Source organism: Shewanella sp. HL-SH4 (genome assembly GCF_051164845.1).
GTDB classification, from domain to species: domain Bacteria; phylum Pseudomonadota; class Gammaproteobacteria; order Enterobacterales; family Shewanellaceae; genus Shewanella; species Shewanella glacialimarina.
The window spans coordinates 3,649,704-3,707,374 of the sequence record NZ_CP195037.1; the positions used below are offsets into that span (position 1 = coordinate 3,649,704).

Below are 57,671 nucleotides of genomic sequence, written 5' to 3' on the forward strand. Positions count from 1 at the left end.
TGTTGAAATATTATTGCCTTATACAGGGTCTTATTTAGCTATACCCATTTACATAATATTTCAGACATAGTTTAAGTATTAACAATGTTGTTGTTTAATAAAGGAAGTTGGATGCAAACGTTATTTTCTCTATACCAAAAGATACTTCAAAAACTGTCTCATTTTGATGGTCTGGCTCCACTAGCATTAAGAATTTATCTTGCACCAGTGTTGATGCAAGCTGGATACAATAAATTGGCCCATTTTGAAGATACCGCGAGCTGGTTTGGTAATCCTGATTGGGGCCTTGGTCTGCCTATGCCTGAAGTGATGACTGCTTTGGCAGCTGGAACTGAATTTTTTGGTGGCTTTTTGTTGCTTATGGGATTAGCCACAAGACTTATTTCATTACCTTTGATAGTGACAATGGCCGTGGCAGCTTTTGCGGTTCATTGGCAAAATGGCTGGTTAGCTATTGCTGATGGCAGTTCATGGCTCGCTAATGACAATGTGCTAGCAGCGGGTGAAAAATTAGCCGCCGCTAAAGACATTTTACAGCAGCATGGTAATTATGAATGGTTAACCAGTTCAGGTAACTTTGTTATTTTGAATAACGGTATTGAGTTTGCGATTACCTATTTACTGATGCTTTTGGTATTACTGTTCATGGGCGGAGGGCGTTACGTCAGCGTCGACTATTATATTCAGCGCTTTCTGGCTAAAACGGTATAAGCAGTATTTATGGCATACGTATTTATCACATTAGGCGAGTTTAATCCCAATTAAAGTCAATTAAACCCAATTAAAGTCAATGCAAATATCCCCCCAAAGAGGTGGGATATTTGTTATTATCAGCCTAAATAAAGCCATCGCTAGGATAAAAACGTTGAAAGCATCAGAACTATTATTAACTCGTCAGTCTAGCCCAAGATTGACCACTCCAGCGCCAACGACAGAGCAGCTGGACTTCATTCTTAATGCAGCCGCTCGTGTACCTGATCATGGTGGGTTAACGCCATGGGAGTTTATTATTGCCCAAGATGATGGTCTGACTCGCCTTGCTGAGATTTTTGTCAGCGCCGCAAAAAAGTCACAAGCCGATGAAGCGCTTATCGAAAAAGCTGAAAAAATGCCATTTAGAGCGCCATTAGTTATCACTGTGGTGGCAAAAACACAAACTCATTCTAAAGTACCAATTATAGAACAGCACATAGCAGCAGGGTGTGCAACAATGGCGATGCAGCAGGCAGTGTTTTCTCTAGGTCTAGGAGCTGTGTGGCGTTCGGGAGACTTTGCTTTTGACAGAAACGTACATCAAGATTTAGGCTTGCATGACAATGATCAAATAGTAGGCTTTTTATATATAGGTACGCCAACAGTAACAGCACCAATAAAGTCATTGAAAGAAGGGCGTCAATTTGCGCGCTTTTTGTAGAGGATACATTCTAGTGCCTGTTATCAAATAGGCACTAGCTATATGGCAGTTTCATCTGTGTTGAATGTATGTGTTCAATTAGCCTATGAGGGCATACATTTCGGCGATAACATTAAATGACATTGTTAAGCCGTTGTCACTTCTCAAGTATCAAACTCAAGATAAAAAGTTACTTCAAAAACTTAACCCAAAACAAGTGAAGCTTTAGCACTTAAATTGTAAAACTTAAGCTATAAAGGTAAGGGGTATCAAATAACCCTTTTATTCAAGAGACTCTATCGGCAATGAGTTTTGAAACACATAATAACCGAATGGTCCCATCACTAAGCTTATTCCACTCCAAAACCAGCGTTTATTACTGCTTATTTGCGCATGCGAGGTAATCGCACGATAACAAAATAAAACATGTAATAGCATCAGTGTAACAAGCAGTATTGCTAGCGTAATATCCATATTGTCCATGTCATTTTTCCTTTGCGTTATGCAATGACTTTTATTAAGCATAATTGTTAATTGTGAACTTGCTGCAAAATAGTTAAAAATCCATCTTAATACTTAGCTGTATTATGTGCAGCAAGCTAATTTACCTTAAGTTTGCTCTAAATAAAAGAGCCTTAAGTTATTAAAATTTAAATTATTTTTTAGTATTACTTAGAACTAATACTTAGTAACTATTTTATTGTGGCTTTAGCGGGATCGATTTTTTTTCATCTAACCAAAGTGGGTATTTAATCATCACTTGTTTAAATAGATCACAGTTAACTAGCGCTGATAACCATTGCTGTACTTTAATATATTCACAAGACTCAAACCATTTATGATCAACCGCTGCAAATTGTCTAATAAAGGGAAAAATAGCGTAGTCAGCAAATGTCGGACTGTTAGCAAATAAAAATGTTTGTAGATTAAGTTTGTGTTCAAGCTCTTGGACAAATTCTTCAGCCTTGAGTCGATAGGCTGATTGACTCATTTGTGGGTGTCTGTCGGCATATTTATATTTATCTAACCAGGGTTTGAAGTGGTTATCATTTTTATAAACCAGTGCTTGCTGTTCTTCAGAGCGAATACTTTGAATCACTAATTGATATTCAGTTTCATCTAAATATGGACATGTATCTAGAGGATAAAGCGTAATCGCAAATTGGAAAATATCTAAACTTTCTGCAATGGTGTGCTGTTGATAAGCTAAAACAGGCACAGTTGCTTTTGCTGAAATAGCTAACATTTCAGCAGGCTTGTTTTTAAGCTCAATTTCACGCACATCGGGATTAAGTGTACTGAGGTGTAGTCCTATTCTTGCACGCATAGCGTAAGGACAACGACGAAAAGTATACAAATAATTTATCATGCTAACCTGAGTAGAAATCATTAAATAGAGCAATATTCTATCGTAAAAGATCAAGACTGAGGGGTAAATGACACAGAAAAGACGATTGATGGATTAATAACTGTTTTTTTAGTGTGATTTAGTTATAATTCCGGCCGTTTTTTGGCCTCGACACACAATTTTTTAATCACAATGCACTGGAAATGAAGTTCCAGCTAGCGGAGATCTTATGTCTACTACACCTACACCAGCAACTACATCTGAATTTGTGGTGTGCGCTCTTTATAAGTTTGTTGCTTTACCTCACTTTGAAACCATCAGGCAGCCATTGCTTAGTGTCATGGAACAACATGACGTAAGAGGAACATTGTTGTTAGCCAGTGAAGGCATTAACGGAACGGTAGCCAGCAATAAAGAAGGCATCAATGCTTTACTCACCTGGCTAGACTCACAGCCTGGCTTAGATAATATTGTCACTAAGGTCTCTTTCGATAATGAAATGCCTTTCTATCGCACCAAAGTTAAACTGAAGAAAGAAATTGTGACTATGGGAGTCGAAGGCATCGACCCACGTAAAGTTGTCGGAACCTATGTTAAGCCTAAAGATTGGAATGCACTTATTTCTGATCCTGATGTATTACTCGTGGATACTCGTAACGACTATGAAGTGCAAATTGGTACTTTTGAACATGCCGTCAATCCAGTAACAGAAACATTCCGTGAATTTCCAGCATACGTGAAGCAAAATCTTGATCCTGCTAAGCACAAGAAAGTGGCTATGTTCTGCACCGGTGGCATCCGCTGTGAAAAATCAACCGCGTATTTGAAAGAGCAGGGCTTTGAAGAGGTTTATCATCTGGAAGGTGGCATTCTTAAGTATCTTGAAGAAGTTCAGCCAGAAGACAGCTTATGGAAAGGTGAATGTTTTGTTTTTGATAATCGTGTTGCTGTGAATCATGCGTTAGAGAAAGGTCAATATGACCAGTGTAACGCTTGTCGCATGCCTATTACGGAACAAGAAAAGCTGTCTGCTGCGTATGAGCAAGGTGTTAGCTGTCCGCATTGTATTGACAAGGTGACAGACGAGCAGCGTCAACGTTTTATTGAACGTGAACGCCAGGTACAGCTTGCTACGCAGCGTGGTGAGGTCCATATCGGCAGTGACGTAAATCAAGTGATTGAAAAGCGCCGACAAGACAAAGAAGCATTAAAGAAAGCACAAGAGAAACAAAAGCAAAAGTAATGATCATTTAAAATCATAAAACAAAAAAGCCTCAGTAAATGAGGCTTTTTTTGTTTCAGTTAGTAGTGGTTATTAACGGTTATTAACGGTTATTCAGGCAAGAATACGGCCAATTACCATTTTTTCTTCCGCTGAAATAACATATCTAAATCGTCGTCTTCCTCATCCTTCTTCTTCGGTTGCGGAACCGCAGGGCCTGAGTTTTTCTGCGCACCCATAATTTCATCTAACAACTGTTTTGCTTCATCTAATTTTCGGGTTATGAAGGGGTCGTTAGGCGTTTGGGCTTTAATGAGGTGCAATGTAGAAAGGGCTTTAGTCACCATTTGCTTACTCGAACCATATTGCTTCATATAGCATGCCGCGCGTGCACGGGAAATCATCGACTCCACGTTGATTCTTTGCTGTAAGCTGTCAATTCGCATTTCTTCAGTGTTAAACACAGACGGATCAACTTTTCCTTTATTGTGTTCGGCACGTAATATAGCTTTTAGCTTTTTTAAGGTTTTTACTAGGTCTAATACTTGTCGATCATTATCAGGTAAGCGAAAGTTCTCAACCGGAGGTACTTGAGGGGACGAACCAGAAATACTGCTAATTTGGCTGTTTATGTCGCTTAAACGACGCTGATAATCACTCAGTAATTGGCCTGATGCATGCGATATAGATTGCTCGAGTGCATCTTGAATCCGTTTATAAAGGACTAAGATGATATGGCTAGAACAAGATGCCGCTCCTGAGTTAGCTAAAACAGCTTCAGTTTCATCAATAATAGCGCGATGACGAGAGACTTCTACTCTTCGCTCTGCTTCAGCGCGTTCTTTTTGTTGTTGAATAATACTGAAGCCAATAATGAGTAGCAGTAGAGCGCCAATCAGCATTAATATTAGAATTAAAGACATAGGTTTTCCATGTTGTCATAGTTATTGCGTGTACAGCATCTAAAAACAGTTAGAAGCAACACGAGTCTATTTGTTGTTTTAATAATAGATGAATAGCAAAACCAAAATTAATATATATCTTAGCGTAAGTTATGCCTACTGTCGTTGAAAACCCAGTCATTTTGATGATAAAAGTTGTTGTTAGTTGTTGAATGATCATCAAAAGCACTATTTTTGTAGCTTGTCACACGTGTGAGTTTGCCGACTAACGCCTATTTCAGGGTATTTTGCTGAGTGTCAGTAGGCTATTTTCACTTGTCTTATATGCTAATTTACATTACATTTGCTATCATCTATAACATTTAGTTATAGATGGCTTGAGGTTAGTGGCGTCCTATTGCGTCATTACTGCTAATGTTCCAATTAAATAGTAAGGAATGGTGCCATGAAGCTGCAACAATTAAGATACATTGCCGAAGTGGTCAAACACAATTTAAATGTATCAGCTACTGCTGAAAATTTATATACCTCACAACCGGGGATCAGCAAGCAAGTTCGTATGCTTGAGGATGAGCTTGGGATCCAAATCTTTGGTCGAAGTGGTAAACATTTAACCCATGTTACCCCCGCGGGTTTGCAGGTTATCGAAATAGCGAATGATATTCTAGGCAAAGTAGAAAGCATTAAAAAAGTATCAGAAGAATACACTAAGCCAAATCAAGGTGAGCTAAATATTGCCACAACTGATACCCAGGCCCGTTATGCTTTACCACAAATCATTAAAGAATTTATTAAGCGTTACCCTAAAGTTAATTTACATATGCATCAAGGTACGCCCAGCCAAATCAGTGAGCAAGCGGCTCGAGGTGAAGCTGATTTTGCTATTGCAACAGAGGCTATGCATCTTTATACCGACCTAATTATGCTACCTTGTTACCACTGGAATCGTTCAATAGTGGTCACCCGCGATCACCCTCTAGCCAGTATTACTAAACCTAGCATTGAAGATTTAGCCAAATATCCTTTAGTGACCTATGTATTTGGTTTTGATAAAGCCTCTGAAATTGAAAAGTCGTTTAATCGCGCTAATTTACAGCCTAGAGTGGTGTTTAGTGCAACCAGTGCTGACGTCTTAAAAACCTATGTTCGCCTTGGTTTAGGGGTAGGGGTTATTGCATCTATGGCAATTGATGCCAATATCGATAAAGATTTAATCGCGATAGATGCCAGTCATTTATTTGCCCATAGCACCACCAAAATTGGCTTTAGGCGTGGCAGCTTCTTACGTGGTTACATGTATGACTTCATGTTGCATTTTGCTCCCCATTTAACCCGTACCGTGGTTGAAAATGCGGTGGCTTTGCGTGATCAACAACTTATTGATGAAATGTTTGCTGATATCACCTTACCTGTTCGCTAAAGTGTCGATTAGCTAAGTTGATAATAAAAGAGTTTTTTAAAATAGCCCGTTAAAAAATAACTAGAATAAAAAAATCACGCCGCAGCGTGATTTTTTTATGCAAACATAGTGGGCTAGGATTAATCCGGTGCGTAACCATTAGGGCCAATTAGCGCACCGTCCAGGTAAGCTTGATTTTGTTTCATTTCAAGTCTGCCCAAACTAAACCATTTAACCACAAGAGGATAAATAGCGTGTTCCTGCTCATGCACTCGCTCTGCTAATATCTCAGCATCATCTTCAGCATAAATCGGTACTTTAGCTTGTAAAACAACCGGTCCTGCATCAAGTTCTGGAATAACAAAGTGCACACTAGTGCCGTGCGCTTTGTCTTTGGCATCGATAGCGCGTTGATGAGTATTAAGGCCAGTATACTTAGGTAATAATGACGGATGAATATTGATCATCTTACCTAAATAACGACCGACAAAGTCATCGGATAAAATACGCATAAAACCGGCAAGTACAATTAAGTCTGGCTGATATTTTTCAATGCAAGCAGCAAGACGAATATCATACTCTTCACGTGCTTCACCTTTGCGAGCAATGACACAACTGGTATCAATTTCACTATGGTGAGCGCGTATCAAGCCATATGCGTCAGGTTTGTTACTGATAACACCGACTACTTCAGCGTTTAGGTTGTCATCACAACCGTCTAAAATAGCTTGTAAATTACTACCGTTACCTGAAATCAACACCACAACGCGACAGCTAGCAGGCATTATACAATCTCCACTTGCTCTTCATCGGCATTACGATTGGCAATTTCACCAATTAGCCAAGCGTTTTCACCTTCAGCAGTTAACAATGCTAATGCAGCGTCAACTTTATCAGTTGGCAGCGCAATGACCATACCCACACCACAGTTGAAGGTTAAGTACATTTCACGCTTAGCGATATTTCCATTAGTCATTAACCAGTCGAACACAACAGGCCATTGCCAAGAATCACCCTTAACAACCGCTTTGCAATCTGCTGGTAATACGCGTGGGATATTTTCCCAGAATCCACCACCAGTGATATGCGCCATCGCGTGAACTTCAGTTTGCTCAAGCAATTTAAGTAATGATTTTACATAAATCTTGGTTGGTTCAAGTAAATGATCAATTAACGGCTTACCGGCTAAGTCTTGCTTAGGATCTGCTTTGCTTACTTCTAAGACTTTACGAATTAACGAATAACCATTTGAGTGAGGGCCGCTAGAACCTAAAGCGATAAGTGAATCACCGGCTTTAACTTTTGTGCCGTCAATAATGTCAGCTTTTTCAACAACGCCAACACAGAAACCGGCTAAGTCGTAATCTTCACCTTCGTACATACCTGGCATTTCAGCAGTTTCACCGCCAATTAACGCACAACCAGATTGAACACAGCCTTCAGCAATACCATTAACAACAGAGGTTGCAGTTTCAACGTCTAGTTTGCCAGTCGCATAGTAATCTAAAAAGAATAACGGCTCGGCACCCGATACAATTAAATCATTCACACACATGGCAACAAGATCGATTCCGACAGTGTCATGTTTCTTATGATCAATTGCCAGTCTCAGTTTAGTACCAACACCATCGGTGCCAGACACTAATACAGGGTGTTTATATTTAGTCGGTAATTCACATAATGCGCCAAAACCACCTAAGTTGCCCATAACTTCAGGGCGACGGGTGCGTTTAACCGCAGTTTTAATGTTACTAACTAATGCGTTACCTGCATCTATATCAACGCCGGCATCTTTGTAACTTAATGGTGTAGGAGTGCTCACGGAGGATCCTCTCGGGTACATCGTTTAAGGAATTTTATGCGGCCACATTCTACCAGCTTGTGCCGTTACTCGAAAGCCATCATTTAGCTTTATCCGCCAGATAAAACACCAAATTGTGTGATTTTTATTGGCTTAGCTCACGATTTACTGCATTTATAAAACTTTATGTTTTATAGAAGGGATAAATACACTAAAATTCGTTAAATTTGGCTGTAATTAGACAAAGCTGGGAGATCGAAGATGAAAGTTGTTGAAGTAAAACACCCTCTTATTCGCCACAAAGTAGGATTGATGCGTGAAGCAGATATCAGTACTAAGCGTTTTCGCGAATTGGCGACTGAAGTCGGCAGTTTGTTAACCTATGAAGCTACCGCAGACTTTGAGACTGAAAAAGTCACTATTAATGGTTGGAACGGCCCTGTTGAAGTCGATCAAATCAAAGGTAAAAAAGTCACTGTAGTGCCTATTTTACGCGCGGGCTTAGGTATGATGGATGGTGTACTTGAGCATATACCGAGTGCACGTATTTCTGTTGTCGGTATTTATCGTGATGAAAAAACGTTAGAACCGGTACCGTATTTTGAAAAAATAGTCAGTAATGTTGACGAGCGCATCGCGTTAGTCGTTGACCCTATGTTAGCCACAGGCGGCTCTATGATAGCCACTATTGACCTATTAAAGGCTCGCGGCTGTACGTCAATTAAAGCATTAGTGCTTGTTGCTGCACCTGAAGGCATTAAAGCACTTGGTTTAGCTCATCCTGATATTGAGCTTTACACCGCAGCAATTGATGATTGTCTAAATGAGCAAGGGTATATTCTGCCTGGTTTAGGTGATGCTGGCGATAAGATATTCGGCACTAAATAACCTCAGTTCGGGATAATAAATGCATATCAAACAGCTCTTAGCACCGCTAACTGTGTTGAACTTATTGGCAATAGGCCAGCTATTGACCCGTAAATTCGCCTTGTTACCAGCGCAAAGTTCAAGTTTGAGTATAAATACTTGAATTTTGAATATTAAAATTCCATTTATTCATCTCTTAACCCGAATTGAGGTTAAATAAGCCGAACATAAAGCAATTGGCACAGCCGACTGGCATAGCCCATAGCCTTAGTAGAAAAAGTTTAGACACAAAAGTGTAGTTAAACAAATGGGAACCCGCGGGTTCCCATTTTTGTATTTGTTAATTGCTATATTGACTAGCGAACATTAAACAGACTATTAAACACTATAAAACCATTGCAGCCAGCCAACCAAAACCTAATAAAGGCAGGTTATAGTGCATAAAGGTTGGAATAACGCTGTCACGAATATGGTCGTGTTGTCCATCGGCATTCAAACCCGCTGTAGGGCCTAAAGTTGAATCAGAAGCAGGTGAGCCAGCATCACCTAATGCGGCAGCTGTGCCCACAAGGGCAATTGTCGCTGCCACAGAAAATCCAAAACTAAGTGCCAGTGGCACATAAATGGTTGCAATAATAGGTATCGTTGAAAAAGAAGACCCAATCCCCATGGTAATAAGTAAACCGACTAAAAGCATAAGTATTGCCGCCAGTGCTTTATTGTCACCAATAAAATCCCCTAGTGACGTCACTAAAGAGCTCACTTCGCCGGTTGACTTTACAACCGCTGCAAAACCCGCAGCAGCAATCATAATAAAACCAATGTTGGCCATCATATGCACGCCCTGGTTAAATAAGTCTTGGCCAACACTTTGTTTAATAATTCCTGAAAAGCGGAAAATGACAAACCCGGTTAAGGCACCAAATATCATCGAGTCTGTTTGAAGTTGCACTATTAAGGTAGCGACTATGGCGATTAAAGAAATGACAATACTTTTAGTATTAATTGTCTGCTCTGCCTGTTCAGTAACCGTTTGCTGTGCGATAACTCGATATTCACGCGGCTTGCGGTAACTAACAAACATCGCAAATAATAGCCCACATACCATGCCTAATGCGGGTAATAACATCGCCTGTGGTACTTGAGCATGAACCGCGTCTAAGCCATTACTGTTTAAATTCGCCAGTAGAATGTCATTTAAGAAAATACCGCCAAAACCTATGGGTAAAATCATATAGGTAGTCACTAAGCCGAAGGTTAGTAAACAGGCAATAAGGCGGCGATCAATTTTTAATGCGGTTAACACATGTAATAGTGGTGGTATTAAAATAGGAATAAAAGCGATATGAATGGGCAAAATATTTTGCGACGAAATAGCCATTGCCAGAATAGTCACCAATAGCATCCATCGTACAACCTTGGTATTACTACTATTAGGCTCTTTGCCCAATTTTTTAATAATACTGTTAGAAATTAATGTAGTTAAACCAGAATGTGACAATGCTGCAGCAAACGCCCCCAGTAGGGCATAACTTAAGGCGATTTGAGCACCGCCACCTAAACCATCGTTAAAAGCGGAAATTGTTTGTTGTATATCAAGCCCACCAACAAGGCCGGCAACCAAAGCGCTTATTGTCAGTGCAATTACCACATTTACTCGAACAAAACTCAATGCAAGCATTAAGCAAACAGATATCACCACAGCATTCATATTTTTTAATTCTATTTATTATAAGTATTAAGGCGTTTATTTATGCCGTTATTTACTTTGCTTGTCCAGTAAAGCCTTTATTTTATTAGTGTATCAATAGCATGCAGTGCCTATCGCGTGCGTCAATGTTAAAGAATCAGGCCAAAATGTCATCTGTTGTAAGCCATTTTTAGTTATTTGTTTTTAAAACCTTAAAAATAGTAAGGCTGTGATGAGGGGTTTTTCAGCAGGTAAAACAAAATTCATTCGAAACCTCTTATCGGGGGCGCAAATAAAAGGTATGGTATAGCACATTGTGGAAGGGTGAACATTGCACCTTCTTTTAGAATTTTAACAAGCCATTAATGGAGATATAAAATGAGCGTATTAGTAGGCCGTCCAGCCCCAGACTTTACCGCAGCAGCAGTATTAGGTTCAGGCGAAATTGTTGACAACTTTAACCTTGCTTCGGCAACTAAAGGTAAGCCAACGGTTATCTTTTTCTATCCTTTAGATTTCACTTTCGTGTGTCCATCAGAGCTAATTGCTTTTGATCACCGCATGGAAGAGTTCACCAAGCGTGGTGTTGAAGTTATTGGTGTGTCTATTGACTCACAGTTCACTCACAACGCATGGCGTAACACTCCAGTAGACAAAGGTGGTATTGGCCAAGTTAAATACACTTTAGTTGCTGACGTTAAGCATGAAATTTGTAAAGCATACGATGTTGAACATCCAGAAGCAGGTGTTGCTTTCCGTGGTTCATTCCTTGTAGACAAAGAAGGTCAAGTACGTCACCAGGTGGTTAACGATTTACCATTAGGCCGTAACGTTGACGAAATGCTACGTATGATCGATGCACTTCAATTCCACGAAGAGCACGGTGAAGTATGTCCAGCAGGTTGGTCTAAAGGTGATAAAGGCATGACAGCTAGCACTGATGGTGTTGCTTCATACTTAAAAGATCACTCTGACAAGCTATAATCTTCGCTTGTTAAATATCAAAAAAGCTGCCTAGGCAGCTTTTTTTGTTTCTGTAACGTTAATAAAGTTAATCTAAACCGCACATCGGCTAAGTTCAGTCGTCTGTATCACTATTGTCAGTATCATCATCTGACTCATCCATAATCGCTAATGGCCAACCGCCAAGGGTTTTCCAGCGATTAACGATATAACAAAAAAGTTCAGCGGTACGTTCAGTATCATACAGTGCTGAATGAGCTTCCTTATTATCAAAATCAATGCCAGCCATTTTACACGCTTTAGCCAATACCGTGTGGCCAATAGCTAATCCGGCAAGGGACGCTGTGTCAAAACTGGCAAAGGGATGAAACGGTGAGCGCTTTAAACTATTTCGCTCGATACATTGATTAACAAAACCAAGATCAAATGCCGCATTATGCGCCACAACAATACTGCGATGACAGCCAACCGCTTTTTGAGCCTTTTTAACTTCTTTAAATATTTCTAAAAAAGCAGCCTTTTCATCAACAGCCCCCCTAAGCGGGTTAGTAGGGTCTATCCCATTGAACGCTAATGCAGCGGGTTCAAGGTTTGCACCTTCAAATGGCTCAATGTGGTAATGAAGGGTTTTATCTAAGCTTATAAAGCCGTCATCATCCATTTTTAGCATGGTAACTGCGATTTCAAGCAATGCATCTGTATTAGCATTAAATCCTGCTGTTTCAACATCAATCACCACAGGAAAATAACCGCGAAATCGATATTTAAATTTATTGCTGTTGCAGATGTCACTCATGTAATTCTATTACCCCATTAAACCTGAATATTATTGTCACCAGTAAAGGCCTGCCTGCGCCTATTGTGACAGATAGGCCGTGCATTATACCCAAACTGTCTTAATATGCTCGTTTCAGTGATAATTTAAACTTAAGAAAAGGATTTAGCCGCCGATATATTAACAGGTAATAAAATCGACAGGTGACACCATGTGGCAAAAAATCATATTAGTATCCAGTTTGTGTATCAGTGCTTCTGCAAGTGCTGATCTACTTCACTATGTTGCCTCCCTTGAAAACTCTGCCTGGCGTGTAGGTGAAAATACCCCTATTGAATGTCGACTAGAGCATGATATACCAGACTACGGCAAAGCTATTTTTTCTAGTAAGTCAGGAAAAAACCTCAACCTACTCTTTACGCTTGATATGTGGGCAAAGCCAGACGCGGTTACCAATGCTAAATTAATCAGCCGAGCACCGACCTGGCGCCCAGGTGATGCATCAAAAGAAATCATCGCATTAAAGTATCAAAAACAATTTAACGGTGAAGTGCCTAAAAAAGCTGCCTGGACTATGCTAAATGAATTAAGCCAGGGCCGTCAGCCTACGTTTTATTATGCTGATTGGTATGATGCATCAAGTAAAGTTGCAGTCGGGATTTCAGCGGTGAACTTTGCCAGCAAGTACCGTGAGTTTCGCTCATGCTTGGCTAATTTATTACCCTACAGTTTTGATGACATTGCATTCACGGTATTAAACTACCAAGAGGGTGGAACCGAATTAACTCGTTTTTCAAATTATCAGCTTAAAAAAGTACAAGAATATTTATCATATGACCCGAATATCGAGTTAGTGGTGGTTGATGCCTATACCGACAGCTACGGCGGACGTTCAATTAACCAAAAAGTGTCAGAAAAACGTGCTGATTCAGTTAAAAGTTTATTAATCGCCAGTGGTATCTCACAAGACCGTATCACCACAGAAGGGCATGGTGAAAAACGTCACGTGGCTGGTAATGACTTAGCGTCAGAGCGACAAACAAACCGCAGAGTCGTGATTAGAATAACTAAACCTATATAGTGCAATTAATAGTTACTTTTAAAACTAACAGACCTTAATTTGTTTCAAAGTAACCTTAGCCATTAATCTATAGCATTAGCCTGAATCATGTTCAGGCTTTTTTGTATGTTTTTGAAGGTAAATTTTAGACAAAAAAAACCCACTCAAACCGAGTGGGCTAAATAATTTGCAATCAACAAATTTAAGGAAGGAAGTCAAGCATAAGAACTGGAGATAAGTTAATGTTTCACAAACACTAACTTTAAGTTCATTGTTTTCTCATCAAATCGATGTGTCCTGAAAACAAGTTCATAATAGATTTATTACTCTAAATGCACAAGATAGATTTTTTTCGCTTTCACATTAGATTTTTTAATGGATGATTGTGCTGGTTTTGAATTAAAAATGGTCCTTAAATAGCACGAGGGTAGGTTTTGTTGAGATAATTAGTATTTGAGTGAATAAATATTCGGATAAGTTGAATTGTTTTTTAAAAGTAAATGTTAATAGCTTTGGTAAAGTGATCATTTACCTGAAAAAATAAGCTTTTATTGATTCACTTTATTTTAAATACGATCGGTTTTAATACTTTTGACTGGCAAAGCATAGCGATATCCTGCTTTTTGAAATTAATATTTAACTAAGCTGCAATTTGTATCATTAAATGCGATGACTTTATCTAATTAAGATTCATTTTTTGGGTTGTTTGAAGGCCAGAAAACATTAAAAAATCTTCATCTAAGTTGGTTAAACCCCAGATAATGCAATTTAACACTGTTATGCTCGAAATAAAGTCTGTTTTTAGCGGGTGAGATGATTCACAACTGCCTTGCTACTCGGTATAGTATGCAAAATTTTGTAAGTAAAGAACGAGTCTTAAAATGACGTTTAATTGGCCCGTAACAGTGTACTATGAAGACACCGATGCTGGTGGCGTTGTTTATCATTCAAATTACTTAAACTTCTTTGAAAGAGCACGCACCGAATGGCTTAAATCAATGGGCGTTAGTCAAACTAAATTATTGGCTGATGACATTGCTTTTGTTGTTAAACGTGCAGAATTAGATTTTCGCCGCGCGGCAAAGTTTGAACAGGATTTTATAGTTGAATCCTCTATATCGTCATTAAAAAAAGCGTCGTTGGTGTTCCAACAGCGTTTAATTGATGAGCTAGGTGAATGCTATTGTGAGGCAACAGTGATAGTCGCTTGTGTGTCCTTATCAAAAATGCGTCCCATAGCCATCCCAGAATTTATCGTTCAGGAGTTTAAGAGTGCACGCTGATATGTCTTTTATTGGTTTGTTTTTACAAGCCAGTGTGTTGGTAAAGCTAGTTATGTTTACTTTGTTAGGTTTATCTATTGCATCTTGGGCGGTGATCATTCAACGCCGATCAATGCTGAATTCAGCACGGGTAAAATCCGCGCGTTTTGAAGATACCTTTTGGTCCGGTGTAGACTTAAACCGCTTATACAAAGAACTAACCGCCAGAGGCGAAAGCATTGCTGGCCTAGAAGCAATGTTTGTTGCAGGCTTTAAAGAATACTCAAGAGTGATCAAAGTTAACAGTAAGTCACCAGATGCTGTAATGGAAGGCACATCTAGAGCCATGCGCGTGAGTTTGTCACGTGAAATGGAAAAACTGGAAAACAATTTACCTATGCTAGCCACGATCGGTTCTACCAGTCCTTATATTGGATTGTTTGGTACCGTATGGGGAATCATGAACTCGTTTATCGCGTTAGGTACAGTAGAAAACGCCACATTGGCCATGGTTGCACCTGGTATTGCTGAAGCACTGATTGCAACCGCTATGGGTTTATTTGCCGCTATTCCAGCAGTTGTTGCCTACAACCGTTTTGCTACACAAGCTGAAAAGCTAGAGATGGCCTACGCAAACTTTATGGAAGAGTTTTCTAACATTTTACAGCGCCAAGCCTATAGTGAAAAGGAAGCGGTGTAATGTACCAACGTAAGCGTAAACGTCCTATTGCTGAAATTAACGTTGTACCGTATATCGACGTTATGTTGGTGCTATTGATCATTTTTATGGTCACGGCGCCAATTGTTTCTCAGGGTGTTAAAGTTGAATTGCCACAGGGCAAAGCTGAATCATTACCACCAGACAGTAAACCGCCAATCGTAGCCTCTATTGATGCAGCGGGTGAATACTTTTTAAACGTTGGTACTGGTTCTAATAGCGACCCTTTAGACCTGGATGAAATTGCAATTCAGGTTGGCGCTATGATCCAGCTTGAACCCTTACGACCTGTGGTTGTAAAGGCAGACAGAAGTATTGCCTATGAAAATGTTATTCAACTCATGGTGAGCTTGCAACAAGCGGGCGTGCCTGCGGTAGGGTTAATGACTGATTCACCAAAGGAGAAATAGGTGGCTAATCAATCTACTATTAAAATACCGGTAGCGATTTCTGCCGGTATCCACATTGGTGCGATTGTTATTTTAGTGATAGGCGTAAGTTTCGATGATAAGCCTAAAACAATGCCATCAGCACCTAGTGCACCTGCTATTCAAGCTGTGATGGTTGATCAACAAAAAATTACCCAGCATGTAGAAAAGTTAAAGCAACAAAAGCAAGACACTGAAAACAAAGAAAAGGCACGTCAAGCAGAGTTAGAGCGTAAAGCCAACGAAGCCCGCAAACAACGTGAGCAAGAACAGCAAAAAATTAAGAATTTAGAAATCGAACGCAAACAGAAAGAAGTTGAAACACAAAAAGCCAACGACGCCGCTAAAGCTGCTCAAATAAAAGTGCAGCAAGAAAAAGAGCGTGCGAATAAGGCTGAAGCCGTTCGTAAGCAAAAAGAGCAAGAACAAAAAGCGTCGGAACAAGCCGCACAAAAAGCGGCCGAAAAACGTAAGCAAGAAGAAGCCGCAGCGAAACAAGCCGCAGATGAACGTAAGCGTAAAGCTGAAGAAGATGAACGCAAACGTAAATTAGAGGAAGATCGCCAACGCAAAGCGAAAGCCGATGCCGATGCAAAAGCACGTCAAGAGCAAGAAATGACAGACGCACTCGCGGCAGAACAAGCAACATTATCGCAAACGCGAAATAAGCAAGTTATGTCAGAAGTGGATCGATTTAAAGCGATGATCATTGCCACAATTCAACGTAACCTTGTGGTTGACGAATCGATGCGCGGAAAAAGTTGTCGCGTGTTTATTCGATTAGCACAAGATGGTTTTGTGACGTCAAGTCAAACATTAGATGGCGATCAGGTTGTGTGTCGTGCAGCAAAAGCAGCAATTAATAAAGCAGGTCGTTTACCCGTGTCTACAGAAGCGGGTGTGTACGATAAATTAAAAGAAATTAACTTAACGGTTTCACCGGAATTTAATTAGTATATTAATGTATTACCGATACAAAATAATGCATTAAAAATGCGAAGGGTATGAAGGAGTCTCATGAATAATTTGGTTAAATGGTTCGCATTGGCATGTGTTGTAATGATAACGCCAGCACGTGCAGCCTTGGATATTGTGATCACCGAAGGTGTTGATCAATCGCGTCCAATCGCTATCGTGCCTTTTGTATGGCAAGGTGAAGGTGCAGCGCCTGCATCTATTTCAGATGTCGTGATGTCTGACTTATCTAGAAGTGGTACTTTTTCACCACTAGATAAACGTGCATTACCACAGTCTAATATTAATACAGTAGCTCAGTTCAACGCTGCTAACTGGGGCAATGTGTCCGCAGATGCACTTGTTGTTGGTTCGGTTAAGCCCTACGGCACAGGTCAATTTTTAGTTACTTTTGAACTTATCGACCTGGTAAAAGCACAGCTTCAAGCTGGCAAAGGCCCTGTTAACAATAGCGAACTGGTTTTAGAAAGCCGCGAAACTGTGATTAACGCTAACCAATTTAGACAATACGCCCATCGCATCAGCGATGTGGTATATGAAAAATTAACTGGAATAAGAGGCGCGTTCTTAACTCGAATCGCCTATGTTGTCGTTAAGCAAGGCCAAAAAGCGCCGTATCATTTAATGATCGCCGACTATGATGGTTACAACGAGCAAATGTTATTACGCTCGCCAGAACCATTAATGTCACCAAGCTGGTCACCAGATGGTCGTCGTTTAGCGTATGTGAGTTTTGAAAATCGCAAAGCTGAAATATTTGTTCAAGACATATACACTCAAACTCGTACGCTAGTAAGTAGTTTTGACGGTATAAATGGCGCGCCTTCTTTTTCACCAGACGGTAAAAAGTTAGCCGTGACCTTATCAAAAGATGGTCAGCCAGAAATTTACACAGTGGATATAGCCACAAAAGCAACCAAACGTGTAACAGATCACTACGCCATTGACACAGAGCCTTCATGGTTCCCCGATGGTAAGTCGCTTCTTTTCACGTCTGAGCGTGGCGGTAGACCGCAGCTTTACAAAGTGAATTTGGATACAAATAAAGTCAGTCGAATGACTTTTGAAGGCGAATGGAATTTAGGTGGTTCAATTACACCTGATGGTCGCAGCATGATTTTTGTGAATCGTACTAATGGACGTTTCAATATTGCCAGAATGGACTTAGCAACTCGCTTTATGCAGGTGTTATCATCTACTCGATTAGATGAATCACCAAGTGTTGCACCTAATGGTACTATGGTGATTTATGGTACGACTCACGAAGGTAAACAAGTACTGGCAGCGGTTTCTACCGATGGCCGATTTAAGGCAAGATTGCCTGCTGGACAAGGTGAGGTGAAATCACCAGCCTGGTCCCCATTTCTTTAATATTAAGTATCGATAAGGATTTAACATGGATCTGAATAAGTTGTTCAAAGCTATGATGGTTGCAGTTCCGCTAATGGCACTGGGTGCTTGTAGCTCAACTTCAGACTCTGACACAGATGCTAGCGGTTCTACTTCTGGTTCATCTAGCGAGTATGGTAATGGTGGTATTGAAACTGGTGGTGCTGGTGCAGTATTAAGCCCAGCAGAACAGCAACGTTTGAAAGAGCAAGAATTACGTCGTCAAAACATTATTTACTTCGATTTCGATCGCAGTGAAGTACAAACTGACAATGCTGACATTCTTATGGCACACGGCAATTACTTAGTTGAACACCCAAATGTTCGCGTACTAATTGAAGGCCATGCTGACGAACGTGGTACACCAGAATACAACATCGCACTAGGCGAACGTCGCGCTAAAGCGATTGCTAAATACTTACAAGGCATGGGTGTACAACCTAGCCAAATGAGTATCGTAAGCTACGGTGAAGAAAAGCCTTTAGACTTTTCTCGCACTGACACCGGTTTTGCTCAAAACCGTCGCGGTGTGTTAGTTTACTAAGCGTTAATGAAGAAAGGTCAACCACCTTGGTTGACCCGTTAGGAGATTTACATGAAACATGCCGTATTAGTTGCGGCAATGTTCTTTGGTGCAGGGGCAGCAGTAGCTGCTCCCGCTCCTGTAGAGGATGTTGCTAATGGTTCAAGCGATGATCGTTTAGCACGTGTAGAACGCATCATAAAAGCAAAGCAACAGGGTGAATTTGACATGCAACGTCGACTAGACGCTTTGCAAAGAGAAGTGTTGGATTTACGTGGCATTACTGAGCAACAGAATTACCAGATCAATCAAATGTTGCAACGTCAACGCCAGCTTTACGAAGACATAGCAAACTTATCGAGCAAACCCGCAGCAGTAGTAAACGCACCCGCTGCAACAGATGCAGTTAGCGTTGCCGCCTCAAGCTCGACATTAGGTGAAACAGGTAGCTATGAAGCTGCGGTTAACCTAGTGCTTAAAGATCGTAAGTATGATGATGCTATTCCTGCCTTTAGAAGTTTTATAAAACAATATCCGCAATCAAGCTATGCTGCTAATGCCAATTACTGGTTAGGTCAGCTATTGTTTAATAAAGGTGAGCATGCAGATGCTAAAGGTGCCTTTAGTGCGGTTGTGAGTCAATTTGCTGATTCAAACAAACGTGGCGATAGTTTAGTTAAGTTAGGTATGATTGCTGAAAAAGAGAGTGACCTTGCCGGAGCAAAAGCACTCTATAATAAAGTATTAAAAGAATACCCTAACAGCGCTTCAGCACGCCTTGCACAGCAGCAGTTATCAGCACTTAATGGCTAATAAAGTCAAAAAGCAGCCTCTTAGTCTGTTTTTCATGCAAACAACCACAAATTACAAATTTGCGCTTGCATGACAAAATGAAAACGGTATTATAGGCGCCCTCAGAACGGCATAGCCTTTTGGGGGATGTTTTAGACTTATTTAGAACATTCCGGGTCGTTAGCTCAGTCGGTCTTGAAACATAGACAGTTGGCTTTTGTTCCAGTTAACCATAACAGGTTAGCAAAACATCGTTGGGTCGTTAGCTCAGTCGGTAGAGCAGTTGGCTTTTAACCAATTGGTCGAAGGTTCGAATCCTTCACGACCCACCACTTTATTTAAATAGTGGTTAAAGAATTTAAAGTAATACTAGATGGGTCGTTAGCTCAGTCGGTAGAGCAGTTGGCTTTTAACCAATTGGTCGAAGGTTCGAATCCTTCACGACCCACCACTTTATTTAAATAGTGGTTAAAAAATTTAAAGTAATATCAGATGGGTCGTTAGCTCAGTCGGTAGAGCAGTTGGCTTTTAACCAATTGGTCGAAGGTTCGAATCCTTCACGACCCACCACTTTATTTGAGAGTGGCTAAAAAATTTAAAGTAATATCAGATGGGTCGTTAGCTCAGTCGGTAGAGCAGTTGGCTTTTAACCAATTGGTCGAAGGTTCGAATCCTTCACGACCCACCACTTTATTTAAATAGTGGTTAAAGAATTTAAAGTAATATCAGATGGGTCGTTAGCTCAGTCACTCTTTATTTACATCAAGAGCTGCAGTTAGCTTTTAACCAATTTGTCGAAGGTTTTAATCTTCACGTTATACCACTTTATTTGAGAGTGGCTAAATAATTCACTTACCAGATGGGTCGTTAGCTCAGTCACTCTTTATTTACATCAAGAGCTGCAGTTAGCTTTTAACCAATTTGTCGAAGGTTTTAATCTTCACGTTATACCACTTTATTTGAGAGTGGCTAAATAATTCACTTACCAGATGGGTCGTTAGCTCAGTCGGTAGAGCAGTTGGCTTTTAACCAATTGGTCGAAGGTTCGAATCCTTCACGACCCACCACTTTATTTAAATAGTGGTTAAAGAATTTAAAGTAATATCAGATGGGTCGTTAGCTCAGTCACTCTTTATTTACATCAAGAGCTGCAGTTAGCTTTTAACCAATTTGTCGAAGGTTTTAATCTTCACGTTATACCACTTTATTTGAGAGTGGCTAAATAATTCACTTACCAGATGGGTCGTTAGCTCAGTCGGTCTTGAAACATAGACAGTTAGCTTTTGTTCCAGTTAACCATAACAGGTTAGCAAAACATCGTTGGGTCGTTAGCTCAGTCGGTAGAGCAGTTGGCTTTTAACCAATTGGTCGAAGGTTCGAATCCTTCACGACCCACCACTTCTTCAATTCTCCGTATTAAATTCCTCCTGTTTTTATCAATGGTTTATTAATTTATATCAGTTTTTTCTCTGAATAATTATCAGTTGAATTCCCGTTAACTACTTAAAGATCAGCAAGACCAAGATGGGTCGTTAGCTCAGTCACTTTCTATTTGGATCAAGTGCTGCAGTTAGCTTTTAACCCATTGGTCGAAGGTTCGAATCCTTCACGACCCACCACTTTTCCTTCCCGATGTTGTAACTCCTAGTTGTAATCTCCAGTTAACCATATCGCTTAGCAAAACCAAGATGTGTCGTTAGCTCAGTCACTCTTTCTCTAAGCGAAGAGCTACATCAAGAGCTGCAGTTTGCTTTTAACCAATTGGTCGAAGGTTCGAATCCTTCACGACCCACCACTTCTTCAACTCTTCGTATTAAATGCCAGTTAACTATTTAAAGATCAGCAAAACCAAGATGTTTCGTTACCTCAGTCACTCTTTCACTAAGCTAAAAGCTAGATCAAAAGCTGCAGTTGGCTTTTAACCCATTGGTCGAAGGTTCGATCCTTCACGAGCCACCACTTCTTTACTTCTTCCAATACGGCTTATCTAGTTGTTTAAACAAAATGCTTTGGGGTTATGATGTTTAAATGCCTCTACAAGCAAATATAAACAGCTAGCAGCGTAGATCATTGAGTAGACTCACAAAGTCAGCTTAATTATAAATAAGTCATTTCAGGCTCGCTAACCCACTTTAAATCTATATGCAGAATCCGCATTTTTGTAATAGGTATTTAAAACACAAACCTTATCAATTAGCTCGGCACTTTAAAGCCTACAGATTAAGTCTTGAGGTGAGCAGGGTGATCTAAGAAGCAAAGATTAGAATTTGAAAACGAGGGCAATGTACTGCTGTATATCTTGATTAAATAACCTGAACTCGGGATAAGAGATAGAAGTAAAACAGTTAATTATTAAAATTCAGCCAATAAAAAAGCCCATATTAATGGGCTTTTTTAAAACAGCTATTAGCTAGTAAAATCGGTTTCTAGTTACCAGAAATACCGTTTCCGCCACCACCGCCGCCGCCACCGTTGCTTCCGCTAGAGCTTCCGCCAGATTGACCTGGGTTTAATCCAACTGAAGTGCCAGATGTTTGACCGCCAGTGGCAGTTGCTGTTTGAGTTGCTTGAGCGACAACGCTTGAAGAAACACCATTTGCAGCAGCAACTACAGCAATTACGTCTGATGATACGCCAGCTTGTTGAGCAGCGGCAAGAATTTGAGCTTGAGCAGCTTCATCGCCTGCAGCAGCGACAAGCGCAGCAGATAAAATAGCTTCAGCTTCAGCAGCTGTTGAATTTGCTATCATGTCTGCAGTGTACTGGCCAACAGTGCCAGCAGCAACAGCAGCTTCTAAGCCTGCGTTATATTCTTCTAGGCTGACAGCTGAAACACCGGCAGACAATAGAAGAGAAAGTACAACTGCAGCAGTTTGTAACTTGCGCATCATTGTGTTCCTTACAATAGTTAAAAATCATTAAGTTTAAGTTCTGTTTCAATTGTATCAGCACTTACTCGTAAAAGTGTATTAAAATTACGTACAGAGTACAAGCCGTTTCCTTGCAGGCCATCAATGTTCAATTGCACGCATTGCTGGCTTATTGCCAAGGTTTCTATCTGTGGCGCTATCATTTTAATGCCAATACCGTGACAAATTTGGGTAATGGTTTGAATAAAAAACTGTGTATCTGCTTGTTCTATATCACGTATATAGCTGCCATCAATTTTAATGTAGTCAACATTTAAATTTTTAATATATTGAAACGAGCTTAAGCTTGAGCCAAAACGCTCAATGGCGATTTCAATATTTAATGCTTTCGACTGACTAATAAATTGCTTGGTTGACTCCAGTGACAACATAGCCCCAGACTCATTAAATTCACACAACAGCGGCGGCAGTTTCGACTGCAATTGTTTATACGTATCAAATAGCCATTCAGTAAAGCGAGTATTATGCAGTGCATGGTTACTAATGTTGATCGCCACACGGGTATTTTTAACATGATGCAGTTTGTAAAAAATAAAACAAATCACCGTTTGCTCTAATTCTTGCAGTAACCCCAAACGCTCGGCCATAGCAAACACATCAATGGTCGACAGCGTTTCATTGTTGTGCTTAAACCGCACAAAACACTCAACATAAAGCAGCTGGTTAGTTGTATCCACTACCGGTTGCAGCATTAAATCAAACAGCTTATCTAAAGGGATACACTTAATCGCAAAATCCTGCGGCTTAGTGTGAACAATCTCAGCGTTAAAATACTCAGTAAACTGCTTAAGTATTGCTACCCACTCTTCACGTGAATGGGTTGCTGTAGGTGTTGATGTGGTTAATCCCGTTACAGGGGAATCTAAATAACTGTCATGGGTTAACTGGCTATCTAAACGCTGCGCCGCATCAGAAAAGGTTTCACTATACTCAACACTGGTTAATGCATGTTTTGCAAAGCCCTGGCTAAAGCGGTTGGTATTGGCTACCGAAAACGCATCGCCAATTTTACCGTCTAAAATAGACACCAAGTCATGGGTGGTTTGCGACAAAATAGCAAACTCAGACCCCGACACTCTATAAAGGCTCACATCGTTATAAACCGATACTTGGTCCGCTAAAATAGTTGCCCCTTCAGTAATATACGCATCACCGTGGGCATAACCTTCGGTATCGTTTATCAATTGCAGTGAGGTTAACGACACCATGCCAAAATACAAACGATTACCGTTTTTTTCAGCCTCATGCTTTAACGAGTCAAACGCCTTCATTAAAGCACGTCTATTAGGCAAGCCAGTATGGCTATCGATATACACTTCTTTTGATAACTTTTCCGCGTTCAGTGTTTGCTCTGAAAAAGAGCGCTGAATATTGGTGACCATTTTGTTAATGGCATTCACAACCGTATTTAACTCAGTGGTGAACGGCTTGATAGGGTTTAAATCAAAGCGCTTTTCAATGACCGCTTCAGCCTGTAACTCAATGCGTTTTAACGGCGCAAGTACCGACTTAATGATCAAATAGGCAAACAGTAACGCGATAAAAAATTGTATTAGGGTGGTGGTTAACGCATTAACGCTATGGTCCCATAATGTTTTATAAGATGTGCCCGCATGGGACTGCACTTCAAGCGTACCGGCAATGTTCCAGCCGTTGCTCACTTCACTTACCATTAACGGTGGCGTAAGCGGCAATATCGCCATAAACCAGCTAGGTACATTAAAGTTACCTTGCTTATTCAGTCGCTCAAATTTAACGTCACCGTTAATGTCTGTAAACGAAATACGTTGATAATAACCAGAGTCAAAAATAGCGTTGGTCATGGTAGCCGCAATCACCATGCCTTCTTCATCCATATAAGGCGATATAGACAAGCCTAAACTAATAGCCGCCCCTTGAGCGTGGGATGCTAATTGCTCATTTAAATAACTGCGCATATTAGACACATTATTAAACAGCGACGCACCAAAGCTAAATAAAGACAAACACGCAATTAATAAATACAACTGCGCCCGTAAAGAGATTCCCTTTCTAAACATAATATTTGACCCTGTTAAAGTTATTCACCGTTTTCTATACGCTGCATTAAAACTGACCAATCAGTAGTGCCTTTACTGTCGGGTTTAGCTGAACTTAACCCATGTGCTTTAGCTAACCATAAACCTTGTCCATTAAAGGAATATATGGGTTTTAAATCTGGACGACGATTTGCTGATAACACTTTACGATTAAGATTATCTAACACTAACGGCAATGATGATGGTGTTTCAAAGTAAATTAGCACCATATGGGGTTCATTAAAGGTTAACGACCGCACATACATCAACCGCAGCTTATTCTCATCCATGCCCATAGCAAGCAAAGTCATATACTTGAAAATGGCATAATCTTCACAGTCACCAGCACCAGTCCCTAAGGACTCTGTTGGCGTTGCCCAGTAATCTAAGGTATTCCAATGTTTCAAGTCAGACTTAAAATCAATATGCCTATTGGCGAACTCATTGGCCAGTAACAACCTATCGTAATCATCCAGGTCGCTACCTTCATCAATCACTTCACGCCAGTCATAAAAGTCGCTAAGTTTTTTATCGCCGTAGCCTTGTTTTATGCCAGCAAAAAAGTCGTCGGTAAATAAACTGTCGCTTAAGGTGGCAAAACACACAGCCGAAAACACCACAGGTATGGCTAACCAATGGCGGTATTTATTCATATTAACAAGCAAACTCTTAATACGCGTCATTCCTGCTGTTTATCATTGAATCAATAGAGCGATAATCACCGCAAAATTACCCAATAATCTGTCTATTGAGATCAAAGTGACACAAACCTGATGCACATCATAATCTAGTTAAGTTACAAACAAAAATAAAATGACAACGGCACAGGCAAACAAAGTCTTTTATTTGAATGCGTTGCGCTTAACCTCGTCATTCAAAAGTGTTAGCCATTAAGCAAGTTCAAAATCTGTTTAAGCTAGCTTAAGTCATTTAAATTTAGTCGCAGCATACCTGTAATGAGTCCAGTAGCATTAGCCCAGTGCATTAGCACACTAGGATTAGCCAAGCTGCATGAATTTAGCAGTATTAGTCCAGTTGCATAAGCCCAGTCACCTGAACCCAGCAGCCAAAAAACAAAACATTGGCCAACATAGTATTGTCATAATAGTCAAATAAGCTATATCCAACAGGCTAGCTAACATAATAGATACCGTCGTTAGCAGCCAAAGTAACTCTTAAGTAAAAATGCAACTCAGAAACCAAAACGTAACTCATAAACGAAAGCGCACTAGGGGTAAAGTGATAGTGAAGGTGAAAAGGAAATTATAGTAAAGTAATAGGGACGTTACAGTACAAGGTGTGGTTACTGACATAACTTAACGACAAACGATAAAACCAGCAAGCGCGGCTAGTTTCTGATTTTAAATAGAAAAAAATAACGTGAAAAATTAGACGAATAAAAAAACGTCAAAAAATAACAAAATGCGTCAAAAAACTGTCATTAACTTAGCATTTACTCTATAATCTCCGCGAAATAGAGTGCTGACATAGAAATTAGTAGTAGAAAAGGAAATTTTAAAACAAGGCATGACGCCACTGATTAACTTTTTTTTGAATCAAAATCACCTGATTTTGTTCGTTAGTTTATCTCTGTAATCTCATCCTGTTTTAACTCCAACAATACCCAAACTATCCATTTAGGTGCAACAGCGGTTGTTTCGTCACCTGCAAGCCAAAGTTAATTCTGGCCGGGTAAATTGTGTCTACTATTTCTTAATAACGTTATTGGCTCAAGCTTAGTCGTTCAAGCTTATTAGTTTTGCGCTTAAAACATAAAATAGCAGCTGTAACAATCGGTTTGAATCGGTTAGCTTTTTTTAAGTCAGTTTTTAAATCAGTTACCAATGAGTTTTGTTTAGATCATCAGGAAGATCATCAACATGAAAATAGCCATCGCTGGTACAGGATATGTCGGTTTATCTAACGCTATGTTATTAGCGCAACACAATGAAGTGGTTGCGGTAGACATAGTTGCAGAAAAAATAAGCCAGCTTAATAATAAAGTCTCTCCTGTTGTCGATGCCGAAATTGAAGATTTTTTAACAAACAAAAAACTCAACTTCACCGCCACCTTAAACAAGCAGGCAGCCTATACGGGCGCCGACTTTGTTATTATTGCTACACCAACAGACTACGATCCAGCAACAAGCTACTTTAATACCGCGTCAGTTGAATCCGTTATCAAAGATGTCATCAGCATTAACCCTAATGCAGTGATGATCATAAAATCAACCGTGCCAGTAGGCTATACCGAACGTATTAAACAAGAGTTTGCCTGTAACAATATTATATTTTCGCCAGAGTTTTTGCGTGAAGGCAAAGCACTGCACGACAATCTTTACCCGTCTCGCATTATTGTTGGTGAACAAAGCGAACGTGCTAACACCTTTGCCAACTTATTAGTGCAAGGCGCCATTAAGCAAGATATTGAAGTGCTATTTACCCACTCAACCGAGGCTGAAGCGGTTAAGCTGTTTTCAAATACCTATTTAGCTTTACGGGTAGCCTACTTTAACGAGCTAGACACCTATGCAGAAGCCCATGGGTTAGACAGCAAACAAATTATCGACGGTGTGTGTTTAGACCCCCGCATAGGTAATCACTACAATAACCCATCATTTGGCTACGGTGGCTACTGCTTACCCAAAGACACCAAACAGCTACGGGCAAACTATGCCGACGTACCTAATAACTTAATTAGCGCCATTGTTGACTCTAATACCACCCGCAAAGACTTTATTGCCGACTCAATCATCAAACGTAACCCTAAAACGGTTGGCATTTACCGCCTAATTATGAAGTCAGGCTCAGACAATTTTAGGTCATCAAGTATTCAAGGCATTATGAAGCGCATCAAAGCCGTAGGTATTGAAGTGATCATTTACGAGCCAGTAATGCAGCAAGACGATTTTTTTAACTCAAAAGTTTACCGTAATCTTGCCCAGTTTAAAGCCGATGCCGATGTGATTATATCTAATCGCGCTGCTGACGAACTCAGTGATGTAACTCATAAAGTATATACCCGCGACTTGTTTGGTAACGATTAAGCAATATTAAGCGCTAAAAGGAATTTGTAATGATAAAAGTTTTATCAGTATTTGGTACCAGACCAGAAGCAATTAAAATGGCGCCTTTGGTTAAAGCGCTCGAAAGCGCAGAAGGTATCAACGCTAAAGTGTGTGTAACAGCACAACATCGTGAAATGCTTGATCAGGTGTTAAATTTATTCAATATCATCCCAGATTATGACTTAAACATAATGAAGCCAGGTCAAACACTGTATGACGTCACAACCAATATATTATTGGGGTTAAAACCTGTTCTAGAAGAATTTAAGCCAGACATCGTACTTGTGCATGGTGATACCGCAACAACGCTATCAACCAGTTTAGCGGCTTATTATCAGCAAATACCCGTAGGCCATGTTGAGGCAGGCTTAAGAACCGGCAATATCTATTCGCCCTGGCCTGAAGAGGGCAATCGTAAATTAACCGGCGCAATAGCCACCTTACATTTTGCCCCCACTCAAGCATCTTTAGACAACTTGCTTAATGAAGGTATTAATCCAAATCAAATTACCATAACGGGTAATACGGTGATTGACGCTCTGTTGATTATTAAAAACAAGCTCGACACAGACGCTAGCCTAAATGAGGCCCTATCAGCGCAATATCCTGTTATTGATAAAACCAAAAAAATGATCTTGGTTACGGGCCATCGCCGTGAAAGCTTTGGTGGCGGCTTTGAGCGCATCTGTGAAGCATTAGTCAACATTGCTGCAAACCACCCAGAATGCCAAATTATCTACCCTGTGCATTTAAATCCTAATGTGCGTGAACCGGTCAATCGTATTCTGCAAAATGTTAATAATGTGCACTTAATTGAGCCATTAGATTACCTGCCTTTTGTGTATTTTATGAATCAAGCACACATATTATTAACCGACTCTGGCGGCATACAAGAAGAGGCACCATCGCTTGGTAAGCCAGTTTTAGTGATGCGCGACACCACTGAACGACCAGAAGCCGTTACAGCGGGCACAGTTAAATTAGTCGGTACAGATAAACAGGTAATTATCGATGCAGTTGAAAGCTTGCTAACAAATGACGCGCAATACAGTGCAATGAGTAAAGCACATAACCCGTATGGCGACGGTAAAGCTTGCCAGCATATTATTGAAAAAATTAAGCAGCACTTTACCCAATAATAACCCTATTAACCTGGTTGATTGTTATCGAGCTTGCATAGTTATTAATTCATTTTATATAAACAAATTTGCGCTAAAGGAAACACCATGTCATTCAAAAAAGTATCAGTTATCGGTCTTGGCTATATTGGCCTACCTACCGCCGCAGTTCTAGCATCGCGTGGCTTAGAAGTCATTGGCGTTGATATAAATCAACAAGCTGTTGATACCATTAACGAAGGCCGTATTCATATTGTTGAGCCAGATTTAGATATTATTGTACGTGGTGTGGTGACTACAGGTAACTTGCGCGCAACCACTAAGCCAGAAGCGGCTGAAGCCTTTATGATTGCCGTGCCAACACCGTTTAAAGAAGGCAATGCACCAGACCTTAAATACATTGAAGCCGCAGCCAAAGCCATTGCGCCAGTGTTAGAAAAAGGCAATTTAGTTATTCTTGAATCTACATCGCCTGTAGGCGCAACAGAAAAACTATCAGCCTGGCTGAAAGAAGCGCGCCCTGACTTAACATTCCCCCAAGACCTAGGCGACACAGCCGACATTAAAGTGGCGCATTGTCCAGAGCGTGTATTACCAGGTTACGTATTACAAGAGCTGGTTGCCAATGACCGCGTAATTGGTGGCATGAGCAAAGCCTGTAGTGAAAGAGCGGTCGAGCTTTACCACACTTTTGTACGCGGTGAATGCATTATTACCAATGCACGTACCGCTGAAATGGCCAAACTGACTGAAAACTCATTCCGTGACGTTAACATTGCCTTTGCTAATGAATTGTCGGTTATTTGCGACAAGCTAAAAATCAACGTGTGGGAGCTAATCAAACTGGCTAACCGTCATCCGCGCGTTAACATCTTAAGCCCAGGCCCAGGTGTTGGCGGCCACTGTATCGCAGTAGACCCATGGTTTATTGTCGACAGTTGCCCAGATGAGGCCAACATTATCCGCCAGGCCCGCTTAACCAACGACGCTAAACCGTTTTATGTTATCGATCAAATTATTCAAGCGGCAGACCAATTCAAAAAGCCGGTTATTGCCTGCTTAGGCCTAGCCTTTAAAGCCGATATTGACGACTTACGTGAAAGCCCAGCATTACAAATCGTCGAGCACTTAGCCGGTTTAGACATTGCCGATGTATTAGCGGTAGAGCCAAATATTAAAAGCTTACCGAATAAGCTGGTGGATAAAAATGTTGAATTGGTCACGCTAGAAACGGCGTTAGAAAAAGCTAATGTGATTGTCGTCTTGGTTGATCACAAACAGTTTAAAGCAGCGGATAAAAGCCAGTTTGCTAAAAAAGTGATTATTGATACTCGTGGGATTATGTAAAAATAAAAAATTTTAACTAAGTAAGTGGAGTTGTAGATTCTGTGGAAAAAAAAGAAATATACAAAAAGTTTCTGGGAATTGGATCTATAACTCTTTTTAGTCAGTTAATAGCTCTTACTTTGATGCCTCTAATAACTAAATTTTATGGACCAACACTTTTCGGTCAGTATAGTGTTTTGTTATCGATAATATTGTTATTTACAATGTTGAGTACTTTAAATATACAGCAAGATATCACAAAAGGTAGTCTAGTTAAGTATAAGTACAAAATAAATACGATGTTGTTCTTATCAATAAGCTTTTCAATATCGTTGGTTTTGTTAACACTTTGTTTTTTTATTTTAGATATCGTATTTTTTCACTATTTATATGTTGGGTTGGCTGTATTTGTCGTTTCAATATATCAAATTTATTACTTCTCTTTAATTAGAAATAAAGATTATAAAACTTTAGCCAAGTCTACAGCTTTTTTAGTGGTTAGTTTGCCTTTGTTACAGATTTTATTTATATTTTTTTTTGATAAAGATTTAAAGTTTTTGATTTTATCTCATTTTTTGTCAATGATATTTTCGTTAGCCTATATGGTCCATAAGCTAGGGTTTTTGATCTCTTTTAATGATATACATAAAAATTTTAGGCAAGCTAAATTTATAATAAAATTAAGTATCAAGAAGTATGTGGAAATTACTTTTGGTCGATTCCTTCAATTACTAAATTTGCAATTACCCATACTATTAACTGCACTTTTTTTAGAGATAGAAGCTGTAGCGATTATAGCCTTGTCACTTAAATTAGTTGAAGTTGTAGCACGATTTATTAGAAGTACAATAGGTAATTTTATATTGGCTGAGAATACGGTAGGCAAAAATCACATGCCAAGTTATACCGATGTGATTAGGAGTTATAAGTTTTTCTTTTTCTTTTCGTGTTTATTTTTATTGTTGTATTTAATAATATCATATTTTTTCATAGATATGATATTTGGAAATGAATGGAGTGGACTTGGCTTTGCACTTATTTTATTAACACCATATTTTTTTGCTAACCTAGTCACATCTGTTTTTTATTACATGATGAATATCGTGAAAATAAATAACAAGATGTATCAATTAGAGCTATCACTGTTATCTTTTATACTTGCTTTATATTTTGTTGGATACTACATGGGGTTCGGGGATAAATATGTATTAATTATAACTTCAATATTATATTTTTTTTACTCCATAGTGATGTTGGTTCTAATAGCTAAAAAGGTTAAAGATGTACGAGTTTAAATTTTTAATAATAACGATTTTTTTCTTTTCTATATTATTTTTTTATATGAAGATAAAGAAAAAAGAAACAAACACTTATAATATTGAAGTAATACTTTCTTTAGTTATCTTTATCTATGCGCTCCCAGTTGCGATTGCTAATTTATTCGGCTTGGATAATTTTCAGTTAGGTGATGACAGAATAATAAATATATATTTTGGTTATATATTGTGTGCGTTATTAATATTGGTTGGGTTTTATGTTAGTAGTATAAGCTTTTCAAGTTTAAATAATAATGAAATTAGTGATAAAGTAATAATTGATAAGCAAAGATTAGTTATGTTTTTTGTTTTGTTTGCAGGTATTTTGTTATATAGCATATATATACTTACAAGTTATGATAATTTAGCTCAAATGATACAGGATACATCTCGCGAGGAACGTTTTGCTAACGCTAAAGGTAAAGGTATATTTACAAGTGGTATATATCTTATAAATTTCGCATGGCTTTTTTTATTTTATAGTGACCTTAGATCCAAAAATAGTAAAATTTTAAAGATTCATATTATTTTATTGCTACTATACATACTTTTTTTTAGCGCATCAGGTGATCGGAGAGTATGGGTTTCACTAGTGATAGGTATGGTTTTTATGTGGTCAACAATAAATAAGTTACCAATCATTAAAATGATAATCTTTGGAGTCATCTCGCTTGTATTTCTTCAAGTATTTAGTAAAATCAGAGGCTATTCACATTCAATAGACGAAATGTTTAACTTTTTCATTTTAAACTTTACATATGAATGGTTTGATTTTTCAAGTGGTGAGTTTGGGTGGCATTATTTAATTGTATCTGATGTAATTGATTTCGTTAAAGTCTATGGAATGGAATTTGGTAAAACTTATATGCTTGCACCATTAGTTTCTATCCCTTCTTTTATCTATGAAAACAAACCAACTGGTTTATCTCCTTGGTATGCATCCATATACTTCCCTGATTATTTTTCTTCTGGTGGAACTTTAGCATTTTCATTTTTAGCTGAATCATATTTAAACTTTTCACTGGCGGGACCTATTTTGATTCCTTTCATTTTTGGATATTTTATCGCAGTTTTCCTCAGGTTTTTAAAAAGTAAATTTAAAATGGAATTTTTTATCACAATTTGTGCATCTCTCTTATCAACCGTTTTGATTTTTGCAAGGAGTGATTTCTCTGCAGTGATAAATCAAATTGTTATTTCTATTTTTTTACCAATTTCTATTTATTTTTTTTGTACATTTGTTATTAGACTTGGAACTATAAAAATAAGATTTTGAGCAGTGTTATTTTTAACTTGTCAATAATTTTATTGATTAATCAAAAAATGAAAGGTTTTTTATGAATGCAATTACTATACATAGATTTTCAAGTTGGTTATATACTAAGAATATCCCGGTACTCCCAAGGATATTATATTATTTTATTTTTTTGATTTATAACTCATCTATACCACCTTCAGTAAAAATTGGTAAGAACTCAAAGCTAGGCTATGGTGGGATAGGAGTTGTACTTCATGCCAGAGCTGTTATAGGAAAGAACGTTGTTATAAGCCAGAATGTTACTATTGGAGGTAAATCTGGCCTCTTTGAAGTTCCTGTTATAGAAGATGATGTTTATATCGGTGCCGGTGCGGTAATTCTTGGGCCGATTACTATTAAGACTGGTGCGATTGTTGGTGCTAATGCTGTCGTAGATAAAAATGTTGAACCTTATACTGTTGTTGGTGGAGTTCCTGCAAAGTTTATTAAAAATGTAGATAAGGAAGTTTTATCATAATTATAAGGTTTATGGTTTTTTAAATGTTTATTTAACTATTCTTATTTATTACAGAACTAACTTTTTAGGAATGCGAATTAAATTTTATGAAAAAAACAATACTGATAGGTCCACTTCCTCCACCGCTTGGTGGGGCAACAATACTATTCCAACAGCTTGTAGACGATTTAAGTTTAAGGTCAGATCTCGATTTGAAAGTAATTAATACATATTGTTTAAAAAAAGATAGTGACTCACAAAATATAAATATATTTAAGCGCTTTTTTCATGTGTCTTATGAGCTTTTTCGAAATATAAAAGAATATGATTCAGTAGGTTGTCATGTATCAAAAAGAGGTTTTAGTGTTTTTGCGCCATTAGTACTTTTTATAGGTAGACTATTTAATAAAAAAGTAATTATAAGAAAGTTTGGTGGAGAGTTAAAACATACTTATGAATCATCAAATATAATATATAAAAAAGTTATAAAATATGTAATGACGGCTGATGAGGTTTTGCTCGAAACAATAGAGCAAGTTGACTTTTTTAGTAAAGAGTCTCCTAGTTCAAGAATACTTTGGTACCCAAATAGTCGACCTGGTTCACAAAAAAAGATAGTAGATAAGAAATTTAATAAACGCATAATATTTTTAGGTCATGTTAAAAAATCAAAAGGTATATTAGATCTTGTTGAAGCTGTGAAAGGTTTAGATATTAGTTTAGATATATATGGTCCTTTAATCGGGGTTGCTGAATCTCAATTGAAATTTAATAATATAACTTATAAAGGTATTCTAGACAGTTCGCTTGTCGCAAAAACCATCTCAAAATATTCACTACTTGTTTTGCCTACGTATTATGAAGGCGAAGGTTATCCCGGAGTAATCATTGAATCTTACTCTGTTGGTGTTCCTGTTGTATCAACAAATTGGAGAAGCATTCCTGAAATTGTTGAACATGGTGTTACAGGAATGTTGGTTGATATAAAAAATCCTGCAGGGCTTAAAAGTATTTTAATAAAAATTGAGAAAGATGAAGGATTATATTTAAAACTTTGCATTGGAGCATGTAATAAATTTACTGATTTTGACTCTAAAAAACTTACAGATAAATATTTTTCAATTATATAAAGGACTTGTTTTGACTTCATTTGTATTAAAAAAGTTAGTTAAAATAAGATTGTATATTCTTACAGTTAGGTACCTTACATTCAGGCAGGTCTTGTTTCAATTAATACGTAAGTTATTTGGTAGAAATAAAGTGTTATTAACAAACTATATTCCTACAAAAAGTAATTGTAATTTTTCTTTTTATTTTAGCTTGAATAAGCATTCATATTTACTTGATATGAAAGTCACTTGTTTAAATCAAATGAATAATTTCTTTGATGTCATTAATCGAGAAGAAAGTTTCCCTAAGCTTTATGTATATAATTTTCATTATTTTGATTTCTTAAATAACCCGAGAAGTCCTCAAAAAGATAATTTGGAGGCTATATATATATGGATAAATGATTATGAATATCAGAATAAACTTGGTGGTGATGCATACCCAACTTCATTAAGAATAGTTAATTGGATAAAGTGGGCCACAAAGCAGACGAACCTTCAACCAATTTTTTATAACAGTTTATATAATCAATCAAAACTTTTATATGCAAATATAGAGTATGAAATTGATGGAAATCACCTTTTTGCTAATGGTAAGGCATTAATTTTTTACGGTATTTATTTTGATGGTGATTGGGCTGAAAAATGTTTAAATAAAGGTCTTAAAATTATAATTAATGAACTTGATAGGCAAGTGCTCAAGGATGGTGGCAATTTCGAGTTAAGCCCAATGTACCATGGTATCATGTTAGAGGATTTGTTAGATTTATATATACTTGCCTTACCAAATAATTTTAACTACGAAAATATTATTCATTTACTTAAGCCATATATCGAGAAGATGATTGATTGGTTGAAAATTATTATCATAGATAAAGTGACTTATCCTCATTTCAATGATTCAACTCAAAATGTAGCACCTTCTCCCAAGAATTTGTTTGATATTTCAATTAGCCTTGGTTTCAATAATGCTAGCTATGATGGATCTTTCTTGTTAGCTCAAACTGGCTATTGCGTTTTGAAATCAAAAGCTTTCTCTCTATTGTGTGACGTAGCTAATGTTGGGCCTGACTACATACCTGGGCATGCGCACGCCGACACTTTATCTTACGAATTATGGGCGAATGGTAAAAAATTAATCTGTAACTTAGGTATATCAGAATACGGCACTGGACCACGAAGGCTTTATGAAAGAGGTACATCCAGCCACAGCACTGTTGAGATTAATGGAAAAAATTCAACTAATGTCTGGTCTGGTTTTCGTGTTGCTGAACGGGCAAGAATATTAAACCAAAATTTTAATATTGAAAATAACATCTTGAATGCCACGCATAATGGCTACAAGAATGTATTGCATTCAAGACAGTGGATACTTTGTGATGATGAATTAGAAATTATTGATATAATTAAATCTAAAAAAAATGTTTCTTTTAAGCTTTTTCACCATCTAACACCTAATGTATACTGTGAAAAAATTAATGATCACCTTTTTAAAATTAACGATGGCATTTCCGATTATACCTTTGAACTTGTTGGTCTTGAACAAACAAGATTTGAGAAAAATCAATACGCTATTGCATTTAATGTTTTAGAAGATACAACAACAATTGTCGGTTCAGGCTGTTCTTTAAATGAAGAACATGTATTCAAAAGTATACTAAGGAAAATAACTTGAATAATAGAGTTACATTAATATGCGAGAGTTTTTTACCTGAAAGGACTGCTGGTTCTAACCGCGCACTTTCTATTATAAATACTTTACTGCTTAGTGATTATCAAGTGACGGTTTGCTTTTTAATGCCTTTAGGCTGTGCATCCCAAGATTACATCTTCCCAAATGAATTAAAGTGTTTTACTAATTTAAAATTAATACCTGTTACTCGAAAAATTTATAACAAGTCTAATTTACTTTTTCGATTAATGAATGAAACAATGCAAGCTAAAAAGTTGATATCTAAATCGTTAGAGGTAGATTCTGATACTATTATCATTAGTACTCCGATGTTAATGCTTCTTCCTGTAGCTGCTTGGTATCTTAAAAATGCCAAAGTCCATACAATCCTAGAAGTTAGAGATTTAATTTGGCGATATTATGAGTTTAAAACAGGTCTTTTAAGTTACCTTATATCAGAAGTTCTAACTAAAATAAGTATTTATTCGATTAATAAGTTTGATGATGTTGTAACTGTAACTCACAGTCAGCGAGAGTGGCTTGTTTCTAAAACTAAGACTAATGTTATTGCTATCGAAAATGGAATTGATCTAAATACCTTGCAAAAATTGTCTACTGTAAATAAAGGTGCGTTGTTAGATGACTCAATTATTTATGCAGGTTCTATTGGTTATCCACAAAACATAAGTACATTAGTTGAGGCTGTTTACTTACTTCAAAACAAAGGGGTAATTATTAGGCTTACTATAGTTGGTAATGGACCTGAATTTGATAAAGTATCAGAACTTATAGAAAAAAGGAAGTTGTTAAATGCAAGGGTCATTCCTGCAGTGAAATTCGAACAACTAAGTGAAGAATATAGTAACCATAAGATTTTATATGGTCAACTTCGAAATATACCTTCATTAGAGACCGCCGTACCGACAAAAGTTTTCGAATATTTAGCTATGTCAAAGCCCATAATTTTTGGTTTAAAGGGTGAGGCTAAAGATATTTTATTAAAATTTGAAGGTGTAGTTGTGGTCGAACCCGATAAACCACAAGAACTAGCAGAGGCAATACTTAAACAAATTAGCAACAATGTTTTTAAAGGTAATAATTATAACCAACTACACAGTAACTACTTGAGAGAGAATTTAATTTCTAAATATAAAGATTTAATTTGTTAAATTATTAATTGTGATGTGGTTATAGTTATTTTTTACTACTAATAATATAATTCATTATGGTTTTTCGGAATGAAACCACGTCATTGTCTTAATTGTAAAGTGAATTTTATTAATAAATGGCTAGGTAGGCTGGATTTGGTTTTTGTCTGAGTGCATTTAAAGTGCCGCTTTAAGCCTTAAGAATTACTTAGTTTTTAGATGTATAATAAAGATATTTATTGTTTTTTTATAAATGCTGGTTGGATGAAATAGTGTTAGTCAATGCCTAATTATGTTTTTCATTCGCTTTAAAATAAAGGTTTCACCCAGTGTTAAATGACAATGTACTATTTGATTTTTTGTATTTTATTTAGGTAAATGACATGGATAGCCCTTCTCAACTTCAGTTTGTGGATTCTAAAACGAGTTTCTTATTTCGTATGGTTGATATTGCATTGGTCATATTTTCTTTATTCATTATCACCTATGGCTATGACGTGCCTTTTAGTAAGGACTACCTACTGGTGCTTGCGGGAGTACTGCTGCTATTCAGTTATATTAGTGAGTCATTTGGGTTATATCGATCGTGGCGATTAGGTAAGTTTTCCAACATGTGTCGCCTATTGGTTCTGATTGTGACCATATGTTTTGTGTTAATGGTGACTACGCTGTTTTTTTTCAAGTATGCCGAACTGTATTCACGGGTGGTGATGGTTGGCTGGTATGTGCTGTCGGTCATCTTATTATTAAGCTGGCGCTTTTGTGTACGTGAGATAAAACGAATAAGACGGGTTAAAGGTTACAGCATTGATAAGGTGGCCATTATTGGCTTAACCGACATGGGCATGAGCTTGTATGAAGAGATTTGGAAACATGATGAGCTTGGCTTTGATTGTGTAGGTTTTTTTGATGACAGAGACCCTAGCCGGATTGAAAACCACGAGCCTAAGTTAATAGAAGGCAATATTAATAATGCGATTGAATTAGCCAAAAGTGGCGATATTCAAAAGTTATATATTTGTTTACCTTTACTCGCCGAAAAGCGTATTGCCGACATTATTGAGCAATTGGGTAATACCACTGTTGATGTGCTGATTACCCCTGACTTTTTAATTAAAAACCTGATGCATGCACGCATTGGCAATGTGGGTGATGTTGATACCATTAGTGTGTTTGAGTCGCCAGTGAATGGCATGAAGCGTTTTTATAAGCGCAGTTTTGATGTGGCTTTCAGCTTTTGCGCCATTATTGCCATATCGCCTGTGTTATTAGCGGTGTCTATTGCGGTGTTTGTTACCTCACCAGGGCCTGTGTTGTTTAAGCAGGACAGATACGGCTTAGATGGCCGTAAAATTAAAGTGTGGAAGTTTAGGTCGATGACGGTAACTGAAAATGCTGATGTTGTTACCCAGGCCAGTAAAGGGGACGCGCGGGTGACTAAAGTGGGCGCGTTTATTCGCCGCACCTCATTAGATGAGTTACCGCAGTTTTTTAATGTGTTATTGGGTGATATGTCGGTGGTTGGCCCAAGGCCCCATGCGGTATCGCATAATGAACAATATCGCAAGTTGGTAAGCTATTACATGTTGCGCCACAAGGTGCTACCGGGTATTACCGGTTGGGCACAAGTGAACGGTTGGCGCGGTGAAACCGACACATTAGATAAGATGGAAATGCGCATTGAATATGACCTAGCCTACATTCGTAACTGGACCTTGTGGTGGGACGTAAGAATTGTGTTTATGACCTTATTTAAAGGCTTTGTCGGCAAGAATGTGTATTAAAATATTTAACCTTGTAAGTGAAGTTTGCTCAACCCTGAGATTAACCTTTGGTTTATTGATAACGGGCGTATAGACCTGATAATAACCTTAAGCCAATGTCATCAGTGACATGATGACTGTTTATAAATAGATAGAGTGTTAGCAAAGGTGCAGTGAAGTTAACAGCTGACTTTTTAGCTCTGACTTATTAGCACTGACTTATTAGCATTGGCTCAATTGATGGTTTGGTCATTGCTAATCAACAAGTTGTTAACAAAGTCGCTGAGTAAGTCGTTAAGTAAGTTGTTAACTAAATTGTCAAGTAGTAAGAAGGTATGATTTTTTGGGTTGTGGGGCATTAAGTCCTTATAATTCAATTAGCATGCCGCTAAAAATTGATTAAAAGATTGATAGTTTAAAATGAAACCGATAGGCTGTCGTGAAAATTTCACTTCACCTGTTTTTACATGCTTTTTATAAGGATATACAAGATGAACGGCCCATTTAAATACAGTTATTGTTGTGCAGCTTTGCTCAGCGTGTTTGCTTTGTCGCCAGCTTTTGCTGCAGATGAACAGCCTGGCGTGATTCAAACGGCATCTGGCATTGATTTAATTCCGTATCTTAATACTGGTTTTAAATATGATGACAACATTGCCAGCACTAAAACCTTTAAAACAGACAGCTGGATTTTAGGTGTTACTCCTGGTTTGCAAGGTCAATTATTGGATGGCAATAATGAATACACCTTCCAAACCAATATTGATTACGGTAACTTTTTAGACAGTTCTGACGATAACTTCTTAGATTTTAATCTAGGTGGTGCAGCAGATGTAGAACTAAACCAGTCAAACAAGTTTAACCTTAATGCAAACTATGATGCTGGCCATGAAGAACGTGGTAGCGGATTATTTGAAGGTAACGGTGATTTACAAAATGAACCTGCTACTTTTGACAGTTACAATGTAGGTGGTTTTTACGAGTACGGCGCACAAACAACCCCTGCGCGCGTGCAAGTAAATGCCAATTACTACGACAAAGAATTTACTAACTTTGAAGCCATTACTGTCTACCGTAACTATTCTGACACTGACTATGGTGCCAGCTTTTATTACGACAGCGGCGCATCGGTTAGCTGGGTATTTGATGCTAGCGTAGTTAACACTGATTACCAGATTGCTGACTTAAGTGGCGACCGTGACAGTACTAGTACCTTCTACCGTGTGGGTGTGGACTGGGAAGCAACCGCTGCTACCGCAGGTTCTATCCGTATTGGTAACCAGGAAAAAGACTTTGATAATTCAAGCCGTGATGACTTTAGTGGTTTATCGTGGGACGCCAGTGTGACATGGTCACCATTAACCTACTCAGCACTGACATTCAATACCGGTAACAGCGCTAAAGACCCTAATGGTGCGGGTAACTATATTGAGTCAACCACCTATGGCGTAAGCTGGGACCACGGTTGGAATGACTTTGTATCAACTAACGTAAGCTATAACCAAACCGATGATGACTATAACGGCGTTGACCGTCAAGATGAGCTAAAAGTGTTCTCACTTTCAGCATCTTACGTGACCACTCGTTGGTTAACACTTGTAGCGGGTGTTGATGTTACTGACAGCTGGTCTAGCGATGAAAACTTTGGGTTTGATCGTAACGTTTATTATATCAATGCTCAGATGACATTATAGGTTTTAAGATGAAGTGGTTTTTTATTCCGTGTTTGTTTGCCTTGCTTGTACTGCTAAGCCCGATAACGTCTGCTGAAGCAATTGATGACAGTTATCGCTTAGGTGCAGGTGACACCATTGTGATTAAAGTGTTTGGTGAAGATGACCTGACACTTGAAACGCAGATCACCAATAGTGGCAAGGTAAATTACCCTTTTTTAGGTACTCTTTCGGTTAAAGGCTTGTCGATAAAGCAAGTTGAAGAATTGGTATATAAAGGTTTAAAAGGGGATTATTTGGTTGAGCCTAATGTGTTTGTTGGCATTGTGCTATATCGACCATTTTATATTCACGGTGAAGTTAAAAAACCCGGTGGCTACCCCTATCAGCCAGGCATGACAGTCAATCAGGCTGTCGCCCTGGCAGGGGGCTTACCGAACGTGCCTCGCAGGAGAAAATTTTTATCTCACGCGAAGGGACCAAGTCAGAATCAGTGAACGGTACTATTAATAGTCAAATTAGCGCTGGCGATACTATTACTATTGAACAGAGATTTTTTTAATGACGTCGCAAGCCCATTTGTTACTAAACGAGCCGAACACTGCTGAGCAAACCAGCGAGCAGGTGATTGATTTACGCAAGCTGATTAAGCCGGTGTTGCAGTCAAAGTGGCGTATTTTATCGTTCGCGATGTTAATTACCGCATTAACCACCTTTGTGGTGTTTAGCTTACAACCTATTTTTAGCTCGACCGCCACCCTGCTGATTGAGTCAGAGCAGGCGCGGGCGATTAAAATTGAGCAAGTTTATGGTATGAATTCTGGCCAGCAGGAATACTATTTAACTCAGTTTGAAATTATTAAGTCGCGCTCTATTGCCGAGCGAGTATTTAACCAATTAGATTTAATTAATCACCCTAGCTTTGAAGCTAAGCCTTCAGCCTTGTCACAGGTAAAGTCGCAGGTTATATCCTGGTTAGATTTTTTACCAATGGACCTCAGCGAGGCTGAAGTTGATGATGCGGCCAAAAAGCAAAAGTTAGTTGATGACTTTATGGCAGACATTAACGTGTCGCCTGTGCGTAAAACCCAATTAGTGAACATTAGCTATAACAGCCCAGATGCTAAGTTAGCCGCGGCTGTGGCCAATGCAATAGGCGATGCTTACATTGTTAGCCAGTTAGAGGCTAAGTCTGGCATGACCCAAAAAGCCAACGTATGGCTGGGTGGGCGTTTAGAAGACTTACGGGTAAAGTTAGATGCGTCTGAGCAAAAGCTTGAGTTTTTTAAAACCCAAAACGGCCTGGTTGACGTTGAAGGCGTAACCGCGTTAGACGCTAAAGAACTTGAGCGTTTAAGCGATGAAATTACCGTTGCCAGATCAACCAAAGCACAAGCAGAAAGCTTTTTAGCGGTAGTCAGACAATATGGTAAGTCAGATATTGGTCGCCTAGAAAGCTTGCCTGAAGTGACCTCGCACATGTCGGTGCAAAACGTTAAAAAAGACGTCATTTTAGTTGAGCGTAAAGTGTCTGAGCTGTCACAGGTTTACGGCCCTAAACACCCTAAAATGATTGGTGCCAATGCCGAGCTAGCCACAGTGCAGCAAAACCTACGCACTCAAATTGGGCGATTAGTGCAAGGTATTGAAGATGAAGCACAATCAGCTACCCAAAAACTAAAAGCCCTAGAAGCGCAATTTAGTCAGTCTAAAGGCTCGTTTCAAAATTTAAGCTCAGTGGACACTGACTACCGCAGACTTGTACGTGAAGTTGCCACTAACCGTCAGCTATTTGAAAGCTTTTTGTCGCGCCAAAAAGAAACCGAAGTGACCGGTGACTTTGACTCGCCAGTGGCACGCTTTACTGATTACGCTGTGATGGCGTTAGAGCCGATAAAACCGAAGAAAAAGCTGATTGTTATATTAGCCTTTGTTGCCAGTTTAGGTTTAGGTATTGTATTGGTATTAGTGTTTGATTCGATGAATGACACTATTAAGTCTACCGCTGAGGTTGAGCAAATACTGGGGCAGCGTGCATTAGGCTATTTACCTAAAGCCGGCAAAAAAGAGACCTTTGAGCAAATTAACTTTGCCTTTTTTGACCCCGAAAAACGTCTGCATGCTGAAAATGTGCGATCGATTCGTACCTCATTGTCTTTGTTGGCGATTGGTGAACCCTTGTCGGTGATTGAGGTGACATCTTCGTTTCCTAACGAAGGTAAAACCACAGTGTCGATGAATATCGCGTTTGCCTATTCGGCGATGGAAAAAGTGCTTATTATTGATGCCGATATGCGTAAGCCGAGTATGGGTATGCGTTTTGGTTTGCCAACGTTCCAACATGGTTTAGCCAACTACCTAACCGGTACAGATGCACTAAGCCATTGTATTGTTGAAAACGTTAAACCGAATGTTGACTTAATGCCAGCTGGCGCAATACCGTTAAACCCGCTAGAGCTGTTATCTTCGCCTAAGTTTGCTGAGTTGTTGGCCGAGTTAAAAGGCCAGTACAGCAAAATTATTATTGATACGCCTCCGGTACATGCCGTGAGTGATGCCTTAGTGATGTCGTCACATTGTGATGCCGTGGTTGCTGTGGTTAAGGCTAATAATACTCGTACAGAAGCGATTAAACTGACCTTAGCTAAGTTAACTCAGGCGCGTGGTAAAGTGTTTGGGGTGGTATTGAACCAGTTTAATACCGACGAGGCGCGCCAGTATTATGGTCAATATGGTTACTATGAAGCCTATGGCCATGATGCTAACGCTAAAACCGATGGAAAGTCTGCATAGTGTTTGATTTACATTGCCATATTTTACCTGGCATAGATGATGGGGCTAAGTCGATTGACGAAGCCCTAGCATTACTTGAATTAGCCGAACAGCAAGGTATTACCCATATGGTGGCCACGCCACATATTCATTTGGGGGTGTTTGATAATAATATCAGCACAATTACTGCAGCATTTGAGTTATTGCAGCAAGAGTATGCACTTAGTGGCGGTAAGCTAAACATTCGTGCCGCAGCCGAAGTGCGTATTTGCCCTGAAATCATGTTTTTTATTGAACGGCAACAATTGCCTTTTATTGGCAAGTTTGCCGATAAAGATGTGCTATTGCTTGAGTTACCCAGCAGTCATATTACCCCAGGCACAGATAAGTTAATCGGCTGGTTGTTGTCTAAAAATGTTTTACCTATGATTGCTCACCCTGAGCGAAACCGCGAGCTACAAGCCCACCCTGAACGGATTGAGTTATTTGCCAGGTTAGGCTGTTTATTTCAATTAACCGGGGCTTCGTTACTGGGTGATATGAGCGACGCGGCTAAAACCTTGGCTGAGAAATGGATTATAGAAAAGCGCTACACCATAGTGGCGTCTGATTGTCATAGTGTGAACAGGCGTCCGCCAAAGCTTGCCCAGGCATGGCAAAGAGTGTGTGAGTTAACAGATAAACAGTACGCTGATGATGTTACCCGCAATACGCCTGCGTTAATTTCTGCTTGTTTATTTAATGATTAATATTGTATGTCGATAAAGCGTTATTCCCGCCAGTTTTTTTTACTATTGCTGTTGCTCGGCTTAGTCAGTTTATTGCCTTTGGTGTTTAACCAGGGCGTAGCGAGTACTTACCATTTTAAATCTAATTTTTACCTTACTGCCTGGCAAGGTAAAACGGATATTGATGAAACCCAGTACCGTGACGCCTTAGCGGCTGCAACCAAAGCTTATGATTTAAATGATACTAGCCCGCATTATGCTATTACTTTGGCTAAAGTGATGGAGTGGGGTATTTATTCAGGTTTTGACGCGTTTACAAACGACGAGTTTAACCACTTATTTAACCAGGCCATTAAGCTGCGCCACAATTGGCCTGCGGCCTATAGCGATTACGCGTTTAATTTGGCATTTTACCAGGCTAGACCCGATTTAGCCTTTGAGCAGCTGCGCCTTGGACTAGATTACGGCGCTTTTGCCCCTGAGGTAGTGCAGCAGGTGTTAACGGTTGGCTTTGCCAATTGGGACACTATTGCCATGGAAGATAAGTATTTAGTGTTTGAAACCCTAAAAACTGCCGCCGGAATGGGTTATGACACCCGTCGTCATCTTGCTAGTGTTATGGGGTTGTTCCAGAAACAGTCTGTAGTGTGCAGCTATTTTAACCACCTGACAGAACCGCTAGCAGAAAACACTGCTAACTGGATAGAGCATACCTTGTGTAAAAAACGGTAGCGTGACGAGCAGCGAATCATCTGCCCCGTCATCTGTCCCGTCACCTGTCGTCATCGACTGTGTCATCCGGGTATGTTTCTACTACGTCATCCGGGTAATGTTTCTACTACGTCATCCCGGTAATGCTTTTGGGCCGGGATCTAATACGTCACCCGGGTATGTTTCTACTACGTCATCCCGGTAATGCTTTTGGGCCGGGATCTATGACGTCATCCGGGATGTTTCTATTACGTCATCCCGGTAATGCTTCTGGGCCGGGATCTAAATCCTTTAGCCGCAGTTCAGGCGCTTAAAGCCAAGAATGGATCCCCGATAAAAGCATTCGAGGATGACGGCAAAATAAGCATAGCAAACTGGCTTTTTTATTATAGCCTTCTGCATGTTACTGGTGTGGGATCTACTACGTCACCCGGGTATGTTTTTACTACGTCATCCCGGTAGTGCTTTTGGGCCGGGATCTAAATCCTTTAGCCGCAGTTCAGGCGCTTAAAGCCAAGAATGGATCCCCGATAAAAGCATTCGAGGATGACGGCAAAATAAGCATGGCAAACTGGCTTTTTTATTATAGCATTGTGCATGTTACTGGTGTGGGATCTATGACGTCACCCAGGTATGTTTCTACTACGTCATCCGGGTAAGTTTCTACTACGTCATCCCGGTAGAGCTTTTGGGCCGGGATCTATGACGTCATCCGGGATGTTTCTATTACGTCATCCCGGTAATGTTTCTGGGCCGGGATCTAAATCCTTTAGCCGCAGTTCAGGCGCTTAAAGCCAAGAATGGATCCCCGATAAAAGCATTCGAGGATGACGGCAAAATAAGCATAGCAAACTGGCTTTTTTATTATAGCCTTGTGCATGTTACTGGTGTGGGATCTACTACGTCATCCGGGTATGTTTCTACTACGTCATCCCGGTAGAGCTTTTGGGCCGGGATCTAAATCCTTTAGCCGCAGTTCAGGCGCTTAAAGCCAGGAATGGATCCCCGATAAAAGCATTCGAGGATGACGGCAAAATAAGCATGGCAAACTGGCTTTTTTATTCGTTTAGCAAGAGGTTATTTAACGTTTTATGAAACCATCTTTATATGGCAGTTCTTTTTTTATTATTGCCCTGTGCATTTTGCTGGTGTGGGTGCCTATTCCACTTGCCAGTAATCGCATTTGGGCCTGGTCTATTATTGAGTTTTACATTATTAGTTTGTCGTGTTTGCATTTGGTATTTTGTGTTGTGCGCAGCCAGCCTTTATTTACCCAGCATTGGCAGAAGTATGCTTTGTTGCCGATAGGCTTATTATTGCTGTTTACTTTTTTACAATGGACTGGATTGGTGACGGGTATTGATACCGTTGATGGGTTTCAAACTTTTCAGCAGTTAATTAAAACCCTGTGTTTTGGCTTATTTATTTACCTTTTAGCTGTGCATTGCCAGTCAGCTAGGCTGCTGCGTTGGGTGTGTATTGCTATTATTGTGTCTGGCTGTATTCAGGCATTTTACGGCAGTGTATTGAATTTACTGGATTTACCAAAGTCGCCAATATTTGGTATTAGCGATGGTGATAGGGCAAGGGGATCATTTGTTTATCAAAACCATTTTGCTAACTTTTTAGCCCTGTCGATTAGCGTTGCCTTTGGTTGGTTAATATCTGAGTTAAAAACAACCCGTTCAGGCCAATTTGATTTTAGAACCTTTATGTTAGGGGTATTTGAAACCCTAATAAGCAGTAAGATTATTTTACGATTAGCCATTGTGATTATGATTATTGGCTTGATTTTAAGCCGCTCGCGCATGGGTAACGCTGGATTTTTTACCGCGTTAATTACCGTAGCCTTACTGGCCCTAGTGATTTATCGTAATCCGCCCAAAATGTTAAAGCCGCTGGTGATCAGCATTTTTATTTTAGATTTGATTATTGTTGGGTCTATATTTGGGGTCGAAAAGGTTAAGCAGCGTATTGAAGATACCTCATTTGCGGCAGAAACCCGTGATGATGTGGTGCGAGACAGTATTCCGATTATTGAACAACACTGGTTAACGGGTAACGGCGCCGGCAGCTTTTACACTGTTTTTCCGCAGTATCAAACCGTGCCTTATTCCGGTTTTTATGACCATGCCCATAATGACTATATTCAATTTGCAGTAGAATATGGGGTTGTCATTACAGCGTCACTTGGGTTGTGGATAATTTATTGTTTGTGGTTAGCTTGCCGAACCATGTATTTACGTAATAATAAACTGTACAAAGGCATTGCATTTGGTTGTGCTATGGCAATTGTGCATATGCTGATTCATTGTACGGTTGATTTTAATTTGCAGTCTCCGGCGAATACTTTGCTGTTTTTGACTATATTAACCCTGTGTTGGTTGGTGCGTTATTTACCCACTGAGCAGGGTTCCAGGCTGCAAAAAGCGCCATAAGCGCCAGAAATATCATATTTGTTTTAGGCCTAGATTAAGTTGTCTGGGTAAAATTATGTAAGCTATTATAAATTATCAATTTTGTTTCATTTAGCGTTACGCTATATAAGGATATCTATGAAAGTTGTTATTCCCGTTGCAGGGCTAGGTACACGGATGCTGCCAGCGACTAAGGCAATTCCGAAAGAAATGCTGCCATTGGTGGATAAACCACTTATTCAATATATTGTTGATGAATGTGTTAGCGCTGGGGTGAAAGAAATTGTATTGGTCACCCATGCCAGTAAAAACGCGATTGAAAACCATTTTGATAAATCTTACGAGCTTGAATCAACCCTGGAAAAACGGGTTAAGCGTCAGCTGTTGCATGAAGTGCAGTCAATTTGCCCTAAAAATGTGACTATTATGCATGTGCGTCAAGGTGAAGCGAAAGGGCTAGGGCATGCCATTTTGTGTGCTAAGCCGTGTATTGGTGACAACCCGTTTGCGGTAGTGTTACCGGATGTTATTTTAGATTCTTATTCAGCTGACCAACGTACCGAAAACCTAGCGTCTATGCTAATTCGTTACCGCGAAACTCTTGCCAGCCAAATTATGGTTGCGCCAGTGCCGGATGATCAGGTTAACAAGTATGGTATTGCTGACTGTGGTGGCGAGAAGATTAACCCTGGTGACTCTACTAAAATATTTAACATGGTTGAAAAGCCTGAAATTGGCGAGGCGCCGTCTAACTTAGCGGTTGTTGGCCGTTATGTGCTGTCTGAAAAAATTTGGGATTTATTGGCCAAAACACCACCCGGTGCTGGCGATGAAATTCAGTTAACCGATGCGATTGATATGCTAATTGCCACAGAAACGGTTGAAGCATTCAATATGACAGGCAAGTCACATGACTGTGGCGATAAACTGGGCTACATGAAAGCGTTTGTTGAGTACGGTATACGCGACCCTAAACTGGGCAATGCATTTAAAAGTGAACTTGCTGGTTTATTAGAAGAATACCGCTAACACCGCTGATATTTAACTCAAGACCCTAGGCCAATGCATCTGTAAAGGATGCATTGGCTTTTTTTGTAGGTTTACATTAAATGCGTTTATTTCTAGGCTTGTTTTGTTTCCTTGCTTTTTCCTTCTTTCCTTCCTTATTAGTCGAATTACTCGCGTCATTAAGATTTGTGCTTAAGTGGAAGTAACTTGTTTTCATCAGTGCAACTGATTTACCCACAAATGGTACGTCCATATATCACTGGCAGTGAGTTTTCAATGCTCTACTTTTGTCTTATAGACCTATTGCTAATGTTTCGTTTTTGTTAATTGAGACATATTGCATAGGATTAAAACAATAATTTGGAGAGGATGGATGAAACATTTAACACTCGCTACATTGATTTCTGGGGCAATGTTAGCAATGACAGGTACGGCGCAAGCTAATACCGATATGACTTTTGGTGGCTATATTAAAGCCGATGTTATGTTTAGTGATTATGGTAATGGTGCACCTGAGTCGGGCAACTTGTCGCGCCAATTTTATGTGCCAGGTACTATTTATGGTAAAGAAGGCAGTGGCGAACAGGTTGTAGACTTTCAAGCCCGTGAAACTCGCTTTAATTTTAAAACCGTTACCGATATGGAAGGCGGTCATTCGTTAACTGGGTTTATTGAATTAGATTTTATGACCCATACCGACGGTAACGAGCGCGTATCAAACAGTTATTCACCGCGTATTCGCCATGCATTTGTTACCTATGATAACTGGACCATTGGTCAAACCTGGACCACATTTCAAAACCCTGGCGCATTACCCGATAACTTAGATTTTGTTGGGGCAGCTGATGGTACGCCGTTTGTGCGTCAATCATTGATTAAATACACCAACGGTAGTTTTCAGTTTGCATTAGAAAACCCTGAAACGACTTTAACCCCAAATGGTGGTGGCGGTCGCATTACTAGCGGTAGTGGCGTGATTCCTGATGTGGTGGCACGTTACAACTTTACCTCAGAAGGTGGCTCTGCGTACTCACTAGCGGGTATTGTGCGTCAATTAAACATTGAAGAGACACAGGGCGGCACTCTGCTTGATGCCAGCGAAATGGGTTATGGTGTGAGCTTTGCGGGTGTTATTCCGGTGGGTAAAGATGATTTTAAATTCACTGCAACCTATGGTGAAGGTTTAGGCCGTTACATGGCATTAAACTATGCTAACGCGGGTGTATTGGATGCCAATGGCGACATTGAGACCATTACCTCTTATGGTGGTTTTGCAGCCTATCGTCACTGGTGGAATGATCAATGGCGCACTAGCGTGACATTGTCAGGATTTTCTGCAGACAATAACGCTACGTTAACGGGTGGCGGCGTAAACAAAGAAGCTTACTCAAGCTACATTAACTTACTGTACTCACCGTCTAAACCTGTGACCTTTGGTGTTGAGTTTATGCGTGCATTGAACGAGAGAGAAAACGGCACAGATGGCGATTTAAATCGCATTATGTTCTCGGCTAAATACGTACTTTAAGTGATACATTAATCTAGATTACCAATAAAAAAAGGGCCATAACATTGTTATGGCCCTATTTCTTATTTTATAAAAAGTTTTATAAACAACAGCTTTATAAGAAAGCTTTATAAACAAAAGCTTAGTCTAGTAGACCATGTTGACGAACATATTGATCATATTCGGTATAGCCACCGATTGGGGCTTCATCAACAAATACCTGTGGTACTGTTTCTACTGTTTTACCAACACTTTTTGATAAGTCAGCTTTTGAAATACCTTCAGCGTGAATATCCACATATTTAAATTTAAAATCTTCACGATGTGCGGCTAATTTTTCAGATAACTCAACAGCACGAACACAATACGGACAGCCTGGACGGCCAAAAATAACAACAAACATAGTAACTCCTACTTGGCTAGATGGTGTGTTTATAGCACAACTTTTTTGCAAATGATAACGTGATTAAATGAATTTAGCTTAACCCAAATAAATACCCCGAATAAAGCTAACTGAAATCTGTTTTATGTTTACCTTGATAGTCAAAAAATAGATCAATTAATTTCCAGTGATGTTTTTGTTTTTTTAGTAATAATAAGTCGGGTTTTCTAAAGCGGCTCTGGTCACTCAGTACCTGTTCTGCTTTGTCATATCGCGGATGTAACATACCAGGCGTTCGGGTGTGGCTAAGCACAAATACCGCGTAAAAAGCTTTTCTTTGTGCTGGGGTATCAAACTTAAAGCTTTGCTTAAAGTCATTACCTTCAATATCTATGTAGCGCACCAGCAAACCCTGTTCATTTTGGGTGATGAGCATTTCCTGGCATTTGAATAAGTGGTGATGTTGCGACTGTAATACTTGCTTTAAGCGCTTATCAGGGTCGATGAGTGTTGAGTTACAGGTTTGGCAAATGCGCGCGGCGATATCGTTTTCTGCGCCGCAGTCTGGACACACTTTAGAGCGGAAGCGAAAGTCGCATTGTTGTTCGGTATTGGTTGTTTTAGCTTTTACCGTCGCGGTATTAGCAACAAGCCCCTGACATCGGCGGCCAAAATGTTCAATGATGTCACCGTCGTTATCGACTAGTCCCCAAAATGTATTGGCAAATTGGCACACAGGGCAGTGCACTTGTACCGGCACTGACTTGCTATTGGGTTTGACCTGGCCCACTTCAGGGTAATATAAGTCAAAACCATTGGCGGCGTAGTCAATCACTAGACAATCTGTTTTACCTGGCGCTAAACGCAGTCCACGCCCCACCATTTGTTGAAATAAGCTTACCGATGCCGTAGGCCTTAAAATAGCAATTAAGTCGACATGGGGCGCGTCAAAGCCTGTGGTGAGTACGGCCACATTCACTATGTATTTAATGTGCTGCGCTTTAAAGGCGTCGATAATGGTGTCGCGTTCATTATGGGGAGTAGCAGCAGTGATTAATGCTGCTTTGGTTGGCGTGGCGGCATTGTCGATAAGCTTGTTTAATAAGCCAATAATTTCCTGTGCGTGACGTACGGTTGCGGCAAAAATAATCACCCCTTTACGGGTGTTTGCCAGTTGGACGATTTGTTTGACTATCGCAGTTGTGGCACGGCCTTGATGATTCAGTAAAGATTCGACTTCCTGCTGATTAAACTCGCCGTTTTCTGTCGGTTCAAGTTGACTAAAATCGTACTGGGCACTGAGGCCATCAAATAACTTAGGCGCAGTTAAAAAGCCTTGCTTGATAAGCGGGCGCATGGGTAATTCAAAAATACATTTATCGAACACTGCAGTGTCAGTATTGCCAATTTTACCGTGGTAATGGTGATGATATATCCAGCCAATGCCGAGACGATAAGGAGTTGCAGTGAGCCCTAAGATTTTAATGGCTGGATTTTGCTTTTTTAGGTGCTGCAGAATTTGCTGATATTGGCTGGTTTTTTCATTACTGACGCGATGGCATTCATCAATAATCACCAGTGAAAAAGGCTGGTTGAATTTATCTAATGCCCGCGCTGCTGACTGTACGCTGGCGACGACGGTTTTGCCGTTCGCTTTTTTCTGGTTTAATCCGGCAGAGTAAATATTGGCAGCCTGGGTGAGTAAGCCGACTTTTTCAGCATTTTGCGCAACTAACTCTTTTACATGGGTGAGTACTAATACATTGCCGTTGGCGATGCGTGCCAGTTCAGCAATAACAATGCTTTTACCTGCACCCGTTGGCAAAGCCAATACGGCAGATTGTTGGCTGCTGCGAAAGTGCTTAATGGCGGCGTTAACCGAATCCTGTTGGTAATCGCGCAGTTGCAAAGTAGGTGTGTCAGTAGAAGCTTTCAAATATTCGGTTCAACATGCATTGGGTTAGCTATGGTTGGATAATATCATGGTTATAGGGCTAGGTTAGCTTTAACGGCTTCAACAAAGGTTCTGGAAACCGGCACTTCAAGGTGATTGGTTAACAACAATGACATTTTTCTATTTTCTTTATTGACCGACACCACGGCATGGTTTGCTACCCACCAGGATCTATGTGTTTGCAGCCCAGGAAACCCTTCTAGCTGCATTAAGGCATCTTTTAAGCGCATTAACAGCATATGTTGGCCTTTATCTGTGTGTACTTTTAAATAGTGATCATCCATTTCTAAACACAGCAATTGTCCGCGCTTTTCTAATGGTAATAAGCCCATAAACTGTTCAATTTGAATGGTATCTATATCACGACTTTGTTGATGCTGTTCAATGACCTTTTGCGATTGCTCAATGACGTGTTGTGATTGTTCAAGTTGCTGTTTTTGATGATTAACATGATTTTGTAACATGCTGACAAAGGTAATAATGCTGCCAATAACCAGGGTGTTAGGCAGCGCGAGTAGAAAATTATCAGCTAATTGTAATGTGTGTTCAAAAAACAGCCAGCCAATAAAAGGCACAATTAGACTCATTATTAGGCTGGCTAATAGTGATGATATTGCTACCCGTTGCCAGAGCGTAGTGATGCTTTTTGCTAAGTATTTATGGCCTAAATTGATCAGTGGCATATAAATTAAATAGCCACAAATACAGGTAAACACCCAGTAACTCATCGACAATAATAGGGTAAATTGATCCATGCCGAAGGGGCGCATAAAGCCAATAAATAATCCAATAAACACCACAATAAGCAGTTGGCGCAGTAATTTGTTTTTAGTGGGTTCAGATTTTAGTTGTTGATTATTTAGGGGTATTTCACGATTCGTCAAAGGTACACATTCCTTTTTAGTTACATTTTACGAAGTTTTTGGGTCACTTTACGAAAAGCGACTTTAATTTTTTATCGCTCCATTCTATCGTCTTTTCAACACGAAGCAATGGCGAGATTGGCTCGGCTTATGTCGATGCGAACTGCCAATTAAGATAACCCCTTTATCACAGACGATAGGAACATAAAAATGACTAGATTAACGACTAAACTGACTGGCACATTGACACATAATGCCGCGACTCAATTCACTCAGACTAACAGTAGCAATATGAGTAAATCATCGTTATTAGCCGTTTCATTGCTGTTTGCATCAATGTGGGTTAATTCATCCACTTTTGCCGCGGATATTAAGCTTGAGATTACAGGGGTCAATGCCCAGCAAAGTAAGATTTATGTGCAGCTGTTTAATGGTGAAGATAATTACTTAAATGGCAATGCGCTAACTGCGACTTACATTCAGGCTAAAGCGGGACTTAATTTTGTGTCTTTTACCGATGTTCCCGCAGGTGAGTATGCGGTGCGCTTTTTTCAGGACGAAAATAATAACGGCACGTTAGACACCAATTTATTTGGTTTGCCGTCTGAAGGGTATGGTTTTTCTAACAATGCTAAACCTAATTATGGTCCGGTTGCTTATACGGACGCTGCTTTCACGGTCACTGAAGACGCATCAACCCAGATTAACCACACACAAATTATTTATTAAGCCACTCATTTGTGAGATGGCAATTCTAGAGATGGCAATTTTGAAGATGACAATTTTGGAGGTGAGCATGCAACGCAGACAGTTTTTAAAAGGCATGGGAATAATAGGCGCATCAAGCATGTTGCCCGGTGCAGTGAATGCGTTGGCATCTTCTGCTCCTACTGTGGTTAATATTAAGCAGCAATTTAATCAGGCGCTGGCACTGCACCCTGAGTTAATTGGTTTTGCCAATGTTGACGCTAACTTTGAGCCGCAACCGCTGACGATTGAAGGGCGTATTCCTGCCGATTTACAAGGTGTTTTTTATCGTAACGGCCCTGGTAAATATGAGCGTGGCGATATTCGTTATCTACATGCCTTTGAAGGCGACGGTATGTTGCAGCGTTTTGAGATTAGCGACCAGAAAATAGTCCACCGTGGCCAATTTATTAACACGCCTAAGTTTGCTAAAGAACAGCAGGCGCAGCAGTTTGTTTACTCAGGCCCTGATACTAAAATTGCCCATGCTTTGCCTGTGACCAGCGCTGATACGGTTAATACCGCTAATACTAATATTATTGCCGTGGGAGATGATCTTTGGGCGCTGTGGGAGGCGGGATCTCCAACCCAAATTGACCGAGATACCATGCAGTTTACTCAACAGGTTAATTTAGGCGCAGGGTCTAAATATGACAACAGTTTACAAGGACTGCCTTTTTCAGCGCACCCTAAAGTTGACCCTAATGGGGATATTTGGAATTTTGGTTTGCATCCATCAGGTCAGGTGGTGATTTATCAATTAGCGGCTAATGGCAAGGTTAAAAATGTGGGGCTAATTAATAGCCAATACCGTGGCGGTATGTTGCATGACTTTTTGATTACAGATAAAAGTGTGTTGATCATTTTACCGTCATTGTTTGTCGATAAGACGATTGAAGGTAATTTTGCCCGTACTCAATATAATAGCGATATGCCAATGAGTGTATTGGTGATAAACAAGCAGTCTCTTAAGGTGACTAAACGCTTTGAGTTACCCGCAGGTTTTGCGTTTCATTATGGTAATGCGTGGGAAGAAGCCAATGGCACCATTCATTTTGACGCCAGTTTGTATCCTAATGTTGATGTGCTGCATAAGTTGGCGAATGTGATGCAAGGGAAGATGGAGCAGGCAAGTGTCAAGGCGCAAACAGCCCTGTTTAGCCTGTATATTGATGGCACTTATGATATGCAAACCGTGGGCGATAGCAGTGAGTTTCCGCGGGTATGCGACCATCTAGTGGGGCTTAAAAATCAGTATTTGTATCACTTATCAGCTAAATCTAGCAGCTTATGGAGCGATACCTTATCGTCTTTGCATATTGATACCGGTGCTACGCAGCATTATCATTTTGGTGATGATTATTTAGTAGAAGAGCATGTTAGTGTTTGCCCTAAAGGCGTTGAGGGCAGCGGCTACTTAATGGGTACTGCATTGCACGTGCCGACAAAACGCACTTGCTTGAATATTTTTGCGGCTAATGACTTAGCAGCAGGGCCATTAGCCAGAGCCTGGTTACCTTACCATTTACCGCTTGGGTTTCACGGTAATTTTATGGCGAGTTAGTGGCCATTTAAACAGTATTGGCAGTAAGATTAACACTTAGGTGCTTAACTGATCCTCTTCGCTAAAAGCAGAGCAAAAAAAGCCCCTCGTTAAGAGGGGCGAAAAAGAGAAACTGGTTAGAATTCTCTTGGGTGGATGGAAATCAAGTAATAGAAATAAGCATTTGGATATTAAGCGAGCAAAAGAGTTGAGCAGTAGGGTTAACTGATCAACTCATGTTATTTTTACTCGGTTTTGTTTAAACGAGATTCTATCAAGGTGTCAATCACTGCTGGATCTGCCAGTGTTGAAGAGTCACCTAGGTTAGTCACTTCGTTAGCGGCAATCTTACGTAAGAAGCGACGCATGATTTTGCCTGAACGGGTTTTAGGTAAACCGGTTGCCCACTGAATTAAATCAGGTGTGGCTAAGGCGCCGATTTCTTTACGAACCCACTGACGTAACTCTTGACGCAACTCTTCTGTTGGTTCGACATCACGAGTTAGCGTGACGTAGGCATAAATACCTTGTCCTTTAATATCATGCGGATAACCTACAACAGCAGCCTCTGCGACCAGTTCATGTGCCACAAGTGCACTTTCAACTTCTGCGGTACCTAGGCGGTGACCAGATACGTTAATCACGTCATCCACTCGGCCAGTTATCCAGTAATAACCGTCTTCATCACGGCGGGCACCGTCTCCGGTAAAGTACATACCGCGGAAGGTTTTAAAGTAGGTTAGGGCGAAACGGTCGTGGTCGCCATAAATGGTGCGCATTTGTCCCGGCCATGAGTCAAGAATAACTAAGTTACCTTCAGCTGCACCTTCAACAATTTCACCCATGTTATCAACCAATGCTGGTTGAACACCAAAGAATGGTCGCGTTGCAGAACCTGGTTTAGTATCAGTTGCGCCTGGTAATGGGCTGATCAAAATACCACCGGTTTCGGTTTGCCACCAGGTGTCGACGATTGGACATTGCTCATTACCAATGACTTCGTGGTACCAGCGCCATGCTTCAGGGTTAATGGGTTCGCCGACCGAGCCCATAATGCGCAGTGAATCACCTTTGTAGTCACTGAACTGTTCTTTACCTTCAGCCATTAATGCGCGGATTAAGGTTGGTGCGGTATAAAGAATGTTCACTTTATGACGGTCAATCATTTCACCTATGCGTGAAGGTGTTGGTGCATTTGGCACCCCTTCATGAATTAACACGGTTGCACCGTTGGCTAATGGGCCATAAACCATGTAAGAGTGTCCGGTGATCCAACCTACGTCGGCGGTACACCAGTAAACTTCACCTGGTTTATAATCAAATACGTATTCGTGGGTCATTGATGCGTAAACCATGTAACCGCCTGTGGTGTGCAACACACCTTTAGGGTTACCGGTTGAACCTGAGGTATAAAGTAGAAATAGTGGGTCTTCTGCACCCATTTCTTCATACGGGCAATGCTCAGATGCTACTTCCATTAATGAGTGCCACCACACATCGCGGCCTTCTACCCAATCAATGTTGCCGCCAGTACGTTTAAGTACAATGACTTTTTCGACGCAATCAACATCAGGGTGAGCGATTGCTTCATCAACGCTGCGCTTAAGCGGGATTTTACGTCCACCGCGAACACCTTCATCAGAGGTAATGACTACTTTAGATTTGCCGTCAATTACACGTGATGCGATTGAGTCTGGTGAGAAGCCGCCAAAAACAACAGAATGAATTGCACCAATACGAGCACAGGCAAGCATAGCTACCGCAGCTTCTGGCACCATGGGCATATAAATAGTGACGACATCGCCTCTAACAACGCCCTGGCCTTTAAGGGCGTTAGCAAACTTACAGACATCGGCATGCAGTTCTGCGTAGGTGATTTTACGCTGTTCGTTAGCGTCATCGCCTTCCCAAATAATGGCAACAGTGTCGCCATTTTTTTCAAGGTGGCGGTCCAAACAGTTGGCTGAAGCATTTAGTGTGCCGTCATAAAACCAATTGATTGATAAGTTATGGTCATCAAACGAGGTTTGTTTTATCTTAGTGTAAGGCTTGATCCAGTCAATGCGTTTACCGTGTTCTCTCCAAAAACCTTCTGGATTAACAATAGATTCCTGGTACATTTTTTTATATTGATCGTTATTGACCAGTGCATTTTCAGCGATAGCGCTAGGCACTTTGTAAAGAGACTGCGAGCTCATAGGGGCTTCCCTTTCTATAAATGGCGTGGTTAAAGTATCATCTGCAACAGGCTTGTAACACTATTAGACCTTGGTCTAGTTTGAGAAAGTCCTTATTATTTAACCTGTTGCACGTGCTAAACTGAGGTTCAATTGTACATATATGCCGCGAATTTAATAGGGCGGCATAATATTGATTGTTTAATCGACAAATGTTGCAGGCTTTGAAAAGATAACCAGATAATAATAAGAATGAGATCGAATGACTCATTCAATAATTCAAGGTAATGAATCGCGTTATGAATTTAACCCTTTTTGTGGCAATTATTGCCGTATGTTATGTGTCGCTATTATTCACTTTAGCGTGGGGCGCAGAGCGTTGGTATGGCAAAATTAGCCAAAAAGTTCAGTTATGGATTTA

At 39.8% G+C, this 57,671-nt stretch carries 48 protein-coding genes, 8 tRNA genes and 1 pseudogene (1 of these 57 only partly in view); 43 read left to right on the forward strand and 14 right to left on the reverse strand.

Annotated elements, in window-relative coordinates; genetic code table 11:
• Window positions 1-111: 111 nt before the first annotated feature.
• Together ACRWQL_RS17005 and ACRWQL_RS17010 are read left to right on the forward strand one after the other, a co-directional pair.
• Entirely contained in the window at window positions 112-711 is a 600-nt protein-coding gene (locus ACRWQL_RS17005) for an HvfX family Cu-binding RiPP maturation protein (RefSeq protein WP_434951237.1), read from the forward strand.
• Between the two features lie 154 nt (window positions 712-865).
• A complete protein-coding gene (locus ACRWQL_RS17010; RefSeq protein WP_434951239.1) occupies window positions 866-1,414 on the forward strand; it encodes an NAD(P)H nitroreductase in 549 nt (182 codons plus the stop codon).
• A gap of 261 nt (window positions 1,415-1,675) precedes the next feature.
• Here ACRWQL_RS17010 and ACRWQL_RS17015 read toward each other — a convergent pair whose 3' ends face one another.
• Together ACRWQL_RS17015 and ACRWQL_RS17020 are read right to left on the reverse strand one after the other, a co-directional pair.
• Window positions 1,676-1,876: a hypothetical protein gene (locus tag ACRWQL_RS17015; RefSeq protein WP_434926562.1), complete on the reverse strand. Its 201-nt coding sequence runs from the start codon at window positions 1,874-1,876 to the stop codon at window positions 1,676-1,678.
• Between the two features lie 214 nt (window positions 1,877-2,090).
• Complete coding sequence (locus ACRWQL_RS17020) at window positions 2,091-2,762, reverse strand: glutathione S-transferase (RefSeq protein ID WP_434938320.1); 672 nt, start codon at window positions 2,760-2,762, stop codon at window positions 2,091-2,093.
• 208 nt (window positions 2,763-2,970) lie between these two features.
• On the opposite strand from ACRWQL_RS17020, the gene ACRWQL_RS17025 reads away from it, so the two are divergent.
• Window positions 2,971-3,984 (forward strand): rhodanese-related sulfurtransferase, encoded by a 1,014-nt coding sequence (locus tag ACRWQL_RS17025; RefSeq protein WP_434926560.1) that lies wholly within the window; start codon window positions 2,971-2,973, stop codon window positions 3,982-3,984.
• Window positions 3,985-4,097: 113 nt separating this feature from the next.
• On the opposite strand, the gene ACRWQL_RS17030 is transcribed toward ACRWQL_RS17025, so the two are convergent.
• Window positions 4,098-4,886, reverse strand: a complete 789-nt coding sequence (locus tag ACRWQL_RS17030) for a hypothetical protein (protein ID WP_434938319.1) — start codon at window positions 4,884-4,886, stop codon at window positions 4,098-4,100.
• Between the two features lie 424 nt (window positions 4,887-5,310).
• Here ACRWQL_RS17030 and cysB point away from each other — a divergent pair, with 424 nt between their 5' ends.
• Window positions 5,311-6,285, forward strand: coding sequence for an HTH-type transcriptional regulator CysB (cysB, locus tag ACRWQL_RS17035; RefSeq protein ID WP_434951241.1), 975 nt, complete (start codon window positions 5,311-5,313; stop codon window positions 6,283-6,285).
• 119 nt (window positions 6,286-6,404) lie between these two features.
• Here the strand turns inward: cysB and purN are convergent, their stop codons facing one another.
• Both purN and purM read right to left on the reverse strand, forming a co-directional pair.
• Complete coding sequence (purN, locus tag ACRWQL_RS17040; RefSeq protein WP_226414744.1) at window positions 6,405-7,049, reverse strand: phosphoribosylglycinamide formyltransferase; 645 nt, start codon at window positions 7,047-7,049, stop codon at window positions 6,405-6,407.
• A complete protein-coding gene (purM, locus tag ACRWQL_RS17045) occupies window positions 7,049-8,086 on the reverse strand; it encodes a phosphoribosylformylglycinamidine cyclo-ligase (RefSeq protein ID WP_226414746.1) in 1,038 nt (345 codons plus the stop codon). Before purM ends, purN begins: the two co-directional genes overlap by 1 nt.
• 240 nt (window positions 8,087-8,326) lie before the next feature.
• On the opposite strand from purM, the gene upp reads away from it, so the two are divergent.
• Entirely contained in the window at window positions 8,327-8,953 is a 627-nt protein-coding gene (gene upp, locus ACRWQL_RS17050; protein WP_226414748.1) for a uracil phosphoribosyltransferase, read from the forward strand.
• Window positions 8,954-9,317: 364 nt separating this feature from the next.
• Here the strand turns inward: upp and ACRWQL_RS17055 are convergent, their stop codons facing one another.
• Complete coding sequence (locus tag ACRWQL_RS17055) at window positions 9,318-10,643, reverse strand: Na+/H+ antiporter family protein (protein ID WP_434951243.1); 1,326 nt, start codon at window positions 10,641-10,643, stop codon at window positions 9,318-9,320.
• 357 nt (window positions 10,644-11,000) lie between these two features.
• Here ACRWQL_RS17055 and ACRWQL_RS17060 point away from each other — a divergent pair, with 357 nt between their 5' ends.
• Entirely contained in the window at window positions 11,001-11,606 is a 606-nt protein-coding gene (locus tag ACRWQL_RS17060; RefSeq protein ID WP_226414754.1) for a peroxiredoxin, read from the forward strand.
• Between the two features lie 94 nt (window positions 11,607-11,700).
• On the opposite strand, the gene rnt is transcribed toward ACRWQL_RS17060, so the two are convergent.
• Window positions 11,701-12,381, reverse strand: coding sequence for a ribonuclease T (gene rnt, locus ACRWQL_RS17065; protein WP_434951245.1), 681 nt, complete (start codon window positions 12,379-12,381; stop codon window positions 11,701-11,703).
• A 190-nt stretch (window positions 12,382-12,571) separates the two neighbouring features.
• Between rnt and ACRWQL_RS17070 the strand changes: the two genes are divergently transcribed.
• The 16 genes from ACRWQL_RS17070 to ACRWQL_RS17145 all read left to right on the forward strand — a co-directional run bounded on the left by ACRWQL_RS17070 (window position 12,572) and on the right by ACRWQL_RS17145 (window position 21,302).
• Entirely contained in the window at window positions 12,572-13,441 is an 870-nt protein-coding gene (locus ACRWQL_RS17070; RefSeq protein ID WP_434951247.1) for a flagellar protein MotY, read from the forward strand.
• 860 nt (window positions 13,442-14,301) lie between these two features.
• Entirely contained in the window at window positions 14,302-14,703 is a 402-nt protein-coding gene (gene ybgC, locus ACRWQL_RS17075) for a tol-pal system-associated acyl-CoA thioesterase (protein ID WP_226414763.1), read from the forward strand.
• Complete coding sequence (gene tolQ, locus ACRWQL_RS17080) at window positions 14,693-15,382, forward strand: protein TolQ (protein WP_226414766.1); 690 nt, start codon at window positions 14,693-14,695, stop codon at window positions 15,380-15,382. Before ybgC ends, tolQ begins: the two co-directional genes overlap by 11 nt.
• Complete coding sequence (tolR, locus tag ACRWQL_RS17085; RefSeq protein ID WP_434926553.1) at window positions 15,382-15,810, forward strand: protein TolR; 429 nt, start codon at window positions 15,382-15,384, stop codon at window positions 15,808-15,810. Before tolQ ends, tolR begins: the two co-directional genes overlap by 1 nt.
• Complete coding sequence (gene tolA / locus ACRWQL_RS17090; RefSeq protein WP_434951249.1) at window positions 15,811-16,782, forward strand: cell envelope integrity protein TolA; 972 nt, start codon at window positions 15,811-15,813, stop codon at window positions 16,780-16,782.
• A gap of 63 nt (window positions 16,783-16,845) precedes the next feature.
• A complete protein-coding gene (gene tolB, locus ACRWQL_RS17095) occupies window positions 16,846-18,174 on the forward strand; it encodes a Tol-Pal system beta propeller repeat protein TolB (RefSeq protein WP_434938312.1) in 1,329 nt (442 codons plus the stop codon).
• Window positions 18,175-18,199: 25 nt separating this feature from the next.
• Window positions 18,200-18,736, forward strand: a complete 537-nt coding sequence (gene pal, locus ACRWQL_RS17100; protein WP_434926550.1) for a peptidoglycan-associated lipoprotein Pal — start codon at window positions 18,200-18,202, stop codon at window positions 18,734-18,736.
• Between the two features lie 51 nt (window positions 18,737-18,787).
• Window positions 18,788-19,528: a tol-pal system protein YbgF gene (ybgF, locus tag ACRWQL_RS17105; protein ID WP_434938310.1), complete on the forward strand. Its 741-nt coding sequence runs from the start codon at window positions 18,788-18,790 to the stop codon at window positions 19,526-19,528.
• Between the two features lie 235 nt (window positions 19,529-19,763).
• A tRNA-Lys gene (locus ACRWQL_RS17110) sits at window positions 19,764-19,839 on the forward strand.
• A gap of 43 nt (window positions 19,840-19,882) precedes the next feature.
• A tRNA-Lys gene (locus ACRWQL_RS17115) sits at window positions 19,883-19,958 on the forward strand.
• 43 nt (window positions 19,959-20,001) lie between these two features.
• Window positions 20,002-20,077: transfer RNA gene (locus ACRWQL_RS17120), tRNA-Lys, on the forward strand.
• A gap of 42 nt (window positions 20,078-20,119) precedes the next feature.
• Window positions 20,120-20,195 (forward strand) — tRNA-Lys (locus ACRWQL_RS17125).
• A gap of 303 nt (window positions 20,196-20,498) precedes the next feature.
• Window positions 20,499-20,574: transfer RNA gene (locus tag ACRWQL_RS17130), tRNA-Lys, on the forward strand.
• Between the two features lie 255 nt (window positions 20,575-20,829).
• Window positions 20,830-20,905, forward strand: a tRNA-Lys gene (locus ACRWQL_RS17135).
• A 128-nt stretch (window positions 20,906-21,033) separates the two neighbouring features.
• Window positions 21,034-21,126: transfer RNA gene (locus ACRWQL_RS17140), tRNA-Lys, on the forward strand.
• 71 nt (window positions 21,127-21,197) lie between these two features.
• Window positions 21,198-21,302: transfer RNA gene (locus ACRWQL_RS17145), tRNA-Lys, on the forward strand.
• A 631-nt stretch (window positions 21,303-21,933) separates the two neighbouring features.
• On the opposite strand, the gene ACRWQL_RS17150 is transcribed toward ACRWQL_RS17145, so the two are convergent.
• The 3 genes from ACRWQL_RS17150 to ACRWQL_RS17160 are packed head-to-tail and all read right to left on the reverse strand — an operon-like array spanning window position 21,934 to window position 25,177.
• On the reverse strand, window positions 21,934-22,398 hold the full coding sequence (locus ACRWQL_RS17150; protein ID WP_434951251.1) for a hypothetical protein: 465 nt from the start codon (window positions 22,396-22,398) through the stop codon (window positions 21,934-21,936).
• A 17-nt stretch (window positions 22,399-22,415) separates the two neighbouring features.
• The gene (locus ACRWQL_RS17155) at window positions 22,416-24,476 is read right to left on the reverse strand and encodes a bifunctional diguanylate cyclase/phosphodiesterase (protein ID WP_434951253.1); all 2,061 of its coding nucleotides are present in this window, start codon (window positions 24,474-24,476) and stop codon (window positions 22,416-22,418) included.
• Window positions 24,477-24,496: 20 nt separating this feature from the next.
• On the reverse strand, window positions 24,497-25,177 hold the full coding sequence (locus tag ACRWQL_RS17160; RefSeq protein WP_434951255.1) for a transglutaminase-like cysteine peptidase: 681 nt from the start codon (window positions 25,175-25,177) through the stop codon (window positions 24,497-24,499).
• Between the two features lie 1,197 nt (window positions 25,178-26,374).
• Between ACRWQL_RS17160 and ACRWQL_RS17165 the strand changes: the two genes are divergently transcribed.
• From ACRWQL_RS17165 to ACRWQL_RS17250, 18 genes and pseudogenes are all read left to right on the forward strand, one after another.
• Complete coding sequence (locus ACRWQL_RS17165; RefSeq protein ID WP_434951257.1) at window positions 26,375-27,541, forward strand: nucleotide sugar dehydrogenase; 1,167 nt, start codon at window positions 26,375-26,377, stop codon at window positions 27,539-27,541.
• 29 nt (window positions 27,542-27,570) lie between these two features.
• Window positions 27,571-28,701, forward strand: coding sequence for a non-hydrolyzing UDP-N-acetylglucosamine 2-epimerase (wecB, locus tag ACRWQL_RS17170; RefSeq protein WP_434951259.1), 1,131 nt, complete (start codon window positions 27,571-27,573; stop codon window positions 28,699-28,701).
• Window positions 28,702-28,788: 87 nt separating this feature from the next.
• Window positions 28,789-30,027 (forward strand): UDP-N-acetyl-D-mannosamine dehydrogenase, encoded by a 1,239-nt coding sequence (wecC, locus tag ACRWQL_RS17175; RefSeq protein WP_434951261.1) that lies wholly within the window; start codon window positions 28,789-28,791, stop codon window positions 30,025-30,027.
• A 41-nt stretch (window positions 30,028-30,068) separates the two neighbouring features.
• Complete coding sequence (locus ACRWQL_RS17180; RefSeq protein ID WP_434951263.1) at window positions 30,069-31,301, forward strand: hypothetical protein; 1,233 nt, start codon at window positions 30,069-30,071, stop codon at window positions 31,299-31,301.
• On the forward strand, window positions 31,288-32,598 hold the full coding sequence (locus ACRWQL_RS17185; RefSeq protein WP_434951265.1) for an O-antigen polymerase: 1,311 nt from the start codon (window positions 31,288-31,290) through the stop codon (window positions 32,596-32,598). Before ACRWQL_RS17180 ends, ACRWQL_RS17185 begins: the two co-directional genes overlap by 14 nt.
• Window positions 32,599-32,659: 61 nt before the next feature.
• On the forward strand, window positions 32,660-33,097 hold the full coding sequence (locus ACRWQL_RS17190; RefSeq protein WP_434951267.1) for a serine O-acetyltransferase: 438 nt from the start codon (window positions 32,660-32,662) through the stop codon (window positions 33,095-33,097).
• 86 nt (window positions 33,098-33,183) lie between these two features.
• Window positions 33,184-34,206 carry a glycosyltransferase gene (locus ACRWQL_RS17195; protein ID WP_434951268.1) on the forward strand — a complete coding sequence of 341 codons (1,023 nt, stop codon included), beginning with the start codon at window positions 33,184-33,186 and terminating at the stop codon, window positions 34,204-34,206.
• A 130-nt stretch (window positions 34,207-34,336) separates the two neighbouring features.
• Window positions 34,337-35,860, forward strand: a complete 1,524-nt coding sequence (locus ACRWQL_RS17200; RefSeq protein WP_434951270.1) for a heparinase II/III domain-containing protein — start codon at window positions 34,337-34,339, stop codon at window positions 35,858-35,860.
• The gene (locus ACRWQL_RS17205) at window positions 35,857-37,026 is read left to right on the forward strand and encodes a glycosyltransferase family 4 protein (RefSeq protein WP_434951272.1); all 1,170 of its coding nucleotides are present in this window, start codon (window positions 35,857-35,859) and stop codon (window positions 37,024-37,026) included. The genes ACRWQL_RS17200 and ACRWQL_RS17205 overlap by 4 nt, the downstream gene beginning before the upstream one ends.
• Before the next feature lie 362 nt (window positions 37,027-37,388).
• Entirely contained in the window at window positions 37,389-38,789 is a 1,401-nt protein-coding gene (locus ACRWQL_RS17210) for an undecaprenyl-phosphate glucose phosphotransferase (protein WP_434951274.1), read from the forward strand.
• Window positions 38,790-39,259: 470 nt separating this feature from the next.
• A complete protein-coding gene (locus ACRWQL_RS17215; protein WP_434951276.1) occupies window positions 39,260-40,462 on the forward strand; it encodes an outer membrane beta-barrel protein in 1,203 nt (400 codons plus the stop codon).
• A gap of 8 nt (window positions 40,463-40,470) precedes the next feature.
• A pseudogene (locus ACRWQL_RS17220) lies at window positions 40,471-41,003 on the forward strand (polysaccharide biosynthesis/export family protein).
• Window positions 41,003-43,234 carry a GumC family protein gene (locus ACRWQL_RS17225; protein WP_434951278.1) on the forward strand — a complete coding sequence of 744 codons (2,232 nt, stop codon included), beginning with the start codon at window positions 41,003-41,005 and terminating at the stop codon, window positions 43,232-43,234. Before ACRWQL_RS17220 ends, ACRWQL_RS17225 begins: the two are co-directional and overlap by 1 nt.
• Window positions 43,234-43,962 (forward strand): tyrosine-protein phosphatase, encoded by a 729-nt coding sequence (locus ACRWQL_RS17230; RefSeq protein WP_434951280.1) that lies wholly within the window; start codon window positions 43,234-43,236, stop codon window positions 43,960-43,962. The genes ACRWQL_RS17225 and ACRWQL_RS17230 overlap by 1 nt, the downstream gene beginning before the upstream one ends.
• Before the next feature lie 6 nt (window positions 43,963-43,968).
• The gene (locus tag ACRWQL_RS17235; RefSeq protein WP_434951282.1) at window positions 43,969-44,673 is read left to right on the forward strand and encodes a hypothetical protein; all 705 of its coding nucleotides are present in this window, start codon (window positions 43,969-43,971) and stop codon (window positions 44,671-44,673) included.
• A gap of 1,070 nt (window positions 44,674-45,743) precedes the next feature.
• Window positions 45,744-47,090, forward strand: a complete 1,347-nt coding sequence (locus ACRWQL_RS17240; protein ID WP_434951284.1) for an O-antigen ligase family protein — start codon at window positions 45,744-45,746, stop codon at window positions 47,088-47,090.
• 117 nt (window positions 47,091-47,207) lie between these two features.
• The gene (gene galU, locus ACRWQL_RS17245; protein WP_434951286.1) at window positions 47,208-48,098 is read left to right on the forward strand and encodes a UTP--glucose-1-phosphate uridylyltransferase GalU; all 891 of its coding nucleotides are present in this window, start codon (window positions 47,208-47,210) and stop codon (window positions 48,096-48,098) included.
• A gap of 352 nt (window positions 48,099-48,450) precedes the next feature.
• Window positions 48,451-49,605 (forward strand): DcaP family trimeric outer membrane transporter, encoded by a 1,155-nt coding sequence (locus ACRWQL_RS17250; RefSeq protein WP_434951288.1) that lies wholly within the window; start codon window positions 48,451-48,453, stop codon window positions 49,603-49,605.
• 121 nt (window positions 49,606-49,726) lie between these two features.
• Here the strand turns inward: ACRWQL_RS17250 and ACRWQL_RS17255 are convergent, their stop codons facing one another.
• From ACRWQL_RS17255 to ACRWQL_RS17265, 3 genes are all read right to left on the reverse strand, one after another.
• Window positions 49,727-49,987, reverse strand: a complete 261-nt coding sequence (locus ACRWQL_RS17255; protein ID WP_226414840.1) for a GrxA family glutaredoxin — start codon at window positions 49,985-49,987, stop codon at window positions 49,727-49,729.
• Window positions 49,988-50,093: 106 nt separating this feature from the next.
• A complete protein-coding gene (locus ACRWQL_RS17260) occupies window positions 50,094-51,902 on the reverse strand; it encodes a DEAD/DEAH box helicase family protein (protein ID WP_434951290.1) in 1,809 nt (602 codons plus the stop codon).
• Window positions 51,903-51,952: 50 nt separating this feature from the next.
• Window positions 51,953-52,804 (reverse strand): LytTR family DNA-binding domain-containing protein, encoded by an 852-nt coding sequence (locus ACRWQL_RS17265; RefSeq protein WP_434951292.1) that lies wholly within the window; start codon window positions 52,802-52,804, stop codon window positions 51,953-51,955.
• Window positions 52,805-52,993: 189 nt separating this feature from the next.
• Between ACRWQL_RS17265 and ACRWQL_RS17270 the strand changes: the two genes are divergently transcribed.
• Together ACRWQL_RS17270 and ACRWQL_RS17275 are read left to right on the forward strand one after the other, a co-directional pair.
• A complete protein-coding gene (locus ACRWQL_RS17270; RefSeq protein WP_434951293.1) occupies window positions 52,994-53,512 on the forward strand; it encodes a DUF2141 domain-containing protein in 519 nt (172 codons plus the stop codon).
• Between the two features lie 67 nt (window positions 53,513-53,579).
• On the forward strand, window positions 53,580-55,094 hold the full coding sequence (locus ACRWQL_RS17275; RefSeq protein WP_434951295.1) for a carotenoid oxygenase family protein: 1,515 nt from the start codon (window positions 53,580-53,582) through the stop codon (window positions 55,092-55,094).
• Between the two features lie 224 nt (window positions 55,095-55,318).
• Here ACRWQL_RS17275 and acs read toward each other — a convergent pair whose 3' ends face one another.
• Window positions 55,319-57,271, reverse strand: a complete 1,953-nt coding sequence (gene acs, locus ACRWQL_RS17280) for an acetate--CoA ligase (protein WP_434931628.1) — start codon at window positions 57,269-57,271, stop codon at window positions 55,319-55,321.
• Window positions 57,272-57,549: 278 nt separating this feature from the next.
• Between acs and ACRWQL_RS17285 the strand changes: the two genes are divergently transcribed.
• Window positions 57,550-57,671: the beginning of a hybrid sensor histidine kinase/response regulator gene (locus ACRWQL_RS17285; RefSeq protein WP_434951297.1), read on the forward strand. 3,310 nt of this gene lie beyond the right edge of the window; the window shows 122 of its 3,432 coding nt (coding positions 1-122); it begins with the start codon at window positions 57,550-57,552; its stop codon lies beyond the right edge, outside the window.

Coding starts and splice junctions, on each gene's coding strand:
- ACRWQL_RS17005 (WP_434951237.1), top strand. CDS start 112: ATGCAAACGTTATTTTCTCTATACCAAAAGATACTTCAAAAACTGTCT.
- ACRWQL_RS17015 (WP_434926562.1), bottom strand. CDS start 1,876: ATGGACAATATGGATATTACGCTAGCAATACTGCTTGTTACACTGATG.
- ACRWQL_RS17020 (WP_434938320.1), bottom strand. CDS start 2,762: ATGATAAATTATTTGTATACTTTTCGTCGTTGTCCTTACGCTATGCGT.
- ACRWQL_RS17025 (WP_434926560.1), top strand. CDS start 2,971: ATGTCTACTACACCTACACCAGCAACTACATCTGAATTTGTGGTGTGC.
- ACRWQL_RS17030 (WP_434938319.1), bottom strand. CDS start 4,886: ATGTCTTTAATTCTAATATTAATGCTGATTGGCGCTCTACTGCTACTC.
- cysB (WP_434951241.1), top strand. CDS start 5,311: ATGAAGCTGCAACAATTAAGATACATTGCCGAAGTGGTCAAACACAAT.
- purN (WP_226414744.1), bottom strand. CDS start 7,049: ATGCCTGCTAGCTGTCGCGTTGTGGTGTTGATTTCAGGTAACGGTAGT.
- upp (WP_226414748.1), top strand. CDS start 8,327: ATGAAAGTTGTTGAAGTAAAACACCCTCTTATTCGCCACAAAGTAGGA.
- ACRWQL_RS17055 (WP_434951243.1), bottom strand. CDS start 10,643: ATGAATGCTGTGGTGATATCTGTTTGCTTAATGCTTGCATTGAGTTTT.
- ACRWQL_RS17060 (WP_226414754.1), top strand. CDS start 11,001: ATGAGCGTATTAGTAGGCCGTCCAGCCCCAGACTTTACCGCAGCAGCA.
- rnt (WP_434951245.1), bottom strand. CDS start 12,381: ATGAGTGACATCTGCAACAGCAATAAATTTAAATATCGATTTCGCGGT.
- ACRWQL_RS17070 (WP_434951247.1), top strand. CDS start 12,572: ATGTGGCAAAAAATCATATTAGTATCCAGTTTGTGTATCAGTGCTTCT.
- ybgC (WP_226414763.1), top strand. CDS start 14,302: ATGACGTTTAATTGGCCCGTAACAGTGTACTATGAAGACACCGATGCT.
- tolR (WP_434926553.1), top strand. CDS start 15,382: ATGTACCAACGTAAGCGTAAACGTCCTATTGCTGAAATTAACGTTGTA.
- tolB (WP_434938312.1), top strand. CDS start 16,846: ATGAATAATTTGGTTAAATGGTTCGCATTGGCATGTGTTGTAATGATA.
- pal (WP_434926550.1), top strand. CDS start 18,200: ATGGATCTGAATAAGTTGTTCAAAGCTATGATGGTTGCAGTTCCGCTA.
- ybgF (WP_434938310.1), top strand. CDS start 18,788: ATGAAACATGCCGTATTAGTTGCGGCAATGTTCTTTGGTGCAGGGGCA.
- ACRWQL_RS17150 (WP_434951251.1), bottom strand. CDS start 22,398: ATGATGCGCAAGTTACAAACTGCTGCAGTTGTACTTTCTCTTCTATTG.
- ACRWQL_RS17155 (WP_434951253.1), bottom strand. CDS start 24,476: ATGTTTAGAAAGGGAATCTCTTTACGGGCGCAGTTGTATTTATTAATT.
- ACRWQL_RS17160 (WP_434951255.1), bottom strand. CDS start 25,177: ATGACGCGTATTAAGAGTTTGCTTGTTAATATGAATAAATACCGCCAT.
- ACRWQL_RS17165 (WP_434951257.1), top strand. CDS start 26,375: ATGAAAATAGCCATCGCTGGTACAGGATATGTCGGTTTATCTAACGCT.
- wecB (WP_434951259.1), top strand. CDS start 27,571: ATGATAAAAGTTTTATCAGTATTTGGTACCAGACCAGAAGCAATTAAA.
- wecC (WP_434951261.1), top strand. CDS start 28,789: ATGTCATTCAAAAAAGTATCAGTTATCGGTCTTGGCTATATTGGCCTA.
- ACRWQL_RS17185 (WP_434951265.1), top strand. CDS start 31,288: ATGTACGAGTTTAAATTTTTAATAATAACGATTTTTTTCTTTTCTATA.
- ACRWQL_RS17190 (WP_434951267.1), top strand. CDS start 32,660: ATGAATGCAATTACTATACATAGATTTTCAAGTTGGTTATATACTAAG.
- ACRWQL_RS17195 (WP_434951268.1), top strand. CDS start 33,184: ATGAAAAAAACAATACTGATAGGTCCACTTCCTCCACCGCTTGGTGGG.
- ACRWQL_RS17210 (WP_434951274.1), top strand. CDS start 37,389: ATGGATAGCCCTTCTCAACTTCAGTTTGTGGATTCTAAAACGAGTTTC.
- ACRWQL_RS17215 (WP_434951276.1), top strand. CDS start 39,260: ATGAACGGCCCATTTAAATACAGTTATTGTTGTGCAGCTTTGCTCAGC.
- ACRWQL_RS17225 (WP_434951278.1), top strand. CDS start 41,003: ATGACGTCGCAAGCCCATTTGTTACTAAACGAGCCGAACACTGCTGAG.
- ACRWQL_RS17235 (WP_434951282.1), top strand. CDS start 43,969: ATGTCGATAAAGCGTTATTCCCGCCAGTTTTTTTTACTATTGCTGTTG.
- ACRWQL_RS17240 (WP_434951284.1), top strand. CDS start 45,744: ATGAAACCATCTTTATATGGCAGTTCTTTTTTTATTATTGCCCTGTGC.
- galU (WP_434951286.1), top strand. CDS start 47,208: ATGAAAGTTGTTATTCCCGTTGCAGGGCTAGGTACACGGATGCTGCCA.
- ACRWQL_RS17250 (WP_434951288.1), top strand. CDS start 48,451: ATGAAACATTTAACACTCGCTACATTGATTTCTGGGGCAATGTTAGCA.
- ACRWQL_RS17255 (WP_226414840.1), bottom strand. CDS start 49,987: ATGTTTGTTGTTATTTTTGGCCGTCCAGGCTGTCCGTATTGTGTTCGT.
- ACRWQL_RS17270 (WP_434951293.1), top strand. CDS start 52,994: ATGACTAGATTAACGACTAAACTGACTGGCACATTGACACATAATGCC.
- ACRWQL_RS17275 (WP_434951295.1), top strand. CDS start 53,580: ATGCAACGCAGACAGTTTTTAAAAGGCATGGGAATAATAGGCGCATCA.
- acs (WP_434931628.1), bottom strand. CDS start 57,271: ATGAGCTCGCAGTCTCTTTACAAAGTGCCTAGCGCTATCGCTGAAAAT.